The sequence below is a fragment of the Bacillus sp. LL01 genome (assembly GCF_001037965.1).
In genome coordinates, this window is the sequence record NZ_LFEL01000001.1 from 115,344 (window position 1) to 173,014 (window position 57,671).

54 protein-coding genes and 1 other RNA gene (2 of these 55 cut by a window edge) are annotated in these 57,671 nt (G+C 40.2%); 22 read left to right on the forward strand and 33 right to left on the reverse strand.

Translation table 11 applies throughout. The features are described 5' to 3' along the window. Positions 1-40, reverse strand: partial view of a CapA family protein gene (locus AB685_RS00635; protein ID WP_047968632.1) — the beginning only. It extends 1,148 nt beyond the left edge of the window; the window shows 40 of its 1,188 coding nt (coding positions 1-40); the start codon lies at positions 38-40; the stop codon falls past the left edge of the window. A gap of 156 nt (positions 41-196) precedes the next feature. Between AB685_RS00635 and AB685_RS00640 the strand changes: the two genes are divergently transcribed. From AB685_RS00640 to AB685_RS00660, 5 genes are all read left to right on the forward strand, one after another. Then, positions 197-1,975, forward strand: a complete 1,779-nt coding sequence (locus tag AB685_RS00640; protein ID WP_047968633.1) for a S9 family peptidase — start codon at positions 197-199, stop codon at positions 1,973-1,975. Positions 1,976-2,205: 230 nt separating this feature from the next. Beyond that, a complete protein-coding gene (locus AB685_RS00645) occupies positions 2,206-5,262 on the forward strand; it encodes an efflux RND transporter permease subunit (protein WP_047968634.1) in 3,057 nt (1,018 codons plus the stop codon). Between the two features lie 154 nt (positions 5,263-5,416). Continuing rightward, positions 5,417-6,004, forward strand: coding sequence for an SGNH/GDSL hydrolase family protein (locus tag AB685_RS00650; protein WP_047968635.1), 588 nt, complete (start codon positions 5,417-5,419; stop codon positions 6,002-6,004). After that, positions 5,997-6,692, forward strand: coding sequence for an HAD family hydrolase (locus AB685_RS00655; RefSeq protein WP_047968636.1), 696 nt, complete (start codon positions 5,997-5,999; stop codon positions 6,690-6,692). Before AB685_RS00650 ends, AB685_RS00655 begins: the two co-directional genes overlap by 8 nt. Beyond that, positions 6,689-7,258 carry a GNAT family N-acetyltransferase gene (locus tag AB685_RS00660; RefSeq protein ID WP_082153447.1) on the forward strand — a complete coding sequence of 190 codons (570 nt, stop codon included), beginning with the start codon at positions 6,689-6,691 and terminating at the stop codon, positions 7,256-7,258. The genes AB685_RS00655 and AB685_RS00660 overlap by 4 nt, the downstream gene beginning before the upstream one ends. A 147-nt stretch (positions 7,259-7,405) precedes the next feature. Here AB685_RS00660 and AB685_RS00665 read toward each other — a convergent pair whose 3' ends face one another. After that, the gene (locus AB685_RS00665) at positions 7,406-7,663 is read right to left on the reverse strand and encodes a hypothetical protein (protein WP_047968637.1); all 258 of its coding nucleotides are present in this window, start codon (positions 7,661-7,663) and stop codon (positions 7,406-7,408) included. Between the two features lie 205 nt (positions 7,664-7,868). Here AB685_RS00665 and AB685_RS00670 point away from each other — a divergent pair, with 205 nt between their 5' ends. The 5 genes from AB685_RS00670 (at position 7,869) to AB685_RS00685 (ending at position 10,161) form a co-directional block, all read left to right on the forward strand. Beyond that, the gene (locus AB685_RS00670; protein WP_047968638.1) at positions 7,869-8,450 is read left to right on the forward strand and encodes a histidine phosphatase family protein; all 582 of its coding nucleotides are present in this window, start codon (positions 7,869-7,871) and stop codon (positions 8,448-8,450) included. 109 nt (positions 8,451-8,559) lie between these two features. Further along, positions 8,560-9,138, forward strand: coding sequence for a nucleotidyltransferase family protein (locus AB685_RS00675; RefSeq protein WP_082153448.1), 579 nt, complete (start codon positions 8,560-8,562; stop codon positions 9,136-9,138). Then, a complete protein-coding gene (locus tag AB685_RS00680; RefSeq protein ID WP_047968640.1) occupies positions 9,135-9,533 on the forward strand; it encodes a VOC family protein in 399 nt (132 codons plus the stop codon). Before AB685_RS00675 ends, AB685_RS00680 begins: the two co-directional genes overlap by 4 nt. A 27-nt stretch (positions 9,534-9,560) precedes the next feature. Next, positions 9,561-9,692: a hypothetical protein gene (locus AB685_RS32310; RefSeq protein WP_277814263.1), complete on the forward strand. Its 132-nt coding sequence runs from the start codon at positions 9,561-9,563 to the stop codon at positions 9,690-9,692. 1 nt (position 9,693) lies between these two features. Further along, positions 9,694-10,161, forward strand: a complete 468-nt coding sequence (locus tag AB685_RS00685; protein WP_047968641.1) for an 8-oxo-dGTP diphosphatase — start codon at positions 9,694-9,696, stop codon at positions 10,159-10,161. Between the two features lie 67 nt (positions 10,162-10,228). Here the strand turns inward: AB685_RS00685 and plsY are convergent, their stop codons facing one another. Continuing rightward, complete coding sequence (plsY, locus tag AB685_RS00690) at positions 10,229-10,834, reverse strand: glycerol-3-phosphate 1-O-acyltransferase PlsY (protein WP_047968642.1); 606 nt, start codon at positions 10,832-10,834, stop codon at positions 10,229-10,231. A 188-nt stretch (positions 10,835-11,022) separates the two neighbouring features. On the opposite strand from plsY, the gene AB685_RS00695 reads away from it, so the two are divergent. The 4 genes from AB685_RS00695 to AB685_RS00710 all read left to right on the forward strand — a co-directional run bounded on the left by AB685_RS00695 (position 11,023) and on the right by AB685_RS00710 (position 17,173). Continuing rightward, positions 11,023-11,436 (forward strand): CoA-binding protein, encoded by a 414-nt coding sequence (locus tag AB685_RS00695; protein WP_047968643.1) that lies wholly within the window; start codon positions 11,023-11,025, stop codon positions 11,434-11,436. A 230-nt stretch (positions 11,437-11,666) separates the two neighbouring features. Further along, on the forward strand, positions 11,667-13,643 hold the full coding sequence (gene parE, locus AB685_RS00700; RefSeq protein WP_198530436.1) for a DNA topoisomerase IV subunit B: 1,977 nt from the start codon (positions 11,667-11,669) through the stop codon (positions 13,641-13,643). A gap of 3 nt (positions 13,644-13,646) precedes the next feature. Next, the gene (gene parC / locus AB685_RS00705) at positions 13,647-16,085 is read left to right on the forward strand and encodes a DNA topoisomerase IV subunit A (protein WP_047968644.1); all 2,439 of its coding nucleotides are present in this window, start codon (positions 13,647-13,649) and stop codon (positions 16,083-16,085) included. Positions 16,086-16,600: 515 nt separating this feature from the next. Then, positions 16,601-17,173, forward strand: coding sequence for a cysteine hydrolase family protein (locus AB685_RS00710; RefSeq protein ID WP_047968645.1), 573 nt, complete (start codon positions 16,601-16,603; stop codon positions 17,171-17,173). Positions 17,174-17,341: 168 nt separating this feature from the next. On the opposite strand, the gene AB685_RS31950 is transcribed toward AB685_RS00710, so the two are convergent. Further along, entirely contained in the window at positions 17,342-17,515 is a 174-nt protein-coding gene (locus tag AB685_RS31950) for a nucleoside deaminase (protein WP_241773221.1), read from the reverse strand. Between the two features lie 500 nt (positions 17,516-18,015). Further along, a complete protein-coding gene (locus AB685_RS32470; protein WP_241773222.1) occupies positions 18,016-18,222 on the reverse strand; it encodes a hypothetical protein in 207 nt (68 codons plus the stop codon). Positions 18,223-18,229: 7 nt separating this feature from the next. Between AB685_RS32470 and AB685_RS00715 the strand changes: the two genes are divergently transcribed. Next, positions 18,230-20,443 (forward strand): S8 family serine peptidase, encoded by a 2,214-nt coding sequence (locus AB685_RS00715; protein WP_347230856.1) that lies wholly within the window; start codon positions 18,230-18,232, stop codon positions 20,441-20,443. A gap of 417 nt (positions 20,444-20,860) precedes the next feature. Here AB685_RS00715 and AB685_RS00720 read toward each other — a convergent pair whose 3' ends face one another. The 4 genes from AB685_RS00720 to AB685_RS00735 all read right to left on the reverse strand — a co-directional run bounded on the left by AB685_RS00720 (position 20,861) and on the right by AB685_RS00735 (position 25,381). After that, positions 20,861-21,937 carry a Ger(x)C family spore germination protein gene (locus AB685_RS00720; protein WP_047968647.1) on the reverse strand — a complete coding sequence of 359 codons (1,077 nt, stop codon included), beginning with the start codon at positions 21,935-21,937 and terminating at the stop codon, positions 20,861-20,863. Then, on the reverse strand, positions 21,934-23,022 hold the full coding sequence (locus AB685_RS00725; protein WP_047968648.1) for a GerAB/ArcD/ProY family transporter: 1,089 nt from the start codon (positions 23,020-23,022) through the stop codon (positions 21,934-21,936). The genes AB685_RS00720 and AB685_RS00725 overlap by 4 nt, the downstream gene beginning before the upstream one ends. Before the next feature lie 11 nt (positions 23,023-23,033). Beyond that, the gene (locus tag AB685_RS00730; RefSeq protein ID WP_047968649.1) at positions 23,034-24,557 is read right to left on the reverse strand and encodes a spore germination protein; all 1,524 of its coding nucleotides are present in this window, start codon (positions 24,555-24,557) and stop codon (positions 23,034-23,036) included. A 374-nt stretch (positions 24,558-24,931) separates the two neighbouring features. Next, positions 24,932-25,381, reverse strand: coding sequence for a DUF2512 family protein (locus AB685_RS00735; RefSeq protein WP_047968650.1), 450 nt, complete (start codon positions 25,379-25,381; stop codon positions 24,932-24,934). Between the two features lie 131 nt (positions 25,382-25,512). Between AB685_RS00735 and AB685_RS00740 the strand changes: the two genes are divergently transcribed. Continuing rightward, positions 25,513-26,115: a cupin domain-containing protein gene (locus tag AB685_RS00740; RefSeq protein WP_047968651.1), complete on the forward strand. Its 603-nt coding sequence runs from the start codon at positions 25,513-25,515 to the stop codon at positions 26,113-26,115. A 240-nt stretch (positions 26,116-26,355) separates the two neighbouring features. On the opposite strand, the gene AB685_RS00745 is transcribed toward AB685_RS00740, so the two are convergent. Together AB685_RS00745 and AB685_RS00750 are read right to left on the reverse strand one after the other, a co-directional pair. Continuing rightward, positions 26,356-27,960: an ABC transporter permease gene (locus AB685_RS00745; protein WP_047968652.1), complete on the reverse strand. Its 1,605-nt coding sequence runs from the start codon at positions 27,958-27,960 to the stop codon at positions 26,356-26,358. After that, the gene (locus tag AB685_RS00750; RefSeq protein WP_047968653.1) at positions 27,960-28,874 is read right to left on the reverse strand and encodes an ABC transporter ATP-binding protein; all 915 of its coding nucleotides are present in this window, start codon (positions 28,872-28,874) and stop codon (positions 27,960-27,962) included. Before AB685_RS00750 ends, AB685_RS00745 begins: the two co-directional genes overlap by 1 nt. Before the next feature lie 170 nt (positions 28,875-29,044). Here AB685_RS00750 and AB685_RS00755 point away from each other — a divergent pair, with 170 nt between their 5' ends. Next, on the forward strand, positions 29,045-29,629 hold the full coding sequence (locus AB685_RS00755; protein WP_047968654.1) for a TetR/AcrR family transcriptional regulator: 585 nt from the start codon (positions 29,045-29,047) through the stop codon (positions 29,627-29,629). A gap of 39 nt (positions 29,630-29,668) precedes the next feature. Here AB685_RS00755 and clpP read toward each other — a convergent pair whose 3' ends face one another. Continuing rightward, positions 29,669-30,250: an ATP-dependent Clp endopeptidase proteolytic subunit ClpP gene (clpP, locus tag AB685_RS00760; protein WP_047968655.1), complete on the reverse strand. Its 582-nt coding sequence runs from the start codon at positions 30,248-30,250 to the stop codon at positions 29,669-29,671. A gap of 17 nt (positions 30,251-30,267) precedes the next feature. Further along, on the reverse strand, positions 30,268-30,948 hold the full coding sequence (locus tag AB685_RS00765) for a sigma-70 family RNA polymerase sigma factor (RefSeq protein ID WP_047968656.1): 681 nt from the start codon (positions 30,946-30,948) through the stop codon (positions 30,268-30,270). Positions 30,949-31,141: 193 nt separating this feature from the next. On the opposite strand from AB685_RS00765, the gene AB685_RS00770 reads away from it, so the two are divergent. Further along, positions 31,142-31,465, forward strand: a complete 324-nt coding sequence (locus tag AB685_RS00770; protein ID WP_047968657.1) for a hypothetical protein — start codon at positions 31,142-31,144, stop codon at positions 31,463-31,465. 56 nt (positions 31,466-31,521) lie between these two features. Here AB685_RS00770 and fumC read toward each other — a convergent pair whose 3' ends face one another. Together fumC and AB685_RS00780 are read right to left on the reverse strand one after the other, a co-directional pair. Then, on the reverse strand, positions 31,522-32,907 hold the full coding sequence (gene fumC, locus AB685_RS00775; RefSeq protein ID WP_047968658.1) for a class II fumarate hydratase: 1,386 nt from the start codon (positions 32,905-32,907) through the stop codon (positions 31,522-31,524). A gap of 141 nt (positions 32,908-33,048) precedes the next feature. Then, complete coding sequence (locus AB685_RS00780) at positions 33,049-34,008, reverse strand: rhodanese-related sulfurtransferase (protein WP_047968659.1); 960 nt, start codon at positions 34,006-34,008, stop codon at positions 33,049-33,051. Positions 34,009-34,284: 276 nt separating this feature from the next. Here AB685_RS00780 and AB685_RS00785 point away from each other — a divergent pair, with 276 nt between their 5' ends. Then, positions 34,285-35,640: a glucoamylase family protein gene (locus AB685_RS00785; RefSeq protein WP_047968660.1), complete on the forward strand. Its 1,356-nt coding sequence runs from the start codon at positions 34,285-34,287 to the stop codon at positions 35,638-35,640. Positions 35,641-35,693: 53 nt separating this feature from the next. On the opposite strand, the gene AB685_RS00790 is transcribed toward AB685_RS00785, so the two are convergent. From AB685_RS00790 to AB685_RS00800, 3 genes are all read right to left on the reverse strand, one after another. Beyond that, on the reverse strand, positions 35,694-36,740 hold the full coding sequence (locus AB685_RS00790; protein ID WP_047968661.1) for an ATP synthase subunit B: 1,047 nt from the start codon (positions 36,738-36,740) through the stop codon (positions 35,694-35,696). 275 nt (positions 36,741-37,015) lie between these two features. Further along, on the reverse strand, positions 37,016-38,344 hold the full coding sequence (locus AB685_RS00795) for an L-cystine transporter (RefSeq protein ID WP_277814270.1): 1,329 nt from the start codon (positions 38,342-38,344) through the stop codon (positions 37,016-37,018). Between the two features lie 257 nt (positions 38,345-38,601). Beyond that, positions 38,602-38,871 carry a DUF1292 domain-containing protein gene (locus AB685_RS00800; RefSeq protein WP_047968663.1) on the reverse strand — a complete coding sequence of 90 codons (270 nt, stop codon included), beginning with the start codon at positions 38,869-38,871 and terminating at the stop codon, positions 38,602-38,604. A 147-nt stretch (positions 38,872-39,018) separates the two neighbouring features. Between AB685_RS00800 and AB685_RS00805 the strand changes: the two genes are divergently transcribed. Next, positions 39,019-40,419 (forward strand): amidase, encoded by a 1,401-nt coding sequence (locus tag AB685_RS00805; RefSeq protein WP_047968664.1) that lies wholly within the window; start codon positions 39,019-39,021, stop codon positions 40,417-40,419. 280 nt (positions 40,420-40,699) lie between these two features. Here AB685_RS00805 and ssrS read toward each other — a convergent pair. The 8 genes from ssrS to AB685_RS00840 all read right to left on the reverse strand — a co-directional run bounded on the left by ssrS (position 40,700) and on the right by AB685_RS00840 (position 47,415). Continuing rightward, positions 40,700-40,887: non-coding RNA, 6S RNA (gene ssrS / locus AB685_RS30005), on the reverse strand. Between the two features lie 73 nt (positions 40,888-40,960). Further along, positions 40,961-41,251 (reverse strand): DUF6509 family protein, encoded by a 291-nt coding sequence (locus AB685_RS00810; protein WP_047968665.1) that lies wholly within the window; start codon positions 41,249-41,251, stop codon positions 40,961-40,963. Between the two features lie 17 nt (positions 41,252-41,268). Next, a complete protein-coding gene (locus tag AB685_RS00815; protein ID WP_241773223.1) occupies positions 41,269-42,438 on the reverse strand; it encodes a DEAD/DEAH box helicase in 1,170 nt (389 codons plus the stop codon). Between the two features lie 233 nt (positions 42,439-42,671). Beyond that, positions 42,672-43,271 (reverse strand): response regulator transcription factor, encoded by a 600-nt coding sequence (locus AB685_RS00820; protein ID WP_047968666.1) that lies wholly within the window; start codon positions 43,269-43,271, stop codon positions 42,672-42,674. Continuing rightward, on the reverse strand, positions 43,268-44,404 hold the full coding sequence (locus tag AB685_RS00825; protein WP_047968667.1) for a sensor histidine kinase: 1,137 nt from the start codon (positions 44,402-44,404) through the stop codon (positions 43,268-43,270). Before AB685_RS00825 ends, AB685_RS00820 begins: the two co-directional genes overlap by 4 nt. A 217-nt stretch (positions 44,405-44,621) precedes the next feature. Next, entirely contained in the window at positions 44,622-45,260 is a 639-nt protein-coding gene (locus tag AB685_RS00830; RefSeq protein ID WP_128755779.1) for a hypothetical protein, read from the reverse strand. A gap of 269 nt (positions 45,261-45,529) precedes the next feature. Further along, entirely contained in the window at positions 45,530-46,015 is a 486-nt protein-coding gene (locus tag AB685_RS00835; RefSeq protein ID WP_047969665.1) for a membrane protein, read from the reverse strand. A 179-nt stretch (positions 46,016-46,194) separates the two neighbouring features. Then, complete coding sequence (locus AB685_RS00840; protein WP_047968668.1) at positions 46,195-47,415, reverse strand: tetratricopeptide repeat protein; 1,221 nt, start codon at positions 47,413-47,415, stop codon at positions 46,195-46,197. Positions 47,416-47,782: 367 nt separating this feature from the next. Between AB685_RS00840 and AB685_RS00845 the strand changes: the two genes are divergently transcribed. Together AB685_RS00845 and AB685_RS00850 are read left to right on the forward strand one after the other, a co-directional pair. Then, complete coding sequence (locus tag AB685_RS00845; RefSeq protein WP_047968669.1) at positions 47,783-49,114, forward strand: cytochrome ubiquinol oxidase subunit I; 1,332 nt, start codon at positions 47,783-47,785, stop codon at positions 49,112-49,114. A gap of 12 nt (positions 49,115-49,126) precedes the next feature. Continuing rightward, the gene (locus tag AB685_RS00850) at positions 49,127-50,140 is read left to right on the forward strand and encodes a cytochrome d ubiquinol oxidase subunit II (protein ID WP_047968670.1); all 1,014 of its coding nucleotides are present in this window, start codon (positions 49,127-49,129) and stop codon (positions 50,138-50,140) included. Positions 50,141-50,312: 172 nt separating this feature from the next. Here the strand turns inward: AB685_RS00850 and AB685_RS00855 are convergent, their stop codons facing one another. The 7 genes from AB685_RS00855 to AB685_RS00890 all read right to left on the reverse strand — a co-directional run. Continuing rightward, on the reverse strand, positions 50,313-51,821 hold the full coding sequence (locus AB685_RS00855; protein WP_047968671.1) for a tripartite tricarboxylate transporter permease: 1,509 nt from the start codon (positions 51,819-51,821) through the stop codon (positions 50,313-50,315). A gap of 12 nt (positions 51,822-51,833) precedes the next feature. Next, positions 51,834-52,295 (reverse strand): tripartite tricarboxylate transporter TctB family protein, encoded by a 462-nt coding sequence (locus tag AB685_RS00860; protein WP_047968672.1) that lies wholly within the window; start codon positions 52,293-52,295, stop codon positions 51,834-51,836. Between the two features lie 73 nt (positions 52,296-52,368). Further along, positions 52,369-53,334: a tripartite tricarboxylate transporter substrate binding protein gene (locus tag AB685_RS00865; protein WP_047969666.1), complete on the reverse strand. Its 966-nt coding sequence runs from the start codon at positions 53,332-53,334 to the stop codon at positions 52,369-52,371. Between the two features lie 467 nt (positions 53,335-53,801). Then, positions 53,802-54,419: an NUDIX domain-containing protein gene (locus tag AB685_RS00870; RefSeq protein WP_047968673.1), complete on the reverse strand. Its 618-nt coding sequence runs from the start codon at positions 54,417-54,419 to the stop codon at positions 53,802-53,804. Between the two features lie 4 nt (positions 54,420-54,423). Beyond that, positions 54,424-55,113: a response regulator gene (locus AB685_RS00875; RefSeq protein ID WP_047968674.1), complete on the reverse strand. Its 690-nt coding sequence runs from the start codon at positions 55,111-55,113 to the stop codon at positions 54,424-54,426. 12 nt (positions 55,114-55,125) lie between these two features. Further along, complete coding sequence (locus AB685_RS00880) at positions 55,126-56,718, reverse strand: sensor histidine kinase (RefSeq protein WP_047968675.1); 1,593 nt, start codon at positions 56,716-56,718, stop codon at positions 55,126-55,128. Positions 56,719-57,654: 936 nt separating this feature from the next. Then, on the reverse strand, positions 57,655-57,671 hold the 3' portion of the coding sequence (locus tag AB685_RS00890; RefSeq protein ID WP_047969667.1) for a YeeE/YedE family protein. The gene runs 1,213 nt beyond the window's last position; 17 of the gene's 1,230 nt are visible here — the last part of the coding sequence; its start codon lies off the right edge, out of view; its stop codon occupies positions 57,655-57,657.

Genomic DNA, 57,671 nt, shown 5'->3' on the forward strand with positions numbered 1-57,671 from the left:
TAATGATAATCGGTAATAAAAACTTTGATTTAGTATTCATATTATTAGACCCCTCATTTATATATTTACTCTTTCAAGATAATACAAAGCTTTTGCGGATTTCATCGAAGTATGTCGAATGTTCAAAAAATAAAGGGTTTTTTGTTTTTGTTCTCGAAATAGTAGGAGATATACATAATGATAAGGAGGAAACAATTTGCTTTCTTTTAAAAAACCTGAAGTAGAACAATTTTTCAAAGTCTTTAACATTGAGGATTTCACCTTAAGTCCTGATGAAAAGCAATTGGTTTATAGTACAAATCTGACCGGACACTATAACGTTTGGGCAATGGATCTTCCAAACCAATATCCGTATCCACTTACATTTAACAATCAGAGCTGCCATGGCCTGAAATACGATCCGGATGGAAAGTACATATTGGCAAGCTTTGACCACGATGGGAATGAGCTGACCCAGTTCTATGCGCTGCCTAATCGCGGAGGTGAATTGCAGGATGTGAGGGTGGATGAGGAACACCGCCATATGTTCCCGAAGTTCTCGAAGGATGGGAAGAGGATTTACTTTACCAGTACTAAAGGGAACAAAACGTACTTGAACTGCTATTGCTATGACATTGAAACGAAGAAGGAGCGTTTGTTGGTGGAGGGAGCGGAAGCGTCCACCTATTTGATTGATGTCTCAGGAGATGAAGAAAGCTTTATCACGCTTAAGCAGTTTGCCAATACCCATACGTTGGCCTATTTGGTACAGAATGGGGAATCGACACGATTGACCCCTGAAACAGATAAACAGCACACCGTTGATAGTGCACTTTTCACCGATTCTGCCTCGATTTATCTTGTAACAGATTACGGGGAAGACAATGGTTATCTTGCGCATTTTGATATGGTAACAAAAGAGTTTACCAAGATTTCCGATGTTGATATGCATTTTACCAACATGTACCTCGACAAAAAAGGGAATCAATTGTATCTCGTTTCCTCTCAAGGGGTGGAAGATAAACTTTTCAGCTACTGCCTAGAGAGAAAAGAGTGGAACGAGGTGACCATTCCGGTTTCCATCATTGATAAAATGGTGATCGGGAAAAGTGGGTCGGTCTATCTACTGGGAAAAACAGCTTCCAAGCCTGCCAACATTTATAAATTGGAGGGGGACTACTGGCTTGCATTAACTAATAACCGTGTACCTGCTGTAGGTGATGAGGATCTTTCTGAACCGGAGATTCTAAGTTATCCATCGTTTGATGGTCTGGAAATAGAAGCACTATTCTTCAAAGCGAAAGAAGAGGTATCTAACGGACATGTGGTGCTTTGGCCACACGGTGGACCTCAGGCATCCGAACGCAAGTTTTTCCGCTCGTACTTCCAATTCCTTGTGAACAGGGGTTATAGCATCTTTGCTCCGAACTTTCGCGGGTCATCCAACTACGGATTGGCCTATATGAAAATGGTGGAAGGGGATTGGGGGCATGGACCACGCCTTGATAACATTCATGGAATCGAATGGCTAATTGAAAAAGGATACGCGGACAGAGATAAGATTTTCCTGATGGGAGGTAGCTATGGCGGTTATATGGCTTTGCTGCTTCACGGACGTCATCCTGAATATTTTAAAGCGGTCATCGATATTTTCGGAGTAAGCAACCTGTTCTCCTTCATTGATTCCGTACCGGATCACTGGAAGCCAGTGATGAAGCAATGGGTAGGGGATCCTGTGGAAGACAAGGAAAGGTTAACAACCGATTCTCCTATTACTTATCTTGATACGATGACAAAGCCGATGCTGATCATCCAAGGTGCCAACGACCCTCGAGTGGTCAAAAAGGAATCCGATCAGATTGTTGAAGCCCTTAAAGAAAAAGGGAGAGATGTAGAATATCTTGTTCTGGACGATGAAGGTCACGGCTTCTCCAAAAAGGAAAATGAAATAAAAGTATTCAAAGCGATATTAACCTTCCTTGAAAAGCATATGTAGGACATTATAGCCCCAATTGACGGAGTCGAACTAACTGGTTCGGCTCTTTCCATTTTTCTTTGGAAAGGCGTAATGGTTTAGTTTAGATAGGAACCACAGTCCTACACTCCTCTACGCCTCAAGAAGTATTTTCCAAAAATCACTTTTTATTTACCCTGATAGCGCATATAATCAATTTTGGGAGATGGAAATTAATTCTTATTTTTCTAAAGTTGAGGGGAGAACTTAGGATGTCGATTATGGAGTTTATTCTAAAAAGAAAGATTGCTGTTGGATTGTTGGTCGTATTTGTATTTATGATCGGTCTCTATTCACTGAACAAATTGGATCAGGAACTGATGCCGCCGATATCATTTGATATGACCATCGTGCAGGTGGATGCAGGTCAAATGCCTGTATTGGATGTAGAAGAGAAAATCACGAAACCGATAGAGCAGATTTTGAGCGGGATGGATGGTGTTGATTCGCACTCTTCGGCAACCTATACCGGAAAGTCATCTATTACTGTCATGATCGAGGAGGGAAGAGGGGATGAAGTACATAAGAATATAGAATCAGCAGTAGGACCACTCTCCTCTCAGATTCCTGGAGTTCAATATATTAATAGCTTCCAAATGACCACTAGCCAAGAATACGAGTTCTACATGGACATTTCTACTGGCAGCATGGAGGATATAACGGCCTTTGCAAAAAATGTGGTGGAGCCAAGGCTTGAGGCATTGCCGGAAGTAAGAGATGTGAAGTTTGATGGATTAGAAGAGAACGAGGTTATCATTCAATTAAAGAGTAACCAACTCACTGAATCTGGTGTGGACTCACAACAGATCATCCAAACCATCCAGCAGTCCAATCTGATTACTTCTTTTGGGGAGTTGAAGGAAGAAGCAAACGAGCCAACGTTAAGGTGGAATACTTCTTTAGTGGACGTGAAGGATATTGAAGAAATTCTGATTCCTACGATGTCTGGGGTGAAAGAACTTGGGGAGCTTGCTGATGTAGAACTTCAAGTTCGTGATACGGCATCAGGTGTTTGGAAGGATGGAAGCCAAGATGTGGTGATGGTCCAGGTCGGTCGTGTATCAGAAGTTACACAAATTGAAATGGCCGAGGCAGTCCGTGCGGAAGTGGAAAAAATAAGGGAAGAAGGACTTGTTGAAGGTTTTGCATTTGAAGAGATAGTCGCTCAAGCCGACTATGTGAGTGAAGCAGTGGATGGAGTTTCGAGCAACATTCTAATCGGGGGATTACTGGCAATCGTTGTGTTGTTTCTGTTCCTGCGAAATGTGAGAGCAACCATCATCATTGGTATCTCCATCCCTTTATCGATTCTACTCACCTTTGCAAGCATGTGGATACTGGGTTACAGCATCAACATGTTAAGCCTGATAGCTTTAGGACTCGGTATTGGAATGATGGTGGACGCATCGATTGTTATTTTAGAATCCATTTATCGGAAAAAAGAGCAGGGAATGAAGAATCGGGAGGCCGTTTTAGTCGGAGTGAAGGAAGTAGCATCTGCGGTATTCGCCTCCATGCTAACTACCATTGTCGTGTTTCTGCCTATCGGTTTGTTGGGCGGGGAAGCAGGTAAGTTCATGATCATCTTATCCGTTGTGGTCATTGCGACACTGATAAGTTCAGTGGTTGTATCCTTTACGCTGATTCCATCCCTATCAGAAAATTTCTTGAGGCTTTCGAAAAGACAGAAGCAAAAAAGAGACAGTAGGATAATTCTTTCCTACGGTAATTTCATAAAATGGCTGACTGGGAAAAAACGCAGACGTTACGGAGTTATCTTCCTGTTCATTCTTATGTTTATCGGATCTCTGGCTTTAGTCACAAAGGTTCCGATGACCATTATGCCTGATATGTATAATCGCTACTCAGAAATAATGGTGTCATTGGATAAAGGAGTGACACCCGAACAGAAAAATGACATTGCAGAAGCGATTCACTCCAAGCTCGTTGTTATTCCGGATGTGGAAGAAGGCTTTGTAATGGATCAAATCGAGTTCATGTTTGTGCTCATCAATATGACGCCGGAAGAGGAAGCGACCCTAGAACAAAAAGAAGTAAACGAGCGGATTCTCGCAGGTTTACTTGATTTAAAGGAAGATTTTCCGGTTGTCGATGTCACTTCGGTCATGAGCGCAGGGGCAAGCTATCCAGTTCAGATTGAAATAAGCGGGGAGAATCTCGATGGGCTGACGTCCCTTTCTTCTGACTTGGTGAAAGAATTAAACGATGTCACCGGGATCATCGGTACCACCACTTCCCTTGGTGCCATGATGGATGAAGAATTGATCGTGTTGGATGAGACGGCGATGAAAGAGGACGGAATTACTCCGTTACAAGTTTTGGGAGAATTAAATAGCCTTACTTCTTCCATTCCGATCGGTGCATTGCAGGATGAAGCCGGAACACCTATCCTGATTGCTCCTGATGAAGTAATTTGGAAGAAAACCGATCTTCTCAACCTTGAAGTTACCACTCAGGAAGGTCCTAAAAAACTATCCAATTATGTAACCTTTGAACAAGTGAAAGCGCCAGGGCAAATCGACCATAAAGATGGCGAGCGAGTCGTTAAGGTTTTGGCCAATATCGAAAATCGCGATCTTGGTTCGGTAAACAGGGATGTGCAAGAAGTGATTGACTCCTTTGAAACTCCGGATGGCTACACTATAACGGTTGGAGGCAGTCTAGAGGCGCAGCAGGAAGCCATACAGGATATGCTCGTCATTCTGGCGATTGCCATTTTCCTGGTATACGTCGTAATGGCGGTACAATTCAATCATTTGCTTCATCCAATTATTATCATGACCATCATACCTATGACCTTTACTGGTGTGATATTTGGATTGTTGTTAACACAGCGTGAACTGAGTATCATGTCAGGAATGGGTGTCATCATGTTGATTGGTATCGTTTTAAACAATGCCATCCTCCTGATTGACCGTGCGAAACAGCTGAGAGCAGACGATTATGGTGTTGGAGAAGCGATGGTGGAAGCGGGTATGAACCGTATCCGTCCAATATTTATGACTACGTTGACAACGGTTGGGGGAATGTTACCACTTGCCATCTCTACGGGAGCAGCAAGCAACTATCAAGCACCACTGGCCACTGTAGTCATCTCTGGACTGTTGTTCTCAACCCTGATAACACTTGTACTAATTCCATCCGTCTACATGCTTTTCCATGATATTGGAGTGGGGATTCGTAAAGTGTTCAAGAGAAATAGAAACAAAAGGACAGAGCAAGTATCTACATCTAAAAAAGCAGTTTAAACATTCTCAGGCATCCAATATCTTAAAGATAGTGGGTGCTTGTTCCTTTCCTTCTTAAAAACCTTACATTTTAGTTGCCCCTTAACTTTAGTTTTTTCTATTATATGGTAACATAGAAACTACTAAAACATGAATTAAGGTGGTATACATACATATGAAAACTCTCGTTTGTTACGGAGATAGTCTGACTGCAAGGCATGAAGGAAAAGACAACCCTCGTCTCACTGAAAAACTAACCTCGAAACTCCCTGCCTACAAGGTCTTAAATGCAGGTGTGTCAGGACATACAACAAAAGATGCGCTAGCTAGGATTGAAAGGGATGTATTGGCCCTCAGCCCTGATTTAGTAACGGTTCTCTTTGGCTCAAATGATGCTGCTGCACATAAAAGAGTGGCACTTAACACTTATAAAGAGAATATGTTAAAGATTACTCGACTAATTGGCCCTGATAGAACAATCCTCATCACCCCACCACCAGTGGATGAGAACCTACAACCGAACAGGAAAAATAGCGAACTGGCTAAATATGCAGATGTGGTTAGACTTGTTTCAGAAGAAACTGGAAGCCATTATATTGACTTTTATACTGATTTATATTCCAGACCAAATTATAAAGAGCTGTTAGTTGGTACATTAAATGACGGTTTGCATTTTGGTGAAGCGGGATATGACGTTTTGTCAAAGCTAATTACGGAAAAAATACATGAGATTGATTCTAAGGGAGAAAGGCAGCTTGATTAGGGCTGTTATATTTGACCTTGATGGAACCCTTTTGGATAGGGATGTTTCGGTGAAAAAATTTATTGATAATCAGTATGAAAGGTGCAAGAAAGCTCTTGGACACATTCCAAAAGATAATTATATGGATAGATTCATTGAGTTGGATGCACGGGGGTATGTTTGGAAGGATAAAGTATATCAAGAGCTTGCTAAAGAATTTATGATAAAGGCACTGACCTGGAATGAACTTTTGGATGATTATATCCATCACTTTCAATACCACTGTACCCCTTTTGATAAGGTAGAAGAAACACTTATACAACTTGCTGAAGACAACCTTTCTTTAGGTATGATAACAAACGGTTTTGAAGCTTTTCAGATGAACAATGTTAAAGCTTTGGGAATAGAGTCCTTTTTCAAAACTATTTTAATATCGGAGCGTGAAGGAATAAAGAAACCTGATCCTAAAATCTTTCTAAGATCTGCTGAATTGCTTCAAGTATCGACGAAGGAATGCCTTTTTGTTGGGGACCATCCCGAAAATGATGTAAAAGCTGCTAAAGCTGTGGGAATGACTACTGTTTGGAAGAAAGATTCATATTGGGACGAAATAGATGCCGATTATATGATTGAAGATCTCGATATTTTACCTGGAATAGTTAAATCCATTAACGAAAAGTGGATGTCAGAAGAGATTAAAAGAAGATGATGATATACGAAGAGAAAAGAGTGGTCTACCAAAACGAAGATTTACTTATAAGGGAACTTCATCAAGCTAATGATGAAAATCAAATATATAAATGGTTGTCCGATCCGAAAGTATTGGAGTTTTATGAGGGGCGAGATGTAACGTTTAAGATGGAAGATGTGAAGAGAAAGTTCTTCAATAGAGAAGATGAAATAACCAGATGTATGATCGTCTATCAAGGAAAAGACATTGGATATATTCAATTCTATCCTATCAATACTGATACAAGCAACTTAGCAGAATATCAGGAGATAGAAGGAGTTTATGGCCTGGATCAGTTTATCGGCGAGTCAAAATTCTGGAACAAAGGGATAGGAACCCTGCTAGTCTCGTCCATGGTTAACTATCTATTTACGGAAAAAATGGCTGCCCGCATCATAATGGATCCGATGACAACCAATGAGAGAGCAATAAAATGCTATGAAAAATGCGGCTTTCGAAAAGTAAAGGTACTTTCAAAACAAATGCTGCATGAAGGGGAATATAGGGATTATTGGTTGATGGAAGCTATTAATAATACATCTTGATACTTAGAACTGTGAATTTAGGGAAACTTCTAGATGAAAATGGATAGCCGCTCTAATACTGGCACCTTATGAATCGAGAACACAATATTTCATGGAGCGGCTTATTAGACGAAATTAACTTAAATCACTTTTTTCTTTCATTCAAATCTAGATTATTATTGCTTGAACGGTAATGACGAGATAATACGTGAAGGGAAGCAGAGTAATGGTTAGACCAATTTTTCTAAGGTGACTTTTAAATTGAAGGGATAATCCTATAAACCAAACGCCAAAGAAGAGTAAATACCAGAGATTGTATTGGGGAGTTTCGGTTTCCGCGATTCCTGGTCCTGCCAGCCATAAGGACAATAAAAGTACAAATAATCCGGACAATACATTCCATAATACCAAGGTTAAATTTTTCAAATCCAGTCCCTCCTGAGCAAATAAGTTTCATTTAGTGTAATTTTACACAATGTTTCAGGTGCTGTATATACCCTTTTAAAATGTTACCTTACTTTTAAGGAACCAGGTATAAGGCGCCTTTCTTTCTGTTTGAAGTAGTTGTCATTCCTGCACATTTCCATTAAACTAAAAATTCATTCTATTCTATACAAAGGAGCGTGACTTAATGACCAAATTAGGGTTTATTCGCCACGGAAGCACTGCCTGGAATAAAGAGCGAAGAGCACAGGGTAGTTCAAATGTTCCCCTCGACCAGGATGGTATTAGAGATGCAGAACGGTTATCGGAACGAATAAAGAATGAGGACTGGGATGTCATCTATTCCAGTGATCTATTAAGAGCAAAGCAGACAGCTGAGATTGTGGCAAGAAACCTGAGTGTGGACGAAGTGTTTTTAGATCGCAGGCTTCAGGAGGTAAATGGAGGCCAAATCGAAGGCACTACAGAATCGGAAAGAAAAGAAAAATGGGGAGAGAATTGGAGGGAGCTGGACTTAGGAATCGAATCGAGGGAAATGGTCCTGCAACGAGCACTCTCATTTATCGAAGATGTAACAAAAAAGCACCCGGACCAGCATGTATTGGTGGTAAGTCATGGTTCCTATATCAGACATCTTCTAGGAGAATTGGTGAAGGACCTCAAAATGGAAGACCACCTGGAAAACACTTCTGTCTCTACCGTTAAAGTTCGGGAAGGGCTTTGGGAATGTGAGTTGTATAATTGTACAAGGCATCTTGAAGGCAAGTAATACTAGGTCCTTAAAGCAAACATCAGATTGGGAAGTCTTGCTATGATCATGCTACCTTAGGTATAATAAGAATATATGTTCGCATACCGTAAAAGGAGGCATTTTTTTGATGCAGACTGAAGAAGATGTACTGGATCTTATTAAATCGGATGAATGGATGATGGAAATAATAAATGCTACAAAATCACTGAATCTCCCTGATTGGTGGGTATGTGCAGGGTTTGTCAGGTCGAAAGTTTGGGATACGCTGCACGGTTATTCCCAAAGGACTCAAATGCCTGATATTGATGTCATTTATTTTGATAGTAAGGAATTATCTGAGGAAAAGGAAAAGCAATTGGAAAGGGAGCTTATGCAAATATACCCGGAAGCTCCTTGGTCGGTAAAAAATCAGGCAAGGATGCACACGATAAATAGGGTGTCCCCATATGGGAGTTCATTAGATGCGATGTCCAAATTCCCGGAAACGGCCACTGCCATTGGGGTTAAATTAGATTCGGAAAATAAGTTGGTATTAGCCGCACCATGTGGAATTCAGGACCTGGTGAACCTTACAGTAAAGCCTACTTCCTCTTTCCAAGAATCAGCTGAGCGAGTTACTATCTATGAAAATCGGTTGAGGGAGAAAAATTGGAAATCTACTTGGCCTAATATCACGCTTTTCCATGCAGAAGGAGTAAAGTCATGACAGGATTGTTGCACCACATAGAACTATACGTGTCTGACCTGAATAAGACGAAAGAATTTTGGGGTTGGCTGCTTGAAGAATTAGGCTATAAACCTTATCAAGAATGGGAGAAGGGCAAGAGTTGGAAGTTAGATGGTGCCTATATAGTCTTTGTCCAAACGGAGAAAAGATTTCTTGACATTCCCTACCACAGGTGTGGTGTTGGGCTTAATCATCTCGCCTTTCATGCGTCATCTCGGGAACAGGTGGATTCTCTAACCGAGCAACTCAAAAGGCGTGGAGTGGACATGTTATACATGGACAGGTATCCATTCGCAGGTGGAGAAAACTATTATGCTACATTTTTTGAAGATCCCGATCGGATTAAAGTGGAGCTTGTAGCACCTTCAGATTGATGAAAAGTTAAGGGAGGTGTTGTTAGAATGCTGATCACATTACTATTGATAGGTATTGCTGTAGGTGTCGGTACCATCATTTCCTATCTGGGACTATTGTTAAAGCAGAATAGGAGAATTATAGAGTTGTTGGAAATGAAGAATACGGGAGAGAAATAAGATGCCTAATATAAGCATGTATACGATGTGCCTTGTAGTGGATGGAGAAAAGGTTCTCTTGATCAACAGGCCGACTGACAAAGGGTTTCCCGGATACATTGGACCTGGTGGGAAAGTGGAATTTCCTGAGAGCCTGACAGAAGGCGCCATCCGCGAAGTGCATGAAGAAACAGGCCTGGAGGTAAGCAACCTAGTCTATAAAGGACTGGATGAATATGTGGATGAAATAAATGATGAAAGATACATGGTGTTTAACTACATAACAGATACTTTCAAAGGAAAACTTTTAGAATCTCCACCTGAGGGTGAGTTGAAATGGGTGGCCATTTCAAAAGCTTTAGAACTTCCCATGCAGAATTGGTTCAAAGAAAGGTTCCCTTTGTTTTTTCAAGAAGGAACATTTGAGAAACATGTGGTGTGGGATGATAAGGTTAAGAAAGTAGTAAAAGAAGTGGTAATCAAGCACTAGAAATAGTAAAAAAAGGCTGTTTTTGAGAAAAGAGCCTAAAAAAAACATCCGAGAAAACTCGAATGCTCTAGGATACCTTTTTCTTTTTTAAGCTTAACCAAGTGATCTTCGGCTCTGTCTTTTGGATGATCCGGCCAATATTCGTCCGGTGTTTAAAAATGACGAATGCTGTAAGCAGGGATACCGCGATTATGAGCGGCAAATCTCCATAAATGATACTGTAAATGGTTGTTACCACTCCGGTAAGTATGGAAGATAAAGATACATATTTTGTTAAGAATAAAAACAGGAAAAAGCAAAATAACATAAGTCCGAACAATAGCGGATTGGCGAACAGCAATACTCCGCCTGAAGTAGCCACAGCCTTCCCACCACGGAATTTTGCAAAGATGGGATAAACATGTCCGACAACAGCGCAGGCACCAGCAAGAAGCGGATGAATGTCGGCTCCAAGAAGAAATGGCAGGGAGGCAGCCAATGTCCCTTTCAAAATGTCGCAGATTGTAACGATCATTCCGGCCTTTACGCCTAATGTGCGGAATGTATTTGTTCCACCCAGGTTTCCGCTTCCGTGTTTACGGATGTCGATTCCATAGCCCACTTTTCCGACGACGAGCGCGAAGGGAATGGAGCCTAGGAGGTATGCAAGTATAATAATAAGTAGTTCTGTCATTAAATAAACCCCTTTATGTAATAATTCCTATCTTTAATATATGTTAAATTCAACAGGAAGCAAAGGGTTTCTTGCAAGTTATCTCGATTTTTTTATGAGTAAGTCTTAATATCAGGTTGTGAGAAGTTGTTAAATACCTTCTGAACGGGTATAACAAATAATAAATAGAAGTGAAGGAGACTGATAACATGAGTATTGAGATACCTAGCCGAGAAGAGATAGGGAAGATTTTAAAAAAGAGCAAAAGGATTGCAGTGGTCGGGTTGTCTGACAATCCATCCCGCACCTCCTATATGGTGTCTAAAGCAATGCAGGACGCAGGTTTTGAAATTATTCCAGTTAACCCGACAGCCAAGGAAGTACTGGGGGTAAAAGCTGTACCTTCATTGAAGGATGTCGAGGGGCATATTGATATCGTCAATGTCTTCCGTCGTTCTGAGCATTTATATGGTGTTGCAGAAGAGTTTCTGGAGGTTAACGCTGACGTATATTGGGCACAATTGGGCCTTGCCGATGAAAAAACGTATGAACTATTGAAGGAAAAGGGCTATACTGTTATCATGGACCGTTGCATTAAAGTGGAACACGCTTTAACCAAATAGATTCCAATCGTCCTTGTTTTTTATTAAAACAAGGATTTTTATTCTTTTTATGACAATTTACGCCAAATTTTGTTGGCTAATGTCTAACAACTCTATACAATAGAACATAGACAAGTTCCAAATGTATGATAATATATATACGAATATTTGTTGTTTCTAAACGACAAATGGGTTTACTTAACAGTCTTAATTATACATAAAGATTTATTGGCAGTAGCAGTGAAAGGGGTATGTTTTTGGTGGCAAAAAATACGTTTGAATATAACGATGATGCGATACAGGTATTAGAGGGCCTTGAAGCTGTACGTAAACGTCCTGGTATGTACATAGGAAGCACGGACAGCAGAGGTCTTCATCACCTTGTATACGAAATCCTTGATAATTCCGTCGATGAAGCATTAGGTGGATTTGGGGATCATATCATTGTGACGATACACAAAGATAACAGCATAAGCGTGAAGGATAAAGGCCGAGGTATGCCTACCGGAATGCATAAGATGGGAAAACCTACCCCCGAAGTGATTTTAACCGTATTACATGCAGGTGGAAAGTTTGGTCAAGGTGGATATAAAACTAGTGGAGGTCTACATGGTGTAGGTGCCTCTGTAGTAAACGCATTATCTGAATGGTTGACAGTAACAATCAAGAGAGATGGAATTGTCTATGAACAGCGTTTTGAAAATGGAGGAAAACCGGCAACAACCCTAGAGAAGATTGGGACAACCAATCAAACAGGGACTACCATTCATTTCAAACCGGATACGACAATCTTCAGTACCATAACTTATAACTTTGAAACATTATGTGAACGTCTTCGAGAATCAGCCTTTTTGTTGAAGGGTTTGAAAATAGAGCTAAACGATGAACGTAATACTGTCAAGGAAGTATTCCATTATGAAAGCGGGATAGAAGCGTTTGTTTCCTATCTCAACGAAGAAAAAGACTCTCTTCATAATGTCGTGTCATTTGAAGGTGCCCAAAACGGAATGGAGATAGATTTTGCTTTTCAATTCAACGATGGATACTCAGAAACCATTCTGTCCTTTGTCAATAATGTTCGGACAAAAGATGGTGGAACACATGAAGCTGGTGCCAAAACGGCAATGACGCGTATTTTTAATGAATACGCACGGAAAGTGAACCTTTTAAAGGAAAAAGATAAAAACCTTGATGGTTCTGATATCCGAGAAGGATTATCGGCCATTATTTCGGTCCGTATCCCTGAGGAGTTGTTGCAGTTTGAAGGACAAACGAAGGGGAAACTTGGTACAAGTGAGGCCCGTTCTGCAGTGGATAGTGTGGTGTCAGAACATCTGGCTTACTTCCTGGAGGAAAACCCGGAAACAAGTTCAATGCTTGTCAAAAAATCCATCAAAGCTTTTCAAGCCCGCGAAGCAGCCCGTAAGGCAAGGGAAGATGCACGAAGCGGCAAGAAACGGAAGCGTTCTGATGCTATGCTTAGTGGGAAATTGACTCCTGCTCAATCTCGTAACCCTCAGAAAAATGAGATTTACTTGGTAGAGGGGGACTCTGCAGGCGGTTCAGCAAAACAAGGCCGTGACCGCCGTTTCCAAGCCGTGCTTCCGCTTCGAGGGAAAGTCATCAATACGGAAAAGGCAAAGCTTGCAGACATCTTCAAAAACGAAGAGATCAATACTATCATCCATGCAATCGGCGGGGGAGTTGGACCAGACTTTTCGGTAGAAGACATCAACTACGACAAAGTCGTCATCATGACTGATGCTGATACGGATGGAGCTCACATTCAGGTGTTGCTGCTTACCTTCTTCTATCGCTATATGAAGCCACTTATCGAAGCGGGGAAAGTGTTTATCGCACTGCCTCCTTTATACAAAGTGAGCAAAGGGACAGGGAAGAAAGAGGTATTGGAATACGCATGGTCTGATGAGGAACTACAGGGGGCTATCCAAAAGATTGGCCGTGGTTATACAATTCAGCGTTATAAAGGTCTTGGGGAGATGAATGCGGACCAGCTCTGGGAAACAACGATGAATCCGGATACTCGTACCCTTATTCGCGTACGAATCGATGATGCAGCCCGTGCTGAACGCCGTGTGACCACACTTATGGGTGATAAAGTGGAACCAAGACGTAAGTGGATCGAAAGTAACGTTGCCTTTGGGCTTGAAGAAGATCCTAATATTCTAGAAAATGATAACTTGTTGGTCGCAACAGAGGAGGTATAACAGATGACACAGACAGAGAAATTTCACGACCTACCCCTAGAGGAAGTTATAGGCGACCGATTTGGACGTTATAGTAAATACATTATCCAGGAGCGTGCATTACCAGATGCACGTGATGGACTTAAGCCAGTGCAACGTCGTATTTTATATGCCATGTATGCAGAAGGAAACATACACGATAAGCCTTTCCGTAAATCGGCCAAAACGGTTGGTAACGTAATCGGTAACTATCATCCTCATGGAGATTCCTCCGTGTATGATGCAATGGTCCGTATGAGTCAGGACTGGAAGGTTCGAAACATGCTGATTGAGATGCATGGGAACAACGGTAGTATTGATGGCGATCCTCCAGCAGCAATGCGTTACACGGAAGCAAGATTATCACCGATTGCTTCCGAACTTTTGCGTGATCTTGACAAAAAAACGGTCGATTTCATACCCAACTTTGATGATACGTCTCAGGAGCCTGTTGTTCTTCCTGCGATGTATCCGAACCTGCTGGTAAACGGATCTACCGGAATTTCTGCCGGTTATGCAACAGACATCCCACCACACCATCTTGGTGAAGTAATTGATGCGACCATCATGCGCATCGACAACCCTTCTGTGAGTGTGGATGAGTTAATGACCGTCATCAAAGGACCAGATTTCCCTACTGGAGGTATTATTCAAGGGGTAGAAGGAATCAAAAAAGCCTATGAAACTGGTAAAGGTAAAATCATCGTCCGCGGTCTAGCTGAAGTCGAGGATATCCGTGGCGGCAAGCAGCAGATTGTCATCACAGAGGTTCCATATGAAGTGAACAAAGCAAACCTAGTTAAGAAAATGGATGAGCTTCGTTATGATAAAAAAGTGGATGGCATCTCAGAGGTACGTGATGAAACCGATCGTACCGGCCTACGTGTTGTCATTGAGTTGAAAAAAGAAGCAGATGCAAATGGCATTTTAAATTACTTATACAAAAATACCGATCTGCAAATCACCTTTAACTTCAACATGGTAGCTATCTATAAAAAACGCCCGACGTTAATGGGTCTCCCACACTTCTTGGATGCGTACATAGATCACCAGAAAGAAGTAATCTCCAACCGTTCACGTTTCGAGTTGGAAAAAGCGAAAGAACGCCAGCATGTGGTGGAAGGCTTGATGAAAGCACTCTCCATTCTAGATGAAGTGATTGCGACAATCCGTGCTTCCAAAGACAAACGGGATGCAAAAGATAACTTGATTGCCAAGTTCACTTTTACAGAGCCACAAGCAGAAGCTATCGTTTCCTTACAATTATACCGTTTGACGAATACTGATATCACCGCACTACAGGCAGAGGCAGACGAACTTGCCAAGAAAGTAACTGATCTGGAAGCGATTCTAGCAAGCGAGAAAAAGCTTTTCTCTGTCATTAAGTCGGACCTTAAGCGTGTGAAAAAACTCTATACGAATGATCGCCGATCCAGAATTCAGGACCAGATTGAAGAACTTAAAATTAATCTGGAAGTGATGATTCCATCAGAGGATGTCATAGTGACGGTCACGAAAGATGGATATGTGAAGCGTACAAGCTTGCGTTCGTATTCGGCATCAAATGGTCAGGATTTTGGCATGAAAGAAACCGACCGCATTATTTCTAAGTTGGATATCAATACAACACAAACGTTGCTATTGTTTACCAACAAAGGTAACTACCTGTTCCTACCTGTTCATGAGCTTCCGGATATACGCTGGAAGGACATGGGACAGCATGTTGCTAACATAGTGCCTATTGATCGTGATGAATCCATCATAAAAGGAATACCTGTCAGCAAGTTCGAGGAATCTAAATTCTTATTGTTTGTCACCCGTAACGGAATGGTTAAAAAGACGGAGCTGAATGCATACAAAGCGCAGCGCTATTCGAAGCCGTTGATGGCCGTCAATCTTAAAGGGGATGACCAAGTAGTCAATGTACATCTTACAGATGGCGCTCAGGACATCTTCCTGGCAACAAGAAGCGGATATGGACTTTGGTTTACAGAAGAAGAAATTAATGTCGTTGGTGCCCGGGCAGCTGGTGTGAAAGGCATTAACTTGAAAGATAAGGACTATGTAGTAAGTGGTCTGGTATTTGCAAAAGAGTCAAAAGCCATGCTGTTCATCGCTACCCATCGCGGGGCAGTCAAGAAACTAAAAATCACTGAATTTGATAAAGCCTCACGTGCCAAACGCGGCCTTGTCATGTTGCGTGAAGTGAAGAATAATCCTCATCAGATTGCAGCAGTGGAACTTGTGGAACCTTCAAGCTACATCTATGTTCAAACAGAAAAAGGTGCGACGGAGAAGCTTGCTGCCGCCAGCTATCGTAACAATGACCGTTATTCGAACGGATCCTTTGTACTGGATCAGCAGGAATCTGGAGATGTCATTGAAATGTGGGTTGAGACGCCTGAGGAAGTAGAAGGCAAGTAAAGAAGAAGATTTTAAAGATTGATTGACCGCTTTTCTGCGCTTTGTATTTGCGTGGAGAGGCGGTTTTTTGTTTATTTTGGAGCATCAGTGAGGGGAATTCTTCATTTTGATGGGAAAGTGTCAGATTGAGAATCTCATTTATCTCAGAAGAGTGTGGAAACAAACCGGGAAAGAGGTTTCCAAATTAGAAAATAGGTAGATGAATAGTGGGAATGTAGAAGGTTGGAGCTGAAATGTAGGTGAGCGGTTGGGAAATGTACAAGTGGATCTGGGAAATGTAGAAGTTCGCCGTTGAATGGTAGAAGATCAAGGCTGAAATGTAGAATGGTCGGCAAGGTAAGAGTGATAGACCCTACATTATGGTGTAGTGAAAGTGCTTTTTGAAACAGGTGTAAGGTAAGTGTCTGGTATAATTGGAAATAGATTATACCTACATGAAAAATGAGAAGTTGCGAATGACATCCGCAAGCATATCCATCATTTAATTCTAATAGAATAATGGGGGAAGAGAGGTGATGCAAATGAAACCGGTATTACTCGTTGTAGATGTTCAAAAAGGGTTTGACGACCCGGCATGGGGGCAAAGGAACAACCCTGATGCAGAAAGTAGAATGCTAGAACTTTTGAAGGTATGGAGACAAAGGGATTACCCCATCATCCATGTTCAGCATGTTTCGCAGGATGAAAACTCCAAGCTTCATCCTAGTAACCCTGGATTCTCATTGAAAAAGGGATTTGAACCTTTGGAAGAAGAATACTTCATCAGGAAGAAAGTGAACAGTTGTTTTATCGGAACGGAATTGGACAGTTACCTTAGGAATAATGGTTATCGAACCTTGGTAGTAGTAGGTCTGACTTCTAACCATTGCATATCCACTACAGTAAGAATGGCTGGAAATCTAGGGTACAGAACATTTGTTTGTAGTGATGCAACAGCAGCATATGAAACCACATCCTACGATGGTTTGCACCTCACTGCAGAAGAAGTTCATCGACATGCATTATCCGCTCTACACCAGGAGTTTGCAGAGGTCGTTTCCTCTGAAGAGATATTGGAATTGGTTAAAGAAGAAACAATTAGTATATGAAAAAAAAACAACGCCCCCAAAAAAGGGCGTTGTTTTGTATTGATAATGGGTTTTATCTAACTTTTTGCTCCAGCTCATGAAGATGTGGAGGGAATTGACCAGTGGTAGATGTATGAAGGGGAGAGAGAGTTTTGAATGGTCAAGTTGAACTTTGCGGTAGATGAATTCCTAATCAAACTGAATAGCAGCAGCATCTTTTCGGTCTGGAGCAAAATATACCGTCGGGGTCCTTGCCCAATAGATAGCACCTAAACACATCGAACACGGTTCGCAACTACTATACAGAATGTAACCTCTAAGCTCAAATGTATTAAGACTCCGACAGGCCTTACGAATCGCCATGATCTCAGCATGATGTGCGGTAGGGGTCCATGTTTAGTTGAGGACCTCAGAAATGATTTGATTATTTCTTGTTATAACTGCACCAAAGTGTCCACGATTATCTTTCACATTCTGCAAAGCCAAGTGATGGCACGATGCAGAAAGAATTCATGCATGTTGTACTCCATAAAACCCCTCCTACAATATACATACCTTCTTCCATCTTATTTTCATGTTGCAATTTTATAACGCGTATAAAAACAAATAACTATTACTTTATACTACAAAAATTTTCCATGGTAAAATATTGATTGTTTGATTTTGTCGCAATTAGTAGTCATAAAGAAGAATGTATTAGATATTATGTAGATTTTGTCGATAGTTTTGGACCTTAGAACTAAAGGGATTTAGTCTATCTATGTATAATTATATATAATGTAAGAATTTTTAGAATTATTTGTCGTAATAATTGGGGGTGAGCGAGTACATAGAAGCAGGGAGAAAGTCTTGTGGAGAGTGTTCTAAAATTTATTAAGAGGGGATGTTTTAAGTTTGGGAAGAAAAGCTTCTAAATTATTGTTTGCTTTATTAACAATCGCATTAGTTTTTTCGACGTTTAGTTTTGGTACATATGCTAACGGAGGAAATACACAAAACGCAAAAGTTATTCCACTAGCCGAAGTATTTGGAGATATTGAATTATCTTCATCAAGGCCAACATCGGTCATTGTTGAATTGGAAGCAGAATCTCTAGTTGAAGCCAAGTATAAAGGGAAAAAGCAAACAAAGGCAGGTTTGAAGAAGGAAAGAGGAAAGGTAATTGGCGAGTTGAACAAAGCAGTCAAAAGTGCAGATGTAAACAGAGAATATGATTATGTATTTTCCGGATTTTCTGTTGAACTACCAGGAAATGAAATTATTAAACTATTAGCTATTCCTGGTGTTAAAGCGGTTTACCCGAACGTACACTACACAGCGGATGTAATCTCTGCTGAAGAAGTCACTGCAGAATCATTCAGCCCGGCGATGATGGAAAGTGCTCCGTTTATCGGTTCTGATAAAGCTTGGGATGCTGGGTTCACCGGTGAGGGTGTGACGGTTGCTGTAATCGACACAGGGGTTGATTATACTCACCCAGATTTGGCACATGCATTTGGTGACTACAAAGGGTATGACTTTGTAGACAATGATAACGACCCACAAGAAGGTCCAGGGCAATACCATGGTACCCACGTTTCTGGTACTGTAGCGGCCAATGGTACTATCAAAGGAGTAGCTCCAGATGCTAAACTATTAGGTTATCGTGTATTAGGACCTAACGGTGGAACAACCGAAGATGTTGTAGCTGGTATCGAACTTGCGGTTCAAGATGGGGCTGATATTATGAACCTATCTTTAGGTAATACACTCAACAATCCTGACTGGGCAACGTCTATTGCGCTTGACTGGGCAATGGCTGAAGGGGTAGTAGCGGTAACTTCCAACGGAAACGCTGGTCCAAATAATTGGACTGTAGGATCTCCAGGTACTTCCCGTGATGCTATTTCTGTAGGGGCTACACAGTTGCCGTACAATGTTTATTCATCAACAATATCGACTTCTGAAGGGGTCGAATATCCAAGTGCGAAAGTTATGGGCTTCCCATCTGATGAAGAATTGCTTGCACTTAATGATGGAGAATATGAGTATGTTTATGTTGGTTTAGGATCCCCTCAAGAATTTGTAGGAAAAGATCTTGAAGGGAAAATTGCTCTAATTAGCCGTGGTGACTATGCATTTGTTGATAAAGCTACCAACGCAAAGAATGCAGGGGCGATTGGTGCAATCATTTTTAACAACGTAGCAGGCGAGCATGCTGATGTACCGGGCATGGCAGTTCCAACAATTAAAACAACTTTAGCCGATGGACAGAAACTATTAGCAGAATTAGAAGCAGGAAACAATACAGTTTCATTTAATATTGAATTTGATAAAGCTGTTGGCGAAACAATGGCTGATTTCTCATCCCGTGGGCCGGTAACACTGACTTGGATGATCAAGCCAGACGTTTCTGCACCTGGGGTAAATATTGTTAGTACTTTCCCTGGAAACGGTTATGCGGCTTTACAAGGAACTAGTATGTCATCTCCGCATGTAGCAGGTGCAGCTGCATTAATTCTTCAAGCAAATCCAAGTTGGGGAACAGAAGATGTAAAAGCTGCATTAATGAATACTGCAGAAGATATGATTGATCCTGCTACTGGTGAAGTGTATCCTCATAACACACAAGGTGCAGGTAGTATTCGGGTATTAGATGCTATTCAAACTAAAACATTAGTAGCACCTGGTAGCCATTCCTTTGGGAAGTTTGTAAAAGATAATGGTAAACAAGTTGAAAAATCTCACTTTGAAATCAAAAATCTTTCAAAAGAAAGAAAGACGTACAGTTTTGATGTAGAATTTACAGATAATCCTGACGGCATTAAAGTGATGACTAGCAAAAATTTAAAAGTAAATGCAGGGAAGTCTCAAAAAGTAAACTTTAATGTTCAAGTAGACGCATCTAAAATGGAGCCAGGTTATTATGAAGGAACTATTTTAGTTAGTGATGGTACTGAAACAATTAAAGTTCCAACAATTTTATTTGTAGATGAGCCAGATTATCCTCGTGTAACTGGTGCTTTCATGGAAAATGCCGGAGAAGGTAACTATTATGTAGGAGCTTACTTACCGGGTGGAGCAGAAATTTTAGAATACGATATTTATGTATTCAATCCTAATGGTACGATAGGTGGATTTGTAGACACAATCGGATCTTTTGAAAATGCTCCAACACCATATCATGAAATTGTATGGGATGGAACAGTTCAAGACGGAATTGTATTGCCTAATGGTGATTGGGTGATGGCAGTATATGTAGAAAAAGCAGGCGTTACTGAATATAAGGCGTATTTGGTAACTAAAAACTAATGACTAGAAAACACCTCCAGTTACAAATCTGGGGGTGTTTTTGCGAGATCATTATTTGGAAGGGAGAGACCAATAATCTTATTATGTAAACTATTATGACTAAAAGAGGTCTGTAATTTAAGGCATATAAGTGCTTTAAATAAACAATAGATTAAATATTATATGTTTATAAAACAAATTTATATCAGATCAAAAGTTACTACTCAAATCCAAATTAGATTAATAATTAATTAAACTGTGGCATTTAATCATTCTTATTATCTCCGTCTCACTATCATAAGTTTACTCTGTTTTTGATACAAATTAACTTAAAACCAATGACTTCCTATAATCGATATTATGTAAACCTTTAAAATTGTCAAAAGTAAGAGGTGTACTACTAGATTACTCCTCTTACTTTTGACGCGCGAGCTGTTACTATTCTGCAATCCCCGATTGCACCACGTGAATCTTGGTTTCGATGGTTACCGGTAAATTTGGATATTGCTTCTCCCACTCCTCCTTGTTATAAATCCCTTTTTGTCTGGCTTTGTCACCAAGTCCCAATGGATCTACCTCCAAGGTTTTAAATTTATCTATTAAAGTAAGTGCTCTTGCACTTATCTCTTTTTCAAGCGCTTTTTCTACTTTTTTTATATTTTTCTTATCTGTTAAATCAAGACCGCCGCTTTCTGAGACTTTCCCATTAAAGTTAATAGTAAAATGTGCTTTGTATTCGCCTCTCTTTCTTTCAATTTTGTATTTTGTGTTTGAAACAATATTTTGTACACTAATACTTTCATCTTCTTCATAGTCCATTTCAAATTGCCCTTTACTAGCCTTTTCATATAGAATTTTAAATATGTAAGATTCATCAAAAGGGATTGTATCAATATACTTATCACCATTAAAAAGTGCGACTCCTATTACTTCTAATTGATTCCCGCTTTTTGAAATCATAGGCATAAAAGGGTCATATCCCTCTGCATAATACTGGAAAAGGTAGTGATGTAGGTTCATTCTTGGCAATGTGCGTTCAATATTCTGGTGAATTACATCTATTATGTATTGGGACACATCTTCACTTTCTACATAATTAGTTTGGATTATATCTGAAGCTTTATCTTTTGAAACAACCAAGTGAATATCTCTTCCAATATTGGGGTCTCTTTCATAATTATCAATAAAAGGTTGAATCCCTGCTTCAGCGACCTCTTGACTGAAAATAACAATACCTAGGCGGCCGATCTCTATTGGTTTTGCAGAAAGTGCTTGCATTCTTTGTCTCATTTGCTTGACGGTTTTACCTTCTGCAGTCAAAGTGACATCTGTTGGAGATGCATTTTCACCAGGCGGTACAAAGGAAGAGCCTGCAGTCCCAATATATTCATCTTTTTCTTTCAAATCATAACCAACAGATTGAACGAGCTGAATATCTTCTAATATTTTCGGTTCAGGAATGCAGCCAATTAAAGATAAAAAAATTATGGGAAACATTATTATCTGTTTTTTCATTTTTTTCTCACCTTCATGCTAAAGTATTGAAAGAAGAATAGAAAAGGAATATATAAATAGATGGTGTAAAATCCAACTTGTGAAACTATATTATTTAGTGTATCTACATGGTTTCTATCGCGTAATATGAAAGCTGCAATAAGAATCATGACACAAATTGCTCTTAAACTTGTTTTTTGTTTTATAGAAAATAAACGATGCATCCCTCTACTGGCACTCCAAAGACCTATGCAAATATTCGGGAGGACTACAAAAAACCAAATACAAATACCGATGTATTCAAACCTTTCAATTATTGCAAGGTCCACTATTTTCCACAAAGTTAACGTTGCCCAAATCGTTGTCTTTAATTGTTCTTGACTGAAATACATTATGGAAATTAGCATTGTAATCAGGTAAATAATAATACTGAAAATAACTCCTAAAATTGCCCATTTTTCAGACTTTGGGGCGTTCTTAATAAATGGATAAAACATGAAGAGGACTTCGAATCCTAAGAAGTTCAATGTCATTCCCTTCGTAGACACTAATAAGTCAGTAAAAGATATATCGAATAATGGAAGCAAATTCCCGAGATGACTTTCCTTTAAGGGAAAATACTTAATAAGCAGCAATGGAATTCCATAAATTACTCCGAGAAAGCTTAAACCTGTTATAACTCTAAAGCCTCCAATCACATAATAGTATGCAATGAGCATTATTAATAATAAAAATACCCAAGGTGGAACCCCAGGGAAAATCCAAACTTCAATTACCTCCACATAGGTTCTTATTAGAACCAATACGAAAATCGTGTAATACAGGATAAAATAAAAGCTTAGAAATCCGCCTATCCATTTACCGAAGACTTGATGTTGTATTGCCACAATATCGTTCTTGCCTCTGTTCAAAATGCGATAAGATAACCAAATCAAAATAAGTATAGATCCGCCGGATGTAATTACAGCTAACCAGGCATCGTTACCTGCTGAAGCTGTGATGTGACGCTCAAAACCTAATATTCCTACTCCGATTTGCATGGAATGAATTAAATAAAAGACTAAATAAGGGGATACCTGTTTAGTAGCTTTAGGCAACGGATACATATAAGAACTCCTTACTCTTCTATGTCGAGATTTTCATTTGCATTATGCTTCTTTGGTATAAAGCGCTGAGGGATATTCGATTTCAGCTGTGAAGGGCGTGTTTTTTGGAAATTCATTGGCAAACGAAATAATGAATCCTTCATATCAACCAACCTTAATGGATAGACCGGAGCTAAATAAGGTCTTCCCAGTGATGTTAATTTGATTAAATGTCCAAGAAATAAAGCAAAGGTAAAGGTGACCCCCAGCAGCCCCCACAGTTGTGCGGAAATAATGAAGGGGAAGCGAATTAAACGGATAACATTACCCATTTGATAAACAGGGGTTGTAAAGGAAGCTAATGCAGCTAATGCAACAATTATTAACAGTACATTGCTTGTCAAACCAGCCTGCACTGCAGCTGTTCCGATTACTATACCGCCAACGATACCGATGGTTTGACCGATTTTAGTAGGAAGCCTTGCTCCCGCTTCCCTTAACAACTCAATTGTCAACTCCAATATAAATGCCTCCAGGATAGGAGGGAAAGGAATTCCGCTCCTAGAAGCGATTAAAGGATTAAGTAAATCTTGAGGAATCATTTCATAATGATATGTCATGATAGCCACATAAAGAGGCGTAGAAACTACAGAAAAGAAAACAGCAAATAATCTAATCAAACGGAAAGCTGAGGCAAGATGCCATGATAAAAAGTAATCTTCAAATGCTGAGAAAAACTCTATCAAAGAAGTTGGACCAGTTAAAGCATGTGGAGAACCATCCACCAATATGGCTATTTTTCCTTCTGTCAAAACACCGACTACACGGTCTGGGCGTTCAGTATCAATCAGTTGAGGAAATGGGGAATTGCTGTTGTCGGAAATGATTTGCCCAATGAAAGAACTGTCAATTATATTATCAAAATCAATATCTTCTACTCTTTGCCGTAACGTATTAACATTTTCTTGGTTTGCTACTTCCTTGATATAAATTACAGCAACCCTTGATTTTGATAATCTTCCTACCTTTATTTCCTCCACAACCAATTCTGGAATTGGTAACCGCTTTCTTATTAAATTTAAATTGGCGTCTAAAGATTCAACAAATGCCTCTTTCGGACCCACCACACTGTATTCCACTTCAGGTAAGCTTACAGATCTCTTTTCAATGGCAACAGCAGGAACCATCAATGCTTCTCCAAGGTTCCCCTTGCTTTGAATCAAGATATGTCCCGTTAATAATAAGTCTCTCACTGTTTTCATATCAGATACTATCTGCGTGCTATCGATTGGAAGGTCTTTTTGCAGATTAAAAAGGGTTTCATCTTGAGCACTATCGCGTAATAAGGGCAAAATATGTTCTTGTAAGATATCTGGATTGATAATGCTCTTAAAGTAATGAAGATAAAAAGTATTGTTATCTGAATATCTGAAGGATGTAAAATCAGCAGATTGTTTGCATTGATGTAAAAGATCATCTATTTCTATATCAACTGGATTATTGAGTTCATTTTCGGATTTATTTTCCTTATTACGTTCCTTTTTTTTCTTAAACAAAATAACCCCCCCTTTATATATAGTTAATGATTATCATTTCCAAACACTAGAAAAATACCCCTCCCTACTGACAGTAATAAACACATACGCGTACATGTGTTCTGTGGTGCGGATATTGGCACATTAAACAAAAAAACTGCCCAGTATTGAGCAGTTTTTTGCAAATATAACCAGTTTCTCTTCCCGTAACTCCCTATTTAATCGTCAGCAATACCGCTCCAAGCACAATCTTCGAGTGTAATGAAGGGGTTTTTAGTTCAGTATTATTCAGGCAACACCTTATAAGCCATTTTCTTTATAATTTCTTTGTGTTCAGGATATGTCTCCATGAGCTCATATCAGACAAAACAAAAACCCAACAAAGTTTATTGGGTTCAGTCTTCCGTTTTTTCTTTTTTAGGAATAGTTAATTCTTCCGAAAACTCCGTTTGCAACTCCATTGGTTGAACTTCTCTCTTCTTTCTCTTTCTCGGTTCATCCGGGAATACGCTTTTCTCAAGATATGCATGGAAAAACACTTCGAAAACGGTAACAGCTAATGCTGCAATCGCTGATGGAATCAAAATTCCAGCACTTTGATTTGTCAGTATATACACCATAAATGCGATGGTCACAAAGTTAAAAAAGAAATCGAAAATGGCTGCAAACGTATAATTGGTACGAGGCAGTACCAGATTATCACCGAAAAAATACGAAAGTGTGACAAGTAATACAGTCGTCAAGAGGATATTAAGAAAAGAAATTTCAGCAAACTGATTTAAGAAAAAGGATAGGATTAAAAAGCTGACGATGAACTTGATCAATATCGGCATAAAATGTTTCATTATTTTTCACTCCTTTTCCTTTGTAGAGTGCGCGTTGTTTAAGTGTTTTATACAGTTATTCATCAGTACTTGCACACAAGAGAATGTGGAGAATACCGTGGGCTATATATGCGTCGAAAGGAATGAAATTGATGGCAAGAGAAATGGACTACACTTCCCCCTCCACTCAGTTTTTTTATGATATAAACAAGAGCAGAGCTTTCACCAAAGATAACCTTAACTACATTAATGTTTTAAGTGTCAAACAGTTGAATACTCTGATCGGAATCTCTTTATTAGATATATTTTTGAATGCTAATAATGTAATTGAACCCCATTACCATCAAAATGCTGCTGAACTAGTGTATTGTGTCAAGGGTTCTGCTGACATTTCCTTATTCAATCCGTTTACAAAACAGCTTCTAACCTACCCTATCAGCCCAGGTCAGGTGGTTAATATCCCGCAAGGCTGGTGGCACTATGAAGTGGCAAAAGAAAATAATACACATCTTTTGGCGATATTCAATGCCTCCACACCGGATGTCATATTAGGGTCGGATCTGTTGGCATTTACTCCACCAAATATTATGGCACATACCTATTGCATGGATGAAAAGAAATGGAAGGAAGCAGTAAAGCCTGTGGAGCCTTCCACTTTTATCGGACCCCCGAAGTCTTGTGAACGTCAAAATCAATACAGTAATGTTTATTTTCCCCCGCATTACTCATATCAAAGGCCCTATTATTATTATTAGGCTTTTTTCGTAAACTTTGTTGCTTTTTCATATTAATAAACCGACCGTTATATTCCTTGCTGTCGTGCTCTTTTCTTGGCTATACAGGATAGACTGCATGTCAGTTTTAAAGAAGTTATGCGGTAAAAAGTCCAATTGCCGACTTTTTACTAGCAAATAGCCACAATCTTTTATAAAAGAGCCTATTACTATTGATAAACGAAAACTCCCCTTCGCTACTAAGAGCAAGAGGGAGTTTGTTTATCCAGCAATATCACGTTTCCGGAAGCCCATAAACCCTGCAATCATCAATACCAGAGCCAATAAAGACAGTGTTGCAAGGTTTAAATAACTGATTTCCTCCACAGGAATCTGTGGAATGTGTCCATATGGGGACAGATTTGCCATCCAATCTGGCAGTTGTAGCATACGACCAAGATAGACAACGAAAAACGAATAGCCTAATACAAGCCAAGTGATCCCAGTTAACTTCGGTTTTATTCCAACTGTAACAACCCCGATTCCGGTCATGACCCACAATGCTGGCAAATAGACGAGACCAGCCTTCATGAAGGATTGTAAAGATATCGGATCTTCCATAACGGAATCTGCTGCCACCCATAAGCCCAATATGGCCAGGAAAAGCATCACAAAACCAAAGACAAGCGACAAAATCAAATAGCTTCCCAATAACCTGTATCGTGAAACAGCTCTAGCAAGAATATGCTCAATTTGCCCTCTCTTCTCCTCCCCTTTCAATTTCATTAGAAACATGATGGGAGGAATGGTGCAAAGCATCGAGATGATGGCCATGAGCATCGTCATAAACTGTTCGGTCAGTGTAAACCCTTCAACCGGTGGGAGCATTTCAGACATCATTTCATTACTCGAAAAGAAAGACTCCAGATCCCCAAGGACCGAACCATAGGAAGCACCAAGGATGAACATCCCGATCGCCCAAGAGATGATTCCGGTCCGTTGAAGCCGAAATGCCAATCCAAAAGGACTTTTTAAAAAGCTGGAAGCATGCTTCTTACCAGGCTTTGAGGGGAGAAATCCTGAACCAAGATCACGTATAGCATGTAATGATAGAGCTATAACTGCAATAAGAATGGAAATGACTAATGTAAGGTAAATAGGCCACCAATAGTCGTTTACATACACCTCTGTTCCCAGTATCCATCCTAGAGGCGATGCCCAGGATAATGCTTCATTGCTCACATCCCCTATAGCACGTACCAAATAGGCGACACCAAGCACGGTAAAGGATAAGCCGATTGTGCCTCTGGAGTTTGCCGAGAGTTGTGCAAAGAGAACCGTAATGGCAGTGAAGATGATTCCAGTTGCTCCGAGGGCACTCCCATATAAAAGGGAACCATTCAGACCCATGCTCTCTATTCCCATGGAGAATAAACTGAATCCAGTCAATAAAGCCAATACAAAATTTGTTCCTACCAAAACAAGGATGGTGGCTGTCACATTAGCTAATCGTCCTACAGGTAAGGAACGAATCAACTCTACACGCCCTTCCTCCTCATCATTTCGAGTATGACGCGTAACGAGCAGAATACTCATAATGGCTACAACAATGGCAGTAAATAGAAGCATCTGATGTGCCATCATAGGTCCCTCTATGTAGTTCTCCAATCCGTACCCCTTTCCGACCATGGCAGTCATGGCCGGATTCTTCATCGTTTCCGCTATTGCCTGTCTTTCCTGATCGGTAGCATATAACCCCGAAAAAGAAGTAGCAGTTAAAATTGTAATAAGGGTAATGGATAATAACCAAATTGGAATACGAATCCGATCACGTTTCAAAATGAACAAAATGAGCCTTCCGGTTTGGCTAAAACGCTGCTTCCACATCAGACTCCCCCTCCCGCTCCTGTAATGGAAGTTGTGCCGCCCTCATAATGGCGCATAAACAAATCCTCTAATGTAGGAGGAGAACTCTCCAATTTCAAAAGTCCGAATTGGCTTATATGTTTCATTACGGTATCCAACTTCTCTGCATCCACTTGGAATGAGAGTGCTCCATCCTTCTGTTCTATTTCATGGACACCTTTCAGAGAACTTATATCCACTATTGGCTGTTTCGTTTCGATTAGAAGGCTTGTTCTTGTTAAATGTCTCAGCTCTTGTAGTGAGCCTGTTTCGATGATTTTCCCTTGACGGATGATTCCAACCCGGTCACAAAGCTTCTCCACCTCAGAGAGAATATGGCTGGAGAGGAGTACACTTTTCCCCTCCGATTTTGCCTGCATGACGCTCTCCTGAAAAACCTTCTCCATTAATGGATCGAGGCCAGAAGTCGGTTCATCCAAGATATAGAGATCGGCATCAGAGGCAAAAGCTGCGACTAATGCTACCTTTTGACGATTTCCTTTGGAGTAGGTTCTACATTTTTTGGAAGGATCCAATTTGAACCTTTCGATTAACTCTTCCCTCTTATTCTTGTTGCTTCCCCCGCGCAATTTCATGAAAAGGTCGATCACCTCTCCACCGGTCAGGTTCGGCCATAATGTCACATCCCCAGGGACGTAGGCAATCCGTTTATGAATCTCAACAGCATCTTTCCAGGCATCAAGCCCAAATATTTTCGCTTCCCCTTGTGAAGCTTTGAGGATTCCAAGTAAAATACGAATAGTGGTGGATTTCCCCGCTCCATTAGGACCGATAAACCCGTACACCTCTCCGCTATTTACATTCAAATTAACCCCGTCCAAAGCAGTAAACTTTCCGAATGTTTTGCTTAAATTCTTTGTCTCTAAAATGGTCATGAAAGACCCTCCTCTTTTCTACATGTTAAACATACAGAAAAACAAAATATGAAATATTTTAACTTATATAGTTCATAATATATAAGAAATAATCCTTTGACAAGAGTTTATGAAATATTTTATTTGTTTTATTACAAAATTTTTATTAAAATATAGTAGAGGTGAAAGAGATGGACGGTTTTCAACGACGTAGAGAACAAAAGAAGCAAGATATCCTTGAAGCAGCACTGGCTCTTTTTATGGAGTATGGCATTCAGAAAGTGTCCATTTCCGAGATTGCGCAAAAAGCCAATGTTTCTCAGGTGACGATTTATAATTACTTTGAAAGCAAACATAAATTAATCAAAGACGTTTTTGTGTATTACATAGAAAAGACTTCCGATGACTTCGAAAAGCTCATACATAGCGATATTCCCTTCCCGGAAAAAATCAAGCAGATCATTTTCAATAAAAAAGAGATCTCCAAGCAGATACATGAAGAGTTCTACCACTATATGATGAAAGAATATTCGACAGAAGGAAATATCATTGAGAAAATCTATGTAGAAAAGGCATTGCCCTATTTTGCAAAACTGTTCGAGGAAGGAAAGGAACAGGGGTATGTCGACCCAGACCTTTCACAAGAAGCGATTCTATTTTATGTTCAGATGCTGAAGGACTACATGCAACGGGAAGATGTGTATCAGAAAGTGCTTCCTTTGACTGAGGATATAACAAATATCTTTTTTTATGGGATTATTGGAAAAAAAGACTGAAAAAACAGGCTCCCCTGCTAGGTGGCCTGTTTTTTGGTACTATTTCTTTCTTATGACCTCGTCGATGATCCCATAATCCTTTGCTTCAACTGCAGTCATAAAATGGTCCCTGTCAGTATCCCGCTCTATCTTTTCTATTGGCTGTCCGGTATAATCAGCAATCATCTTATGAAGGTCATCTTTCAACTTCAGGATTCTACGAGCGGATATTTCAATTTCCGTCGCCTGCCCTCTTGCACCACCAAGCGGCTGATGAATCATAATTTCACTGTTTGGTAGTGCCATTCTTTTCCCTTTTGTTCCCGCCATTAGTAGCATCGCGCCAAATGAAGCGGCCATTCCTATGCAGATGGTCCTTACATCCGGCTTTATATAGTGCATGGTATCAAGGATTGCAAAGCCTGCTGTAGTGGAGCCGCCTGGACTGTTGATGTAGATAGATATATCTTTATCCGGATCATCCGTTGCAAGAAATAGCAGTTGGGCAACTACACTGTTAGCAATCTGGTCATTAATCTCATCCCCGATCATGATAATACGGTCTTTCAGCAAGCGAGAGTAAATATCATAAGAACGTTCTCCTCTGCTTGATTGTTCAATGACATAAGGTATCGTATTCATGTTCATTTCCTCCTTTATTATGCAACGCACTTAAATGCATTGGTAGGAGTGTGAGTAGGTTGTGCATACGTTGTGACGTTATGATGGAAAATAGCTGGCAAGGCATCAATGAGCACTCCTGGATCTTCTTCCTGCAGGCTTTCCTGGAATAAGTGTGGCAGTAATTCCTTTTCCTCATCGCTCCAAAAGCTCTCCATGCGCTCAGAATTTGGTGCCCCTTTATTGTTTAGCCTTTTTCTGGATCGGTGCAAAGCTGCTTTTACCGCTCCTTCTGTAGTTCCCAGCATGTCGGCAATTTCAGCAGATTGAAAGTCAAATGCTTCTGTAAGAAAGAAAATCACTGCCTGTTTTGGTGTAGTGTGTGTAAGAAGTGTATCTGTAATGATTAGGGCTTCCTCCAGATGATGATGATACACTTCTTCCTTAAGAACATCCTGTAATGATTCTTTTTGTCGTCTACGGACAATATCAATCCACTTGTTGTAAGCGACTTTTTTAAGCAGGCCTTGGCTAATATTAGCAGAATGTGAGTAATGCTGAATGGTCTTTGCCATAGTTTCCTGTGCAAGGTCATTTCCATCCCATTCGTTTTTCGTGAGAAAGAGGCAATATCGGAGTAATTTATGATAATTGTCCTGTAGGCACTCTTCCCGGGACAAAGCGTTTTCAACTAACAATCTTTTCTTTGCATATTTCACTGTGCAACACTCCTTTACTCCACTCTATTATTTAAACGTTTTATCCTCCTCTGAAGATACGGGGTAATTTAAATTTTTTTAGAAAATATGTAAACATACTGTAATGAAAAATACCCCCACAAATGCTGTTATATTCATTAATATTATATATACAATACATAACCAAGTTTCAGTATGTTTATGGGAGGTAACTATGCAAACATATGTAAAGGATTCTTTATTAGAATGGAAAGAAGAAATGCTAAAGCAGAAGAAAGAGATTGATGATGAGTACGAAAAAGTGAAATCAGATCTTCAGTTATATTCTATAAAGTTCAGTATTACGAAACAAGTGATACAATCTACGATAAATGACGAGATCATCGACAATATTAAAGAATCATATCACAAACCATATGAAGAGAAATTCAATGAACTTAAACAATACATAAAAGAATTAGATGAAAAAAGAAAAGTATTTCAAATGTTTGTAGATAAAATCGACAAAGTTAGTGAAACAGAAATAATGGAGAAATAGGTTAGAGTGGGCTGTTTGGAATCCAAGTAGAAATGATTCCGAACAGCCCTTCTACTTTATTGAGGGTTTACCATTTTACTTGGATCAACAAAGGCATCGAATTCCTCCTCTGTTAGCATTTCCAGTTTGAGTGCCGCCGCTTTTAATGTGGACCCTTCTTTGTGTGCAAGCTTAGCAATGGAAGCTGCTTTTTCATACCCTATGTGAGGATTTAGGGATGTTACTAACATCAATGAATTTTGAAGGTTTAAGGCTATTTTTTCAAGATTAGGTTCCATCCCACTGACACATTTGTCATTAAAGCTGTTCATGCTATCTGTTAGAAGTGTAATGGATTGAAGGAAATTATAGATAATGACCGGCTTGAACACATTCAGTTCAAAATTCCCCTGACTTGCCGCAATGCCGATCGTCACATCATTTCCCATAACCTGTGTTGCTACCATCGTCAGTGCTTCACTTTGGGTTGGATTGACTTTACCAGGCATAATGGAACTGCCGGGTTCATTTTCCGGAATAATTAACTCTCCAATGCCGCTTCTTGGACCACTGGAAAGCCACCTTACATCATTGGCAATTTTCATTAAATCAGCAGCAAGTGCTTTTATTGCTCCGTGCACGAAAACTACTTGATCATGGCTTGTTAATGCATGAAATTTATTCGGTGCTGAAATGAAGCTTTTTCCAGTAAGTTGTGTGATTTCTTCCGCTACCATTTCCCCAAATTTAGGATGTGCATTAATCCCAGTACCTACTGCTGTACCCCCTATCGCCAGTTCTTTCATATGAGGAAGGCTTTCTATAATCATCTTCTCTCCTTTTTCAAGCATATGGTGCCATCCGCTGATTTCTTGCCCTAAAGTAAGTGGGGTAGCATCTTGTAAGTGTGTTCTCCCTATTTTAATGACGTCCTTAAATTCCTCTGACTTTAGCAACAAGGTCTCATTTAGTCTTGTTAGAGTGGGAAGTAGTCTTTCCTCAATAGCTAACACACCAGCGATATGTAGGGCTGTTGGAAACGTGTCATTGGAGCTTTGTGACATATTTACATCGTCATTTGGATGTATTCGCTCCATTTCCCCGCATTCAGACAAAAGTTGGTTTGCCCTATTGGCAATCACTTCATTTACGTTCATATTGGATTGCGTCCCGCTTCCTGTTTGCCACACAACAAGTGGAAAATGCTCATCCCATCTTCCTTTTAGAACCTCTTCAGCAGCTGATGTAATTGCCTGTGCTTTTACGGGAGAAAGCTTGTCTAGTTTTTCATTGCTTTTTGCTGCTGCTTTTTTTAATAAGGCAAAAGCATGAATAATCTCTATTGGCATCTTCTCAGCACCAATAGCGAAATTTTGGGTGCTTCTTTGAGTTTGCGCCCCCCACAGCTTATCCTTTGGAACCTTTATCTCTCCCATTGTATCTTTTTCTAAACGGTATTCCATGTATGTACTCTCCTTTCTTTTCTTTACTTACTATTTACCTCTATTGATAAAACAAAAACGTAGGCTTTTCACATAAGTATTTCTTTATGTGCACAAAAATAACCTGCTCCTCATTTGAGAAACAGGCTAACTGATTACATATTAGTTTGTAACTTGTACTTTAATTGCATCCATTCTTTTGCTTACTTCTTCATCTGTTAGACCGTGCTCAATGATATAGCGGTTTCTTGGATCTACACGACACTCATGGGAGCAGCTGCGCAGGTATTTGTGTTCATTTTCCTCAGAGCTCAAGATTTTCTTGTTACACTCAGGATTTGCACAGTTTACATAGCGCTCACATGGTTCGCCTGAAAAATGGTCTTTACCGACTACCACATGTTCTTTCTGGTTGATTGGAACACTGATGCGCTCATCAAACACGTAGCATTGTCCATCCCATAACTCTCCTTGCACTTCAAGGTCTTTTCCGTATGTGACAATTCCTCCGTCGAGCTGAGAAACATCCTCAAAGCCTTCTTCAAGTAACCATCCAGAGAACTTTTCACAACGTACTCCACCAGTACAATACGTTAGAATCTTTTTGCCTTCAAATTCCTTCTTATTATCTTTGATCCACTGAGGAAGCTCCTTGAACGTGTTAATGTCAGGTTTCACTGCACCCCGGAAGTGCCCTAGATCATATTCATAATCGTTACGAGCATCAATGATAACTGTATCTTCACTTTGTAAAGCTTCCAACCATTCTTTCGGTTTTAAATGCTTACCGGTTGTTTTGCGAGGATCGATATCATTTTCCAAACGTAATGTTACTAATTCTGGACGGTAGCGAACTTTCATTTTAGGGAATGCATGTTCAGATACTTCATCCACTTTATACGTAATGTCTGAGAAAAATGGATGTGCATTCATATGTTCTATATAAGCGTCCGTTTGCCCCACCGTACCTGAAACTGTACCATTAATCCCTTCCTTTGCAATTAAAATACGGCCTTTCAAGCCTAGTTCCTTACAAAATTCAAGGTGCTCTTGTGTAATTTCTTCCGGATTCTCAATATCGACATATTTGTAATACAATAATACTCTATAGTCTTGACTCATCATTATCACCAATACCTTTTTATAATTTATCTATTTACATAGTTGACATAATTGATTCTTTCTATAAGAAGTTACAACATATTACTATATCAAAAATGGTGGAATTGTGACAAGCTTTTATTACTATAACATCTAGTTTCTTAATTAAATCCTTTGTTGTTGGAGAAAATGTATTGATTAACTTTAGGATAAAGGGTATATTTTACACAAATGAGGGCGTTCTCAAATAATTTTTCGAAACGTTTCACCAATTTTATTAAAAGGGGTTGTTCAAATTTGAAGAGGTTACTTGGTTTATTTTTAATAGCCATTGTGGTTGTTTGTATGGTTCTTTATTTTAAAAGCACTCCAGAGGGGACTATCGTTCAACCGAAAAATGAAATGGAAATAGAACTATTAGAATCTGCTGAAAAAACGTTTCGATTTTTTGAAGATTATACAGACCCTGATACAGGTCTTACCATGGATCGTGTTGACTTTGAGCAGGATGAAACAGCAGCTGAACATACCTCCCCCACTAATATTGCCATGTATATGTTAGGAATGGTCTCAGGTGTTGAACTTGGATTCATATCCAAAAATGAAGCGGAGCAGAATCTGGAAAAGACCTTGCGAACACTAAATGAAATGGATACCTGGAACGGACTATATTTCAATTGGTACTTCACTAAGGATGGTACCCAAAAAACAGATTGGGGACAGTTTATCTCTAGTGTTGATAATGGTTGGTTGACTGCAGGGTTAATTGTAACGGGGCAGTATTTTGATGGTTTGAAAGACTTAACAGATCCTCTCGTGGAGCAAATGGATTATTCCACCCTTTATGACCCTTCTGTTGGTCATCTACATGGAGGATATGATAAGGAACAAGAAAGCCTCACCTCTCACCATTACGGGATGTTATACACGGAACCCAGAGTGACAAGTTACCTTGCAATTGGAAAAGGAGATGTGCCTGAAGAGCACTGGTGGAGATTATACCGTGCATTTCCGCCTAAATTTGATTGGCAATCTCAAATTCCCTCGGGACCAATGAAGGATTACGATGGTGTAAATGTATTCCAAGGTGTCTACGAATACGAAGGTATCAAATATGTACCAAGCTGGGGAGGCAGTATGTTTGAAGCATTGATGCCAAGCCTTATCATGAAGGAAAATGAACTAGGTGTAAATGGTTTAGGCTTAAATAATCTGCATCATGTTAAAGGTCAGATTCGCTATGCAAAAGTAAATGAATTGGAGGCTTGGGGCTTTTCCCCTGCAGGAATCCGAAATAATTATGGAGAGTTTGGAGCTCCTGTATTAGGAGCAGAAGGATATGAGGATAAAGCTACAGTCACCCCGCATGCCAGCTTTCTCGCCTTGGAGCATGCTCCTGAAGAAGTCTACGAGAACCTAAAAAAATTCAAAGACTTGGGTGCATATGGAGATGACTATGGTTATTTTGATACGGTGAATCTTCAAACAAGGGAAGTTGCCCATACGTATTTATCTTTAGATCAGGGAATGATTTTGGCTTCTATCACTAATTACTTAAAAGATGGAGTCATCAGAGATTATTTTCATCAGGATCCAATTGGGAAAAAGCCGGAACATCTATTGGAAGTAGAGGATTTTGGCATTAAAGATTAATATAAGGAGAGCAGAATCTAAGCTGCTCTCCTTATATTTTTATAGCATATAGGTTATTTTATTGAACCTATATAGGACAAAGATTCTACATTCGTAGAATCATAGGAACCATCCAGTATTTTTCTTATATCCTCTAGCATCGTCTGCAGGTCAACAGCTTCTCCTTTCTTACCGGAGAACGGCTCTGCAACAAAGAAAGGTTGGGTTAGGTATGCTTCTAATCTTTCTCCTCTTTTATAGGTTTGTAGCTCAGTTTCAGGAAGTAGTTTCATACCTCTTACTTGAACAAGTGAGCGTAATTCACGGTATCGTCTAAGAAGCTTTTGCGAGCGTTGTTGTAAGGATAAGTGGTGTTGTTCTAGGTGAGCACCTTCTAAAACGGATGAGGTGGATTGTAAAGGATTAATAGCTGGGTATTTATGTCTTGCTGCAAGGTCTGCATCAAATTGCCATATCGTTTCTAATGGTCCATAAGGAAATTCTTCATCAACAACTTGCCCACTTAAATCTAGAAGGAATGTTGTAACTGTATTCATCCCTACCATTTCTAGCTTATTATGAAGATCTTGGATGTTACCGTTTGCTACATGGCCACGATCTGCAGCAAAAACTATTTCTATATCTGGGCCAAGTTCCATGATTTTTTGATAAGCTTCTTCTATTGAATTAACTGTATAATCGACATAGTCAAGGATATCCTCCACTTCGGGATGTTCGCCCTTAGGTGTGAGCATGATTGTATTGTATCCCTCTCGCTTAAGACGGTAATACAACTCTGCTAACACAACAAGTTGCCCCATACCTGGTCGTGCTACAAGCCCATTTGTGCCTCCTTTGGTCAATGGAGCGAACAAATCGATTGCTTTTATTTTAGTTTCAATCATGTCAACCTTCTCCCCTCTCAGTATCAATTCATCCAAGCTACACTCTGCTAATTCTGCTAACGCAATAATAGTGCGAACCTCTGCTCTTCCAACTGGAATTTTTCCTGTGCACAGATTTGAAACTGTGGCGGGTCTTAAACCAACTGATTTAGCCGCACTCGTGAGGTTTGGTACCTTTCTCCGTAGTAAAGCTACATTCAATTTCACATTATCCATTATTTTCACCTCCTATTACTTTATAGAGTAAATTATTTTATATTATAAAGCAATATTAATTTACGTTTAAAGGTAATTATTTTTACCCTAACTAATAATCACTGGGATTGTAACTTTTCGGAGGCTGATTTTAACTTTTTACGAAGTTATTGTAACTTTTTCAAAGGTTATTTCAACTTTTTTACGGGTCATTGTAACAATTCGAAATTAGAAAGAAAAACAGCGAAAAAAAAAGAGCAGCTCCTAGCTGCTCTCTCTCCTTAAATAACACCTTATCAAACATCTAACCCTATATCCGTCGATGCTTTACTGTTATAAACAGAAGTATCAAGATCATTGGTCACTTTACTCGTCAGGACCCCTGCAGTCATGCTTCCACTTACGTTCACTGCAGTACGTCCCATATCAATAAGCGGTTCAACAGATATCAATAACCCTGCAAGTGCAATCGGTAAGTCCATTGCAGAGAGCACTAGAATGGCAGCGAATGTTGCACCGCCTCCTACACCTGCAACCCCAAACGAACTGATGGCTACAATGACAATCAACATGAACAAGAATGACGGATCTAATGGATTTATACCTACTGTCGGTGCGATCATGACTGCGAGCATGGCCGGATACACGCCGGCACAACCGTTTTGACCGATGGATAATCCAAAAGAACCGGCGAAATTGGCAATACCATCTGATACACCGAATTCCTTCGTCTGTGTCTTAATGTTTAATGGTAAAGCTCCAGCACTTGTACGCGAAGTGAAGGCAAAAGATAGAACAGGAATTGCTTTACGAACATATGTCAATGGATTCAACCCTGCAATCGCCAACAAAACTAAATGTATTCCGAACACAATTGCCAGTGCAACATAGGAAGCGGCAACAAACTGACCCAGTTTGGCAATCGCTCCATAATCACTTGTGGCCGTGACCCTTGTCATTAATGCGAGCACCCCATAAGGAGTCAATCGAAGAATCAATGTTACGACTCTCATAATGATGGTATAGAAAGTATCCACTATTTTAGCAAATGATTCTGCTTGTAGAGGATTTTTTCGTCTGACGCCAAGGTAGGCAATGCCGATGAATGCGGCAAAAATAACTACTGCAATCGTAGAGGTGGATCGTGCACCTGTGAAATCCAGGAACACATTAGATGGAATGAAATCCAGCATTTGTTGCGGGAATGTCTTGGAAGCAAGATCTCCTGCGCGCTGCTCCATTTGTTCCCCTCTGGCTGTTTCCGCCTCTCCTTGCTCAATCTGAATTGCTTCCAAATCGAATACAAGTGTGGTACCGATACCAACCGCTGCAGCCACTGCTGTCGTACCTATTAAAATACCTATGATCAATCCACTAATCTTTCCAATGTTACTCTTTAGAGTAAGTCTTGTGAACGCAGAAATTATGCTGATAAATACTAAAGGCATAACAATCATTTGAAGAAATTTCACATATCCCGATCCTACAATGTTGAACCAGTCAATGGAACCGGTCAATACTTCCGATCCTGAGCCATAGACAAACTGAAGCCCCAGACCGAAAACAATTCCTATCCCTAGTCCAGAGAATACGCGCTTAGAAAAGGAAACGCCTTTCTTTTGCATCGTATAAAGCCCAAAGCAAAGTAAAAGTAATAAAATAATATTAAGTACAATAAACAAAGTATCCAAACTATCTCCTCCTTCTTTTATAATTAAATACTTTAATCCACTAAAACAACCCTGTCAAGTAGGAATTGGATAATAAAGAATAACTTTCCATGGAAAATTTATTCTTAGTTACATCTTATGGGGCTTATTCTCATACATGCCCACAAACAAAAAAAGAGGCTGTCCTTTTTAACCGGACAACCTCTAACGTATTATTGTTCCTCATCCACCATTCCTTCGAAAGCTGCGGATACTTTATCAAACTCTTCATCTGTTTCAATTTCAGACAGCTCTCCGTCTTCCTCCACTTTTAGGAAAAAGATATCGACGTCTCCTGTTGTTTCTTTCTCGATTTCTTCGACAAATCCGACTGCTACATAAACCGAGCCCTCAACATCCATTGTGCCAAGCACCTCAAGCTCTTGTTCCTGATCGTTTTCATCTGTCACGATGAAGATATCTCCTACTTCTACTTTTTCCATTTTTCTATCTCCCTTCTATTATTTAATCCTCTTGTAAGTCTTTTCCTTGATGCCCTAATACTATACTTCATTTAGGACGTCCTTATCTTACCATATTGTGCTAATCTATTGATAGTGAATGCGATATTTTATCAAGGGGGACTGTAGATGAAAGAGTTAATGAGGCTAGATGCTACAGAAATGGCAGAGCTGGTTTTCAAAAAAGAGGTAAAACCGATAGAATTGGTGGAAAATACGATTTCCCAGATCAAAAAGGTAAACCCTTCTATTAACGCAATCGTTACGGAACTCTATGATCAAGGAAGGGCTCATGCTAACAGAATAGATGTCCATGGTCCTTTTGCAGGGGTTCCTTTTTTGATGAAGGATCTGGAATTTTTTGAAGGTGCCCCATATACCGCCGGATCCAGGTTTTTACAAAATTATATGTGCCCGACGGATTCAGAACTCTCTAAACGTATTAGAAAAACCGGATTAATAACCGTTGGAAAGACCAATATTTGTGAGTTAGGTATTCAGCCTATAACGGAGCCCGAGTTATTCGGTCCGACCCGAAACCCATGGAATACCGATTTTACAGCTGGAGGTTCCAGTGGTGGAGCTGCAGCGGCAGTTGCGGCAGGCATTGTACCGATGGCGCATGCCTCAGATGGTGGAGGCTCTATCCGGATACCGGCCTCCTGTTGTGGAGTTTTCGGAATGAAGATCAGCAGAGGTCGAAATCCGAGAAACCCGGATGCACTTGGCCTTGGTGTCAGTCATTGTGTTTCACGTAGCGTAAGGGATAGTGCAGCTCTTCTGGATGCCACCAACGGTCCGGGATTAGGTGATCCATATATCGCGCCGATGCCTGTAAGGAGCTTTAAAGAAGAAGTGCAAAAAGATCCCGGTAGATTACGAATTGCCTATCTTTCTACCGCTTTTGATGGCAGGCCTATACATCCGGACTGTGTTGACGCAGTTGAGCAAGCAGCAAAACTTTGTGAAGACCTTGGGCATCATGTAGAGGCCGCCGCTCCAGTCATTCATGTCGAAGAGTTTACTAGAGCATTTACCATCCTCTGGTATCAGATGGTATCCATGGGTATCCTCACTCTTCCTAAACTTGTAGGACGTGAAGCAACAAAAGACGATTTCGAACAATTGACATGGGAAATTGGAAAACTAGGAGAAAAATTCACAGGAGTTGAAACGCTTTCCGCCATCTCCTATTTGCAACAAATAGCCGCTCAGATGGCTGCTTTCTTCCAAGAGTATGATGTATTCTTGACTCCCACTCTTTCAAAACCACCAGTGAAAATAGGGGAGCTGGTCTATAATGGGGACCTTCAAGAATACACTCGTGTTGTGAATGAGTGGGTACCTTACACGCCTCTTGCCAATGCTACAGGAATTCCGGCAATGTCGGTACCATTGCACTGGAATAAGGATAACCTTCCAATCGGCACGCAACTTTTTGCTCCATACGGTGATGAGGCGACCCTCTTCCGTTTGGCGGCACAATTGGAACAGGCAAAGCCATGGGCTGACAAACTGCCAAATCTATAAATAAGGCTGTTTTCGCAAAGTTTGTTGTTTATAGAAAAATATAGGCAAATGAGTGGAATGGAGCGGAAGGCACTCGACTCCTGCGGGAGGTAGCGGTAGACTTGAGACCCCGCAACGAAGTGAGGAGGCTCAAGCACCGCCCCGCGGAAAGCGAGTGCCTGCAGCGAAAAGAAACGGTCAAACTTTTTAGCAAATAACAACAATCATTTAGAAAACAACCATCAATAAAAACGAGCCTCCATCGTTAAATGGAAGCTCGTTTTTTAGTGTGTTTTTAAAGGGACAAGCCACAATTGCCGTAACTTAGTATAAGAAAGTTTTAAACCACCACTCCTGAAAGTGGGTGTTCGCAAAAACATTCCTGTCGTCCTCAATCTAGGAGGCATGACATTCCTGCTTTTATATAAAACTCCCTAGCTAAGTATAAAGGTTAAAACTTTGTTATGGTTACGTACATCGTAGCTTGTTTCCCTATAGTACAGGAGAACGGGTGAAAATGCAAATGGTTTTGTCCATTGCTAATGTGAAAAGGGCATAGATATTAAAGTACTGCCTTATAATGCTCCCCGCAATAGGCAAGCACTACCTGCTCTTCCTCTTCCTCCATCCCGAAATCCAGAAGTTTATTGCTGTTCACTTCGTAGAATTGGTATTGTGCAATACGGGAACCTGACTCATTCACAGCGAAAATCACTTTTAAATAGACTCCTTCTTCAGAGTACAATTCATCCTCTTCATCAACTTCGAGGTTTAGAAGAAATTCGTATCTGTCTCCCTCAATAATTCCTGTAGGATCGTTTAGTTTTTCTACTTCATACCCTTTAATGTTCATAATTGATCTCTTCCTTTCTATCTCTTGAAATTCTTGTTAGGTAATTCTCTTTTACGTGCTTTCTCTTTTCGTGCTTTTGCAATATTTTTTTTGCGTTCTTCCTCATAATCTTCACGGTCAGGAATACTGACTCCTTTAAATACTAGCCTCTCAAGGGGCATATCAATCCCCTTCTCTATCATTTGAAGAAAATCCACATCTCTTGGAGCATATAGAGTGTAGGCTTCCCCTACTCCATTTGCGCGTCCTGTTCGGCCAGTACGGTGGATATAAGTCTCCAAATCCTGCGGGATGTCATAATTATATACATGTGTAACCCCTTCTACATCCAGCCCTCGAGCTGCCACATCTGTCGCAACCAAATATTGAAGTTTGGCTTCACGAAACCATTTCATCGCTCTGTTTCGTTTGGATTGAGGGATATCACCATGCAATGCTTCACACTCGACCCCATCAGACTTAAGAACTTCTGTTAGTTTTTGCACCCTAGCCTTTGTCCGACAGAAGATAATGGCCAAATAAGGATTTTGTTCTTTTATTAAATGAAGCATTGTGCCTTCTTTTCGGCGGTCTGTCGTTTCAACGGCGAAGTGGCTGATTGTGTCCACAGTCACTTGCTTCTCTTTTATTTCAATGTGTTTAGGGTGTTTCATATATTTCTTCGCAAGTGCATGAATCTCGTCCGGAATGGTGGCGGAAAACAGCATGGTCTGTCGTGAAGAAAATGTTTCTGATGTAATTATATCAATATCTGGCAGGAATCCCATTAATAACATCTGATCGGCTTCATCAATGACCAACATTTTGATAGTGGAAAGGTCAATGGTTCCTCTTCTTACATGGTCCAGTAATCGTCCAGGTGTTGCCACGATGATATGTTGTGCACCTTTCAGCTTTTTCATCTGGGACTGGACGTCCTGTCCTCCAAACACTGCAAGAACGTTTAAACCATCTATATTCTCCTTCAGCTTTTTAATTTCTTTTGTGATTTGATGGGCAAGCTCCCGTGTTGGTGTCAGTATCAACGCTTGTGTTTCAGGATTGTTCACTTCCACTTTTTCTAAAATAGGAAGTACAAATGCTAGAGTTTTTCCTGTTCCTGTTTGTGCTTGAGCTATTATATCATGCCCATCCAGTACAGCGGGTATGGTTTGTTCCTGTATCGGGGTCGGTGCATTTATTCCCAAGGACTTTAACGAATGGTTTATCCCTTTTCGCACTCCCAAATGTATAAAATCAGTCAATCCTATCACGTCTCTTTCCTAAGCTATTTCCGCTTCGTTTGTTGCTTCTTAGTGAACATTTATCAACTGAGCGAAAAGAGCCTTAATCCAATAACTATACCATATTTTAAAGGCAAACATACATAAAAACCGAATCACTTTATATCATGATCGGCTTTTTTCCATTCTATCCAATTTTACTTAAACCAACCCTTCTCCTTGGATTGGGTGATTGCTTCGATGCGGTTCTTTACCTCTAGTTTATCCAGTATGGTAGAGATATAGTTTCTCACTGTCCCGGATTTGATACTAAGCTCATCTGCGATCTCCTGCGTGTTCTTTCCATCAGCCACCAGTTCAAGTACCGCTTTTTCCCTTTCTGTAAGAGGATTTTCCTCTCCGTAGAAATCATCCATCAATTCAGGGGCATAGACTCTTTTTCCTGACATGATGCTACGTATGGAGTTTGCTAAATCTTCACTTGGACTATCTTTTAACAGATAACCTGTAACACCCGCCTTCAAAGCTCGCTGGAAATAGCCGGACCGTGCAAAGGTCGTCAATATGATGACTTTGCACCCAAGCCCTTTTATCTCTTCAGCAGCTTCCAATCCTGTTTTTTCCGGCATTTCTATATCCATAATACAGACGTCCGGCTTTAACTTATGATAAAGCTCTACCGCTTCTTCCCCATTGCCTGCCATCCCCACAACTTCCATATCCTCTTCCAAATCTAGCAATGAACCTAAGGCACCTAACACCATCCGTTGGTCTTCTGCTATTACAATACGAATCATACTTGCTCCTCCTGCTCCCTCTGATTGACCATTTTTGATACCTTTATAATAATGGTAGTTCCATCGTCTCCGTTTACATCCAATAACCCATTTACAAACTCTAACCTTTCTTTCATACCAAGAAGTCCGCTTCCTTTAACGATATCGATCTCCTCTAGCATTCCAATCCCATTATCCTTAATGGTCAAACTGATCTCATCACCAAGTTGTTCCATTTTAATGAAACAGCTTGATGCTTTACTGTGCTTAACCACATTTGTAACCGCCTCTTTCAGGCACATGCTCAAGATGTTCTCCAAAAACAATGAATTGTTCTTAAATGGCAAATCATGCTCCAACTTAAGCTCTATTTGTGCGGCGTCAAGTAACTGTTTGACTCTGATAAACTCTTCTTTCAGCCGTATCCCTCTCATTTGCGACACCATTTGTCTCACTTCATTCAACGCGGTCCGTGCTGTTTGCTGTACATCTTTCAGTTCGGATTTTGCTTGTTCTGGATTTTTATTTAGGACTTTTCTTGCAAGATCACTTTTTAGTCCAATGAGTGATAGCTTTTGACCTAGTGTATCGTGGAGATCCCGTGCAATACGTTGTCTTTCCTCTTGAATAATAAGTTCTGAAATCCTTTTATTTGCCACGTCCAGCTGTTCTTCCAGTTGATCTTGTTTTCTTTTATTATAAAGGTTGAAAGGAAGTAATATTACAGCTATCCATATGATGACAACAAAAGGTATCTGCCGTAAGAACAACTCGTCCCTCATCACAACATTGATATTGATAGCGACAGTCGTTGCAATTAAATGAATGATATATAAGATAATGAAGGCAATTTTATTCTTAATCTTCCCATTATAATAAGCAATGTAGAAAGCAAAATAGATAAAATGAAACAAAATGGTCATTGTTATGGATATGGCAATAAGTAAGCAGGTCCACAAATAGACTGGCCACTTATTGGATATGAAGGCAAACCTGTAAGCTGCAAAAAATGCTATAGTCAGGATAATGCCGATGATAATTTCCGTTGTTGAAGAAGATTGGAATATAAAATAGAAAGGAAGGATGCTGAATACACTCCAAATGTATGGAGATATTCCTGATCCTTTTTGAAAAATCGCAAATCTATTTCTCATGGTTGATCCCTCTTTTATACTTGATGTCTTGTACATTTATTTTAACATATGCAAAAGGAAAGTTATGTAAAAAGTTAGCATTTTATCTTTCGAACCTATTTTACTCTATATCCATGATGAAGACACAGTCATAAGTGTCATACTGGATTAATGACAAATGTCATGGAAAAGCAAAAAGGAGGCTCTTCTCATAAGAATCCTCCTTTCGATTAGATTGCTATATTGTCCACTGGTCGTGTATGACACCGATCAAATACCATCTACCGTCCACTTGCTCCAACACTACCCGCAGGCTCCTCCAATCCATTCCCTCATACTTCTCGTCAAAACCTGGAAAGTGAAATTCTACAATCGTTGACCCAGGATAGACTTCCTTACTGTTGTCAATGCTGTTACCCTGACCGAGCTGTTTATTTACCGCAATTTCCTCCGCATTTTCAAAATCCGCATCGTAAATGAACCTTTTATAATACTCCTTGAATGTCAGTTCTATCGAGTCGCCTGTACCGTCATACTCCCCCCAGTTTAAGACAGTTTCACTTTCCCATATGCCTTGTACTTCTGTCTGCTTGAATATCTGATCGGATTCCTCCTTGATGTAACCATACGGTGTGAAACGCACTCCTTTGCTTGGATGGATAAGTTTGCTAAGGTTGACAAAATCCTCCGTCTTTAATAAGCGCACAATTTGAGCCGCGGTCTCTTTGGCTGTTAGTAATTCCGCCTCCTGTTCTTTTTCATCCACCTGTTCTGGTGAATGGTTTTCAACCGTATTACCTTTTGTGTTTTCCTGCTGTGTACAACCAATCATCAAAATAATGAAGAAAAGCCCGATACTCAACCTTAAATAATTCACACCATCACTTCCCAGAATAAAAGTAAAGACCTTCCCTAACATTATGTTCCACTTTCGATAAGGTTAGAATACTTTTTTTAATTGGCTGTTTTCGTAAACTTTGTTGCTTTTTCGTATTTATCAACTAACCGTTATATTCCTTACTGTCGTGCTCTTTTCCTGGGTGTACAGAGTAAACTACATGCCTATTTTAAAATAGATTAGCTGTGAAAAATCCAAAGGCCGACTTTTCACTAGAGAATAGCAACAATCTTTGAGAAAAGAGCCTTTTAATTTGATGGATTTTTATCAAAACGTTTATTCGTAATAATGTTTAAAGCGGCCATTCCATCGCTTGGGCAACCGTTCAAATGATTAATCGGAAATAAGGAGAAGAAAATGAAATAAAATGAGAAATAAGTGAACTGGTAGAAAAAGATGCCCGGCTCCAGTACTTCTTTCAAAATAAGGCTATTCAGAATTAGAATAGACAAAATATTAAAAATTGAACCACCTAGATAGACAAGTGCTTTTTCTACTTTTAGTGCCTTTTTGCCTAATGAAATATATTCACACCATCCGTCATAAAAGTATAACTTTCTGATGCGGATCGATCCAAGATCAAATAGTACATTTCCTGTCCCGATATGGACAATTACCTTGCCTCCAAAAAGCTTGGCAAAGAAATAATGCCCCATTTCATGGATAATGGTGACTATAGGCAATACCAGAAAAAAAGATAAAAAGAATTTCCATAAATCATTGAAGCCGAACAATAGAAGCACGCCCTTTTCATTTAGAAATAGAATTAAATAGTGCTTAAATACCCGAATTTCAAAAATCAAACTAGAAAATGCAAAAAAAAAATAATCTGAACCAATATCCCTAGTATTTAGTATCAATAAGAAACCCCGAATCTATGTAAGATTCGGGGTTTTTGTCAAAGATTTCATAATCAATAAGTCAATCTTGTCTTGATATTTTGTAAGCAGCTGTAGTAAAAGTCGCTAGCTAACTTAAATTGATTGGTTTCGTAATAATATTCAGCTAACATCTCAGTGTATTTATTGGTGTACCTTTCATTACCTGCACTTTTGAAAAAGGGGAGTACTTGTTTTAGGATGTATGTTTCCATTTTGTCGCTTTTCTCCAATAGGTAGATATGAGCAGTGAAATGAATGATGTATTCTTTTAAGTTGGTTCTCCGGGCTAAAGAAAGTCCTTGCTCTGCCCATTCCTTTGAGAATTCTGTTTGGTTCAAGAAGTAATATTCTTCTACAAGACCCAATATAGAAAATACACTTCTCTCCTCTTCTCTTTTCAATTTCAATGATTCCAAATAATAGAATATGGCTTCTTCTGATTGTTTCAAATGAGACTTAATCTCACCTAGATTGTTTAATGCCATGGATTGTAGGTACTTATCTTGGATGCTTTCTCCAATGTTCTTGGCAGATAAATAATGTTTCTCAGCCAATTCAAACCGTTTTGAATAGTTGTAATTGATACCCAATATTACATGACACTCTGCCGACCGCTTATTGTTATAAAGGCCCTGGTAAATGTTCAGTGCTGTTTCAGCATAAAAGATGGATTTAAACGTATCGCTCGTTTTTAGCTTGGTTAATGCGACCTGATAATATAATTCTGCTTTATCTTCAGCTGAAATGGTCTGGAGTTTTTTAGCTAAAGTAAGGGCATGATCAAGTGCAAGTGTGGATTGAAGAAAATTATCTGTTCTATAATAATAGATGCCCAGTGTTTTGTAATGAATATATTCTATAGAGGAATTTAAACTAGTAGATAATAAATTAATCTGTCTATATGTAGGTTCATAGAGCTTCTTATCATTAATCAATATGCAATATTTCAATTTAACCACAAGATAAAACAAGAAGATATCCGGGTCGGTGTCATCCTTGCCTATGTTGAACTCATTATTCAAGTAAGTTAACTTCTCTCTTGCGGCTTTTTTATCTTGATTTACCGTTAAATCATAAATGGAGTACAGTAGCTCTTCTAGCGGAGATTTTATATTTCTGGCTGAATGGATTCTTGAACTCTCATTCAACTCACCGGATAATTCATCAGTGCCAACGATTCCATGATCAAGACTATAGTTTAGAGGGAATTTATTCCTAGAACGGCCAGTGATATGATTATTTATACTATTCATCGCCAACACCCTTTGTGTGAATTATAAGAATATTTTACCACCTTATACAGCATATTTATACAACTTTCCATTAGTTTCTACGTTTTTTATAATATTTCCAGACTACTAGTTTTAAAGTTATCCAACTTTAGTCCACTTTTTTTCCTGATTCAGCTATATTCCCACTGTCACAATTTAGCCGTATCTTCGCCATAAAGATGTCATAAACAAAAGCCATTACCCGGTTTTGCTTAACCTGTAAAGGGAATATAATTAAAAGGAAGTTTGCATCACCTTTATATTGTGAAGTATTGAGCAAACTATTGTATAATGAGAGAGAACATAATTTGATGAACTATATTGTGTGTTGAAAAAGGAGTGAGTATGGATGTTGGAATATGATCCGGTCTTATATAGTCGTATTTTAACCGGTATAACTTTGGCGGTTCACGTCATCTTCGCTACAGTCGGTGTCGGGGTGCCCCTCATGATCTTATTGGCGGAATGGATGGGGATAAAAAGGAATGATGAACATTACCGCCTTCTTGCCAGACGGTGGGCCCGCGGGTTTGTTATAACGGTAGCAATCGGGGTGGTGACAGGAACCGCAATCGGCCTTCAGTTGAGTTTGCTCTGGCCTAACTTTATGCAAATGGCGGGACATGTGATAAGTCTACCATTGTTCATGGAGACGTTCGCCTTCTTTTTTGAAGCTATATTTCTTGGTATCTATTTATATACTTGGGACCGTTTCAAAAAGAAAATCTATCATTTTCTCATATTGATTCCCGTTGCCCTTGGAGCAACTGCATCCGGCTTCTTTATTACTACAGTAAACGGGTTCATGAATGCACCGAGAGGGTTTGACCTCGAGAACGGCGTCCTTACAAACATTCGCCCATTAGAGGCGATGTTCAACCCTGCAACCCCTACAAAGGTTGCTCATGTATTGTCATCCGCCTATCTGACGACCGCCTTTTTACTTGCGGCGATAGCAGCATTTGCAATACTTAGAGGAAAAAACCATGTTTATCATAAAAAAGCATTGCATCTTACCATGACTGCAGCGGCGGTGTTCGCAATCTCTACCGCGTTGATCGGGGACTTTTCCGGTAAGTATCTTGCAAAATATCAACCTGAGAAACTAGCTGCCGCCGAATGGCATTTTGAAACATCAACAGAAGCTCCTCTTATTCTAGGTGGGGTATTGCAGGAAGATAATAGTGTTAAATATGCATTGGAAATACCGTACGCTTTAAGTATTTTGGCACACGGGACTCCAGATGCCGAGGTTATAGGGTTGGAAGAATTTCCAGAAGAGGAGCTCCCTCCACTTATTGTCCATTACTTCTTTGACATGATGGTGGGAATTGGCATGTTCCTTGCATTGGTATCCATCCTATATGTCTTGTTTGCGAAGGTCAGGAAATGGAATGAATGGAATAAGCCACTGCTATGGGCAATTGTGGCAGGTGGACCATTGTCCCTCCTGGCAATCGAAATGGGATGGTTCTTCGCTGAACTTGGAAGACAGCCGTGGCTTCTCGTGGGTTATATGACGGTGGAAGAAGGAGCAACCACCTCAGAGCATGTTGATCTGATGATTGTCCTATTTGTTCTCCTTTACATTGTTCTTTGTACAACATGTGCGACAGTGTTAAGGAAAATGTTCAAAAATAACCCGGTGGAGAAAGAACTTCACGACAGGGGCATGGAGTAAGGAGGATGACGAATGAGCTATGAAGTGATTGGAATTACGGTATTGTGGACATTTCTTTATGGGTACTTGATTGTGGCATCGATTGATTTTGGCGCTGGGTTCTTCAGCTACTACTCTACAATCACCAAGAAGAATCATTTGATTAATAAAGTGATCGTTCGTTACCTCTCCCCTGTCTGGGAGGTAACGAATGTGTTTCTCGTATTCTTCTTTATCGGTATAGTAGGGTTCTTTCCCTCGACAGCCTATTACTATGGTACAACACTATTGGTGCCGGGCAGTATTGCCATTGTATTGTTAGCAATTCGCGGGTCGTACTATGCATTCCACCATTACGGAGAAAAAGGGAACACCTTTTACCAGGCGTTATATGGTGCAACCGGCTTAATGATTCCTGCTTCCCTTTCTGTCGTGCTGACGATTTCAGAGGGAGGCTTCATCTACAAGTATGAGGATACGGTGTGGCTTGATTATGCGGCATTGTTCACCAGCTTCTATTCCTGGGCGGTTGTCATTCTGGCATTAGTAAGTGTTCTTTATATTTCTGCCTACTTTCTGGCATATTACGCCAAAACAGCACGTGATGAAAAAGCTTTTGAGGTATTAAGAAAGTATGCGCTGAACTGGAGCCTTCCAACCATTTTGGCCAGTGTTCTCGTTTTCTTCGCTTTAAGCGACCATAATCCGGTACACTTTGATAAAATGCTTGAGCTTTCCTGGATGTTCAGTCTTTCGTTCCTCTTTTTTCTCGGAGCGGTTTATCTTATGTGGAAAAGGAAACATCTCGGTGTAGCGTTCATATTGGTAATGCTTCAGTTCGCAACTGCTTTCTTCGGTTATGGGGCATCACATATGCCGTACCTGTTATATCCGTATCTGACCATATATGATGGATTCACGAATGAGGCGATGGCCATTGCGCTTATCACCGCTTTTATTGCAGGACTTTGCTTACTGATTCCTTCATTATATCTCTTGATGCGTTTGTTCCTTTTTGACAACAAATACGTTCAGGGAAAAAAATAAGGAGGTCTATTCGATGGAAAACTTCTTAATCATGTATGCTTCACCTTTGATTGTGACAACCGGTATTTTCCTCTTGTTCTTATGGGGAGCGAAAGGAAAAGAAAAATATTAATCAAACAAGAAAGCTGCCCTACCAGTGATTTGGTAGGGCAGCTTTTGTATAATAGGGAGTTTATACGTCCAGATTCTTATCCTCAGAAACCAATGCAGGTTTCCTCTTTAATAACGGTATAATAAGGGACAATAAAGCTATAGCTATCAATGTAGCAGAGATAGGGCTTTTTAGAAAAACCATCCAGTCACCATTGGATATGGTCAGCGATTGGCGCATAGCCTGCTCCATCATCCCCCCAAGAATGAATGCAAGAATGAACGGGGCTGCTGGAAAGGAGAAGATTCTCATCAGAAACCCTGCAACTCCGAATAATAGTAATATATATAAATCAAACGTATTGAAACTGATCGCATATACCCCGATAAGACTGAACATGATGACCAAAGATATCAGCAAGGGCCTTGGAACTTTCAGGACTTTAGCGATATATGGGATAAGCGGTAGGTTCAATACCAATAAGAAGACATTACCTATATACATACTGGCAATGATGCCCCAGAACACTTCTGGATTGTCCTGTACGAGTAGCGGACCTGGTTGTATACCGAGAACAAGGAAGGCACCAAGCAGGACCGCTGTCGTTCCTGACCCCGGGATGCCTAAACTGAGCAGAGGTACAAAGGCCCCGCCTGTTGCTGCGTTGTTTGCTGCTTCAGGTGCAGCAAGACCTTTTATAGAACCCTTCCCGAACTCTTCTGGCTTTTTTGCGATTTTCTTTTCCGTCACGTAAGCAATAAATGAAGCGATGGTCGCCCCTGCCCCAGGCAGAACACCTAGAAGGAAGCCTAGGAAGGACTGCCTCGTAACTGGCCCCTTCATTTCATTTACATCTTCTCGTGATAGCTTCAGACTGCCGATGTTCCCGCTCATTCCGCCAGAACTGTCTTTGCGGTTGAAAATTAGGATACAAACTTCTGCCAGTGCGAATAATCCAAGAGCAATTACAAGAAAGTCAATTCCCTCTAAAAGATTGATGTTCCCGAAAGTGAACCGCTGTGTTCCTGTCTGCGCATCTATACCGATCGTCACCGCCATGAATCCCAATACTGCTGAAATCATTGCTTTTACCGTTGAACCGTCAGACAAACTCGAAATCGCAGTCAGTCCCATCAGCATCAATGCAAAATACTCCACGGGTCCGAAAACGACAGCCACAGAAGCCAGTAACGGAGTGAAGAGCATCAGGAGGATAACACTTATCGTACCTCCTGTAAAGGAAGCGATGGCCGCGATGGCCAATGCTTTTCCCGCCTTCCCTTGTTGTGCCATAGGGTATCCATCAAATGCAGTCGCAACTGTTCCGGAAATACCCGGTGCATTCAGAAGTATGGAGGATGAAGAGCCTCCAAAAACTGCCCCATAATACACGCCTGCCATCATGACCAATGCAAGTGCTGGGTCCATGCTGTAAGTCACAGGAATCATGATGGCGATGGCGCTGATAGGTCCGAGACCCGGCATCATCCCAATGAATGTTCCAATAAACACACCTAAAAATACAAATAAAATTCCTTCAATACTAAAGGCAACCTGAAAGCCGGAAAAAAGACCCTCCATTGAACCCATTTGACTCACCTCCTAAAATGGTAACACTCCTGGTGGTAAATGAATAAGGAGCAAATAATTGAACAGAAAATACAAGAGCAAAGAAAAAATGATTGCCACAAGCGCACTTGTTTTATACTTTTTGTAACCAAGAAATGAAGAACATGTAAAAACGAACAAAGAAGTCATGATTACAAAACCCACAATTTCAAGGAAAAAGATATATATTAAAATGAATCCTGCAACACCTAACAGGATATATAGTTCATTTATTGGTATGGATCGCTTTTGTTTTTCTTGATCTGTTTCTGTTTTTCGCTGTAAAAATAGAAGAACGGACAATACTAAAAGTAGGAAACCCAGTCCCTTAGGTACTACGTCGGCATCGACCAACGCATAAGGATAACTTGGAATCTGGTAGCTTAAAAACAAGTACACTCCTGCCATGCCGGCTAAGACTAACCCAAGTTTACGATTTATCGGTTTTAATAGCATGATATCTAATCCCCGCCATTCTATAGAGGAGCCGCTCCCTCATCTGGAGGCTAGCGGATCCACCTATTAATCTTTAGTTTCCAAGACCCAATTCATCCAACAAGGCCTGCATTTCCTCATTCTCTTTTTTGAGGAATTTCTGGTATTCCTCACCTGTCATGAATTGCTCATTCCAGCCGTATTTTTTTCTTATTTCATCCCATGCCTCGGATTCGTTCAACTCTGTGAACTTATCCACATAGTAGTCGATTGCCGCGGCATCCATATTAGGAGGCCCGAAGAACCCTCTCCAGTTGACGAATGTTTCATCAATTCCCTGTTCCTTTGCAGTTGGGAAGTCTGAGAGTACCTCCCCTTCAAGACGTTCCTCTGCCGTTATGCCAAGCACCTTGATTTTCCCTGCTTTCACCTGCTCCACAGTTTCTGCCGTACCAGCAGAATAGACATCAACACTCCCGTTTAGCAGGGCAGTCAATGTTCCCCCCTCTTGCTCGGAAACATACTTGATTTTGCTGATATCCACTCCTGCTGCTTTAGCTATTTTGACGAACTGGATATGATCCATGCTTCCAGGAGAAGAAACTCCGATTACCGTAATGCTAGAAGGATCTTTTCTCATATCGTCAAATAACTCATTTAAATCGTTCCATTTTGCGTCTGCCCTGACGGCAAAAGCACCGTAGTCCGCGATAACATTTGCAATCGGTGTGAAATCCTTATACGTGTTCTCCGATTGCCCGTTAAGCGGCACTAATAGTAATGGAGGGGAAGAAACAAACAGATGATGGGGATCGGCCTCTTTTTTCGCGATATAAGACCATGCAACTGCACCGCCACCACCTGGTTTATTTACGACCGGCATTCTTTTATCAATTATTTCCTCCTGCTCAAACGTCTGAGCGACCATCCTTGCAGTAGTATCCCATCCTCCTCCTGCCCCAGCCGGTGCCACCATTTCAATCGGCTTTTGCGGAGACCAGGTACCATCCGGGTTGGTTCCTCCTGTTGAGTTGGAACATGCTGCTGTAAAGGACAACATTAAGGTTAAACCGACTATACTTGCCTTTTTCTTCATTTTCACTTTCATTTTAAAACTCCCCTTTGCTGTTGTTATCTGTTATTAGATTTGGCTCTTTTGTTTGGAGCCTTGTCTTGTAAGTGATTGTAAAGAATATTCACATAAATGTAACCGTTTACAATATAAACGGCATAAAAGAAATATATGTTATTTTGTTCATTTTGTTCACGGGGGAGGAAATCGTGAAAATCACGAGGCGCGCATAGATTAGGGGAACCGTATCAAGAGAGAGTAGCGGTGATATCGACGAATGTTGAAATATATCAATAAAACTTGAGATATATCAATAAAACTAAGGGTGATATCAATAAAACTTGAGATATATCAATAAATCTACATATTCCGACAAAATCCATCATGAACTTATTCATAAAAACTGACCCTAAAATAAAGAGGCTGCCCCTTAGGACAACCTCTTTATTATGCATTTAATCCTTACACGACTTTATTGCATCTAATGTTGCCCTGTAAAAGGAATCGCTGTGCGGAACAAACATTCCTTTGTCCACTCTCATGGAAATTCTTACTCTTTCACCGTTCTCTTCTTCTTGCATACCTTCTATTGACACATGCTGTTCAGTTCCAAACCATAGCTGGTAAAATTCATAGAATGGAACAAGAAAAATCCCGCTCACCTCCTCTTCTTGCAGGATGAATGTTTTAAAAGGGATGTAACGCTTCAACAGATAAACATGTGCATGCTCTTTATCAATAAAACCCTCCATTTCTTTTTCGTAGGGAATGACACCAAGATAAGTCAATTCATCCATGGCGACTTTGATACCTATTTCCTCTTCTACCTCCCTGATGCCATCTTCCACTTTTTCATGTGATAACAGGTGCCCGGCTGCTGTTATGTCCAATAAGCCAGGATAATCCTTCTTTTCCTGGCTTCTCAGTTGAAAATAGAGATACTCCTTGCCATCTATCTCTGCCATTATCCAGCAATGAAAAGTTTCATGCCACAGGCCCCTTAGATGGATCTCATCTCTTGATGCAATACCTATATACTGTCTATCCTTATTAAAAACCTTTAACTGTTCCATTGTCTCATTTTCCTATACTATAGTATTTTCTTTCAGGTCTCCCTACCATACCGTATTCTAACTCAGCTTTTGCTTTAGCCATAGAAATCAAGTATTCAAGATACCTCCTTGCCGTTGTCCGCGATGCCCCCATCTGTTCTCCTATTTGTTCAGCGGTCCAACCATTTCCGGGATTGCAAAGAAGCAGTTTTTCCACTTTCCTCAAGGTCAATTGGTCAATCCCCTTTGGGAGTGGTGCCTTTTGGGGCTCATCCTCAGGTAAACCTTTTCTATGAAAATACTGATCTATCACCTCTTGATTATAAGATTTATTCTTTTGAATAAAGGCTTTTCTTTCAAGGTATTTTTTTATGGCGTGTTGAAACCGTTCAAAGGTAACTGGCTTAATGAGGTAATCTATCACGCCGTACTTCAAAGAGGCTTCTACCACCGCCTTCTCTGTTGCAGCAGTTATCATGATAACGTCCACTTCAGGGAATCTCTGCCGGATGACAGGAAGCAGTGAAGCGCCGCATTCATCTGGCATGAAATTATCCAAGAGGATAAGGTCTGTTTCCCCTTTAGCAAGGAGCTCTATCGTTTGAGCGGCATTAAGTGCCTTTTCAATCATTTGTACTCCTTCCACTTTTTCTATAAATTGTTCATGGATGTTGGCTACCCGAAAGTCATCTTCTGCAATCGCTACTTTTATCATGTTACAACCCCCTTACTTCTTTGGAAGGTAAACAGTAAAGACCGTGGTCTGATCCGAGGATCTGTGGACTTCAACCGTTCCCCCCAGTTGTTCTACCTCTTTTTTCACGATAGCGAGCCCGAATCCTCTTTGCTGATCGTCTTGTTTGGTACTGTATCCCTTCCTGAAAACATGGTCTAGTGTCCCAGATGGAAAACCAGGTCCATTATCACTTATCTCCAAGATTAGATCGTTACCATAATCAACAGCAAAAAAGGATACGATTCCGTCCTCTTTCTGCTCAACTGCCTCCATGGCATTATCTAGCAGATTACCAACAACGGCAACTAAACTGGAAAATCCTATATTAGAAGGAACCTCTTGAACCGAACTTCCCTCATCAAGCTGAAGTAGTATCTTTTTTTCGGATGCGACAGCGAGCTTCCCAAGAAGGATTGCTTGAATTTTTTCGTCTTTTATCCTATCAAAGAGAATATCATTTTGCTCTTGGTGAACCCTATATTCCGTTTGAATCCAGTCGGAAGCTTCTTTATATTTTCCTAATTCCAACATGCCTGATATGACATAAAGCTTGTTTGTAAATTCGTGGGTCTGTGCTCGCAGCTCTTCCGAATATTTCTTCACCTCAACAAGCATGTGAAGCAAATTTTTCATATCCGTTTTATCACGGAAACTTGAGACCACTCCTACGACGTTCTCTCTTTCTTTAATAGGAATTCTATTTACGATGATGTCCTTATTAAATAAAAATATCTCTTTATTCTCCTGTGCATGCCCTGTCCGGGCAACCTCCAGAATATCTGTACCGGGCATTATATCGGTTATCCGTTTATGTACCAGCTCTTTTTCCCCAAGCTCTAATATTTCAAGAGCTGAAGGATTAACCATGGTGATATAGCCGTTAGAATCAACGGCTATGATTCCTTCCTTGACGGATTGGAGGATTGCATTTCTTTCCCTGTACAGGGCAGCAATCTCACCGGGCTCCAGACCAAGTATATCTTTCCGGATGTTCCTTGCCAGTAAATAACCTCCAAAAACTCCGATATTGATTGCCAATAGGGCAATTAAGGATATTTCCAGCAATTTTTCTTCCATCCGGCTTTTTAAATTTTCCATTAGAAAACCGACCGATACTACCCCGGTGATCGTTCCATCTTCCGAGAAGATAGGGGCTTTCCCTCTAATAGATAACCCTAGTGAGCCTGTTGCTTCAGATATATAGGCTTCTCCATCTTCCAAAGCCCTTTTATTATCCCCACCTACCATATGCTGTCCAAGTTTCTCGGTGTCAGGATGGGTGTACCTTAAGCCTTCCGTATCCCCTATAACCACAAATTGTGCATCTATTTCCTTTTGGATTTTTAATGCCAAGGGTTGGAGCGATACACTTGGATTATCCGATTCCATCGCTTCCAATACTACTGGCATATAGGATATGGTTTTGGCCATCTGGAGAGCGTGGTTGCCTGTATTTATTTTGAGTTCTTTCATCTCCAGATAAAAAAACACGCCACATATTAACACTATAATACTGATGAGTAACGTCACAATTAGGATAATTATCTTCGTTTGCAGACGCACCGGCTTTTTATTCAGTCTCATCCAGATCTCCCCCTGAGTTCTTCTTATTTTATAATAATCGTCTTCAATATTCTATGTATTTTGACACTTATCAACGTCCGGGAAATTATTTATCGCCAAATACTTTCGTTATTTTCGTGGAATAATACCAATATAATATGGTTTCATCGCTATGCTTTTCTAGAATAATGATCGATTATAATTCGAATAATTTTCTTTATTTTATTTCCCGAGTCCTTTGGTTCGTTCCTTGCTTCTACTATTTTTCTTCTAAGAAAAACCAGGCAAAAACCGCCCGGTCCTTATAAAGTTAAAAAACTTTAGTTGTTTGGTTAATCGCCGCTGTTCCTCTCCGCAAATAGCTGCGCTTTCCACGTGGCTACCGATCGCCTGCGGGGTCTCAAGATTGTCGCTACTCCCCCGTAGGAGTCTACGCTATTTGCTCCAATCCACAGCTAGAAGCATAGAAGAACAATACGTTAAATCTATTTCAGTTACCACATTTAAATATTTTTTAGTTATCCTTTCTGTGAACGAAAATACCTTGTTGATTGCAGTGGAAGGCGCGCAGACTCCTGCGGGAGGAAGGGACAGGGGAGACCCCGCAACGGAGGAGGCCACTGAAAAAGTCCTTAATTTTAAGCTCTGCTAAAACACCGCTGTTGATTTCCGCAAAAGACTTCGCTTTCCGCGGGGCGACCTTGAGCCTCCTCGCTTCGCTGCGGGGTCTCAAGATTGTCGCTACTCCCCCGCTGGAGTCTACGTCTTTTGCTCCAATCTACAGCTAGAAACCATCATAAATTATAGGATTTCCAGTTTTTCAGTGGCCTCCAACGGAGTGAGGAGGCTCCCGGACCGCCCGCTGGAAAGCGAAGCGCCTGGAACGGAGATCAACAGAATTTTATGCTTTCTTATCATAAAAAAGAGCGACCCGGCTTACGAGTCGCTTTAAAATAGTTAACACACTGAGTCTT

Bases quoted from the DNA above. Each gene is read 5' to 3' on its own strand.
- AB685_RS00645 (WP_047968634.1), top strand. From the start codon at position 2,206: ATGTCGATTATGGAGTTTATTCTAAAAAGAAAGATTGCTGTTGGATTG.
- AB685_RS00650 (WP_047968635.1), top strand. From the start codon at position 5,417: ATGAAAACTCTCGTTTGTTACGGAGATAGTCTGACTGCAAGGCATGAA.
- AB685_RS00795 (WP_277814270.1), bottom strand. From the start codon at position 38,344: ATGCAAAAGAAAGGCGTTTCCTTTTCTAAGCGCGTATTCTCTGGACTA.
- parC (WP_047968644.1), top strand. From the start codon at position 13,647: ATGACACAGACAGAGAAATTTCACGACCTACCCCTAGAGGAAGTTATA.
- AB685_RS00780 (WP_047968659.1), bottom strand. From the start codon at position 34,008: ATGAGTCAAGACTATAGAGTATTATTGTATTACAAATATGTCGATATT.
- AB685_RS00810 (WP_047968665.1), bottom strand. From the start codon at position 41,251: ATGAACATTAAAGGGTATGAAGTAGAAAAACTAAACGATCCTACAGGA.
- AB685_RS00880 (WP_047968675.1), bottom strand. From the start codon at position 56,718: ATGAGACTGAATAAAAAGCCGGTGCGTCTGCAAACGAAGATAATTATC.
- AB685_RS32310 (WP_277814263.1), top strand. From the start codon at position 9,561: ATGCTGATCACATTACTATTGATAGGTATTGCTGTAGGTGTCGGTACC.
- AB685_RS00805 (WP_047968664.1), top strand. From the start codon at position 39,019: ATGAAAGAGTTAATGAGGCTAGATGCTACAGAAATGGCAGAGCTGGTT.
- AB685_RS00755 (WP_047968654.1), top strand. From the start codon at position 29,045: ATGGACGGTTTTCAACGACGTAGAGAACAAAAGAAGCAAGATATCCTT.
- AB685_RS00855 (WP_047968671.1), bottom strand. From the start codon at position 51,821: ATGGGTTCAATGGAGGGTCTTTTTTCCGGCTTTCAGGTTGCCTTTAGT.
- AB685_RS00675 (WP_082153448.1), top strand. From the start codon at position 8,560: ATGCAGACTGAAGAAGATGTACTGGATCTTATTAAATCGGATGAATGG.
- AB685_RS00790 (WP_047968661.1), bottom strand. From the start codon at position 36,740: ATGGATAATGTGAAATTGAATGTAGCTTTACTACGGAGAAAGGTACCA.
- AB685_RS00845 (WP_047968669.1), top strand. From the start codon at position 47,783: ATGTTGGAATATGATCCGGTCTTATATAGTCGTATTTTAACCGGTATA.
- AB685_RS00685 (WP_047968641.1), top strand. From the start codon at position 9,694: ATGCCTAATATAAGCATGTATACGATGTGCCTTGTAGTGGATGGAGAA.
- AB685_RS00660 (WP_082153447.1), top strand. From the start codon at position 6,689: ATGATGATATACGAAGAGAAAAGAGTGGTCTACCAAAACGAAGATTTA.
- AB685_RS00825 (WP_047968667.1), bottom strand. From the start codon at position 44,404: ATGAGAAATAGATTTGCGATTTTTCAAAAAGGATCAGGAATATCTCCA.
- AB685_RS00750 (WP_047968653.1), bottom strand. From the start codon at position 28,874: ATGACCATTTTAGAGACAAAGAATTTAAGCAAAACATTCGGAAAGTTT.
- AB685_RS00870 (WP_047968673.1), bottom strand. From the start codon at position 54,419: ATGGAACAGTTAAAGGTTTTTAATAAGGATAGACAGTATATAGGTATT.
- AB685_RS00735 (WP_047968650.1), bottom strand. From the start codon at position 25,381: ATGAAACATTTTATGCCGATATTGATCAAGTTCATCGTCAGCTTTTTA.
- AB685_RS00865 (WP_047969666.1), bottom strand. From the start codon at position 53,334: ATGTTGTCCTTTACAGCAGCATGTTCCAACTCAACAGGAGGAACCAAC.
- AB685_RS00725 (WP_047968648.1), bottom strand. From the start codon at position 23,022: ATGTATCCGTTGCCTAAAGCTACTAAACAGGTATCCCCTTATTTAGTC.
- AB685_RS00770 (WP_047968657.1), top strand. From the start codon at position 31,142: ATGCAAACATATGTAAAGGATTCTTTATTAGAATGGAAAGAAGAAATG.
- AB685_RS00800 (WP_047968663.1), bottom strand. From the start codon at position 38,871: ATGGAAAAAGTAGAAGTAGGAGATATCTTCATCGTGACAGATGAAAAC.
- AB685_RS00680 (WP_047968640.1), top strand. From the start codon at position 9,135: ATGACAGGATTGTTGCACCACATAGAACTATACGTGTCTGACCTGAAT.
- AB685_RS00860 (WP_047968672.1), bottom strand. From the start codon at position 52,295: ATGCTATTAAAACCGATAAATCGTAAACTTGGGTTAGTCTTAGCCGGC.
- AB685_RS00670 (WP_047968638.1), top strand. From the start codon at position 7,869: ATGACCAAATTAGGGTTTATTCGCCACGGAAGCACTGCCTGGAATAAA.
- plsY (WP_047968642.1), bottom strand. From the start codon at position 10,834: ATGACAGAACTACTTATTATTATACTTGCATACCTCCTAGGCTCCATT.
- clpP (WP_047968655.1), bottom strand. From the start codon at position 30,250: ATGAATACGATACCTTATGTCATTGAACAATCAAGCAGAGGAGAACGT.
- AB685_RS00850 (WP_047968670.1), top strand. From the start codon at position 49,127: ATGAGCTATGAAGTGATTGGAATTACGGTATTGTGGACATTTCTTTAT.
- AB685_RS00875 (WP_047968674.1), bottom strand. From the start codon at position 55,113: ATGATAAAAGTAGCGATTGCAGAAGATGACTTTCGGGTAGCCAACATC.
- AB685_RS00820 (WP_047968666.1), bottom strand. From the start codon at position 43,271: ATGATTCGTATTGTAATAGCAGAAGACCAACGGATGGTGTTAGGTGCC.
- AB685_RS32470 (WP_241773222.1), bottom strand. From the start codon at position 18,222: ATGACCGATGTTGGCCTTGATGAAGATAATTCAATATCTCCAAATACT.
- AB685_RS00740 (WP_047968651.1), top strand. From the start codon at position 25,513: ATGGCAAGAGAAATGGACTACACTTCCCCCTCCACTCAGTTTTTTTAT.
- AB685_RS00840 (WP_047968668.1), bottom strand. From the start codon at position 47,415: ATGAATAGTATAAATAATCATATCACTGGCCGTTCTAGGAATAAATTC.
- AB685_RS00720 (WP_047968647.1), bottom strand. From the start codon at position 21,937: ATGAAAAAACAGATAATAATGTTTCCCATAATTTTTTTATCTTTAATT.
- parE (WP_198530436.1), top strand. From the start codon at position 11,667: ATGTTTTTGGTGGCAAAAAATACGTTTGAATATAACGATGATGCGATA.
- AB685_RS00710 (WP_047968645.1), top strand. From the start codon at position 16,601: ATGCAAATGAAACCGGTATTACTCGTTGTAGATGTTCAAAAAGGGTTT.
- fumC (WP_047968658.1), bottom strand. From the start codon at position 32,907: ATGGAATACCGTTTAGAAAAAGATACAATGGGAGAGATAAAGGTTCCA.
- AB685_RS31950 (WP_241773221.1), bottom strand. From the start codon at position 17,515: ATGGCGATTCGTAAGGCCTGTCGGAGTCTTAATACATTTGAGCTTAGA.
- AB685_RS00695 (WP_047968643.1), top strand. From the start codon at position 11,023: ATGAGTATTGAGATACCTAGCCGAGAAGAGATAGGGAAGATTTTAAAA.
- AB685_RS00745 (WP_047968652.1), bottom strand. From the start codon at position 27,960: ATGTGGAAGCAGCGTTTTAGCCAAACCGGAAGGCTCATTTTGTTCATT.